The 57,671-nt window shown below is 27.5% G+C and carries 49 protein-coding genes (2 of these 49 only partly in view); 17 read left to right on the top strand and 32 right to left on the bottom strand.

Annotation, left to right across the window (positions count from 1 at the left end; genetic code table 11):
• The 11 genes from CNEONATNEC86_RS11140 to miaB all read left to right on the top strand — a co-directional run.
• Nucleotides 1-1,675, top strand: partial view of a thioredoxin domain-containing protein gene (locus CNEONATNEC86_RS11140; RefSeq protein WP_200848516.1) — the 3' portion only. The gene continues 371 nt to the left of window position 1, outside the view; only the last 1,675 of its 2,046 coding nucleotides appear in the window; its start codon lies off the left edge, out of view; the stop codon is at nt 1,673-1,675.
• 212 nt (nt 1,676-1,887) lie between these two features.
• On the top strand, nt 1,888-2,502 hold the full coding sequence (locus CNEONATNEC86_RS11135; RefSeq protein WP_097919278.1) for a DUF488 domain-containing protein: 615 nt from the start codon (nt 1,888-1,890) through the stop codon (nt 2,500-2,502).
• 78 nt (nt 2,503-2,580) lie between these two features.
• Complete coding sequence (locus tag CNEONATNEC86_RS11130) at nt 2,581-3,093, top strand: L,D-transpeptidase (protein WP_058295238.1); 513 nt, start codon at nt 2,581-2,583, stop codon at nt 3,091-3,093.
• Between the two features lie 218 nt (nt 3,094-3,311).
• Entirely contained in the window at nt 3,312-4,163 is an 852-nt protein-coding gene (locus CNEONATNEC86_RS11125) for a DegV family protein (protein ID WP_058295239.1), read from the top strand.
• Nucleotides 4,164-4,166: 3 nt separating this feature from the next.
• Entirely contained in the window at nt 4,167-4,628 is a 462-nt protein-coding gene (locus CNEONATNEC86_RS11120; protein ID WP_058295240.1) for a PadR family transcriptional regulator, read from the top strand.
• Between the two features lie 162 nt (nt 4,629-4,790).
• Nucleotides 4,791-5,225, top strand: a complete 435-nt coding sequence (locus CNEONATNEC86_RS11115; RefSeq protein ID WP_159116285.1) for a GTP pyrophosphokinase — start codon at nt 4,791-4,793, stop codon at nt 5,223-5,225.
• Between the two features lie 112 nt (nt 5,226-5,337).
• The gene (locus CNEONATNEC86_RS11110) at nt 5,338-6,555 is read left to right on the top strand and encodes a BaiN/RdsA family NAD(P)/FAD-dependent oxidoreductase (protein WP_159136012.1); all 1,218 of its coding nucleotides are present in this window, start codon (nt 5,338-5,340) and stop codon (nt 6,553-6,555) included.
• A 139-nt stretch (nt 6,556-6,694) separates the two neighbouring features.
• Nucleotides 6,695-7,354, top strand: coding sequence for a (d)CMP kinase (gene cmk / locus CNEONATNEC86_RS11105; RefSeq protein WP_159136011.1), 660 nt, complete (start codon nt 6,695-6,697; stop codon nt 7,352-7,354).
• A gap of 11 nt (nt 7,355-7,365) precedes the next feature.
• Entirely contained in the window at nt 7,366-9,270 is a 1,905-nt protein-coding gene (locus CNEONATNEC86_RS11100) for a bifunctional 4-hydroxy-3-methylbut-2-enyl diphosphate reductase/30S ribosomal protein S1 (RefSeq protein WP_058295244.1), read from the top strand.
• A gap of 116 nt (nt 9,271-9,386) precedes the next feature.
• On the top strand, nt 9,387-10,247 hold the full coding sequence (locus CNEONATNEC86_RS11095) for a GNAT family N-acetyltransferase (RefSeq protein ID WP_058295245.1): 861 nt from the start codon (nt 9,387-9,389) through the stop codon (nt 10,245-10,247).
• Nucleotides 10,248-10,388: 141 nt separating this feature from the next.
• Nucleotides 10,389-11,732 (top strand): tRNA (N6-isopentenyl adenosine(37)-C2)-methylthiotransferase MiaB, encoded by a 1,344-nt coding sequence (gene miaB, locus CNEONATNEC86_RS11090; RefSeq protein WP_159136010.1) that lies wholly within the window; start codon nt 10,389-10,391, stop codon nt 11,730-11,732.
• A 313-nt stretch (nt 11,733-12,045) separates the two neighbouring features.
• Here the strand turns inward: miaB and CNEONATNEC86_RS11085 are convergent, their stop codons facing one another.
• A complete protein-coding gene (locus CNEONATNEC86_RS11085) occupies nt 12,046-12,207 on the bottom strand; it encodes a hypothetical protein (protein WP_157065777.1) in 162 nt (53 codons plus the stop codon).
• Between the two features lie 117 nt (nt 12,208-12,324).
• On the bottom strand, nt 12,325-12,804 hold the full coding sequence (ybaK, locus tag CNEONATNEC86_RS11080) for a Cys-tRNA(Pro) deacylase (protein ID WP_159116282.1): 480 nt from the start codon (nt 12,802-12,804) through the stop codon (nt 12,325-12,327).
• Between the two features lie 866 nt (nt 12,805-13,670).
• Between ybaK and CNEONATNEC86_RS11075 the strand changes: the two genes are divergently transcribed.
• Nucleotides 13,671-14,660 (top strand): tyrosine recombinase XerC, encoded by a 990-nt coding sequence (locus CNEONATNEC86_RS11075; RefSeq protein ID WP_159136077.1) that lies wholly within the window; start codon nt 13,671-13,673, stop codon nt 14,658-14,660.
• 90 nt (nt 14,661-14,750) lie between these two features.
• On the opposite strand, the gene CNEONATNEC86_RS11070 is transcribed toward CNEONATNEC86_RS11075, so the two are convergent.
• From CNEONATNEC86_RS11070 to CNEONATNEC86_RS11060, 3 genes are all read right to left on the bottom strand, one after another.
• Complete coding sequence (locus CNEONATNEC86_RS11070) at nt 14,751-15,287, bottom strand: hypothetical protein (protein WP_058295248.1); 537 nt, start codon at nt 15,285-15,287, stop codon at nt 14,751-14,753.
• A gap of 111 nt (nt 15,288-15,398) precedes the next feature.
• Entirely contained in the window at nt 15,399-15,833 is a 435-nt protein-coding gene (locus CNEONATNEC86_RS11065; protein WP_159136009.1) for a hypothetical protein, read from the bottom strand.
• A gap of 76 nt (nt 15,834-15,909) precedes the next feature.
• Complete coding sequence (locus CNEONATNEC86_RS11060) at nt 15,910-16,563, bottom strand: deoxynucleoside kinase (RefSeq protein ID WP_058295250.1); 654 nt, start codon at nt 16,561-16,563, stop codon at nt 15,910-15,912.
• 196 nt (nt 16,564-16,759) lie between these two features.
• On the opposite strand from CNEONATNEC86_RS11060, the gene lexA reads away from it, so the two are divergent.
• Nucleotides 16,760-17,368, top strand: coding sequence for a transcriptional repressor LexA (lexA, locus tag CNEONATNEC86_RS11055; RefSeq protein WP_058295251.1), 609 nt, complete (start codon nt 16,760-16,762; stop codon nt 17,366-17,368).
• Between the two features lie 68 nt (nt 17,369-17,436).
• On the opposite strand, the gene CNEONATNEC86_RS11050 is transcribed toward lexA, so the two are convergent.
• The 9 genes from CNEONATNEC86_RS11050 to CNEONATNEC86_RS11010 form a co-directional block, all read right to left on the bottom strand.
• The gene (locus tag CNEONATNEC86_RS11050; RefSeq protein WP_159136008.1) at nt 17,437-19,050 is read right to left on the bottom strand and encodes an amidohydrolase; all 1,614 of its coding nucleotides are present in this window, start codon (nt 19,048-19,050) and stop codon (nt 17,437-17,439) included.
• 397 nt (nt 19,051-19,447) lie between these two features.
• Nucleotides 19,448-20,734, bottom strand: coding sequence for a methionine gamma-lyase family protein (locus CNEONATNEC86_RS11045; protein ID WP_159136007.1), 1,287 nt, complete (start codon nt 20,732-20,734; stop codon nt 19,448-19,450).
• Between the two features lie 72 nt (nt 20,735-20,806).
• Nucleotides 20,807-21,040 carry an RNA chaperone Hfq gene (hfq, locus tag CNEONATNEC86_RS11040; RefSeq protein ID WP_058295254.1) on the bottom strand — a complete coding sequence of 78 codons (234 nt, stop codon included), beginning with the start codon at nt 21,038-21,040 and terminating at the stop codon, nt 20,807-20,809.
• Between the two features lie 42 nt (nt 21,041-21,082).
• Complete coding sequence (gene miaA, locus CNEONATNEC86_RS11035) at nt 21,083-22,012, bottom strand: tRNA (adenosine(37)-N6)-dimethylallyltransferase MiaA (RefSeq protein WP_125149974.1); 930 nt, start codon at nt 22,010-22,012, stop codon at nt 21,083-21,085.
• A gap of 19 nt (nt 22,013-22,031) precedes the next feature.
• A complete protein-coding gene (gene mutL, locus CNEONATNEC86_RS11030) occupies nt 22,032-24,017 on the bottom strand; it encodes a DNA mismatch repair endonuclease MutL (protein ID WP_159136006.1) in 1,986 nt (661 codons plus the stop codon).
• Between the two features lie 430 nt (nt 24,018-24,447).
• A complete protein-coding gene (locus tag CNEONATNEC86_RS11025; RefSeq protein ID WP_243145351.1) occupies nt 24,448-25,818 on the bottom strand; it encodes an N-acetylmuramoyl-L-alanine amidase family protein in 1,371 nt (456 codons plus the stop codon).
• A 2-nt stretch (nt 25,819-25,820) separates the two neighbouring features.
• The gene (locus CNEONATNEC86_RS11020; protein ID WP_125149971.1) at nt 25,821-26,339 is read right to left on the bottom strand and encodes a hypothetical protein; all 519 of its coding nucleotides are present in this window, start codon (nt 26,337-26,339) and stop codon (nt 25,821-25,823) included.
• Nucleotides 26,340-26,364: 25 nt separating this feature from the next.
• Nucleotides 26,365-28,665: a YhgE/Pip domain-containing protein gene (locus CNEONATNEC86_RS11015; protein ID WP_159136004.1), complete on the bottom strand. Its 2,301-nt coding sequence runs from the start codon at nt 28,663-28,665 to the stop codon at nt 26,365-26,367.
• 227 nt (nt 28,666-28,892) lie between these two features.
• Nucleotides 28,893-30,134 (bottom strand): L,D-transpeptidase family protein, encoded by a 1,242-nt coding sequence (locus tag CNEONATNEC86_RS11010; protein ID WP_159136003.1) that lies wholly within the window; start codon nt 30,132-30,134, stop codon nt 28,893-28,895.
• Between the two features lie 512 nt (nt 30,135-30,646).
• Between CNEONATNEC86_RS11010 and CNEONATNEC86_RS11005 the strand changes: the two genes are divergently transcribed.
• Both CNEONATNEC86_RS11005 and CNEONATNEC86_RS11000 read left to right on the top strand, forming a co-directional pair.
• Nucleotides 30,647-31,555, top strand: coding sequence for a M15 family metallopeptidase (locus tag CNEONATNEC86_RS11005; RefSeq protein ID WP_243145357.1), 909 nt, complete (start codon nt 30,647-30,649; stop codon nt 31,553-31,555).
• A gap of 32 nt (nt 31,556-31,587) precedes the next feature.
• Nucleotides 31,588-32,787: an amidase domain-containing protein gene (locus tag CNEONATNEC86_RS11000; protein WP_083498776.1), complete on the top strand. Its 1,200-nt coding sequence runs from the start codon at nt 31,588-31,590 to the stop codon at nt 32,785-32,787.
• A gap of 77 nt (nt 32,788-32,864) precedes the next feature.
• Here CNEONATNEC86_RS11000 and treR read toward each other — a convergent pair whose 3' ends face one another.
• The 4 genes from treR to CNEONATNEC86_RS10980 all read right to left on the bottom strand — a co-directional run bounded on the left by treR (nt 32,865) and on the right by CNEONATNEC86_RS10980 (nt 37,671).
• A complete protein-coding gene (treR, locus tag CNEONATNEC86_RS10995) occupies nt 32,865-33,575 on the bottom strand; it encodes a trehalose operon repressor (protein WP_058295261.1) in 711 nt (236 codons plus the stop codon).
• A 35-nt stretch (nt 33,576-33,610) separates the two neighbouring features.
• Nucleotides 33,611-35,269 carry an alpha,alpha-phosphotrehalase gene (treC, locus tag CNEONATNEC86_RS10990; RefSeq protein ID WP_058295262.1) on the bottom strand — a complete coding sequence of 553 codons (1,659 nt, stop codon included), beginning with the start codon at nt 35,267-35,269 and terminating at the stop codon, nt 33,611-33,613.
• A 72-nt stretch (nt 35,270-35,341) separates the two neighbouring features.
• Complete coding sequence (treP, locus tag CNEONATNEC86_RS10985; RefSeq protein ID WP_159116269.1) at nt 35,342-36,751, bottom strand: PTS system trehalose-specific EIIBC component; 1,410 nt, start codon at nt 36,749-36,751, stop codon at nt 35,342-35,344.
• Between the two features lie 230 nt (nt 36,752-36,981).
• Nucleotides 36,982-37,671, bottom strand: a complete 690-nt coding sequence (locus CNEONATNEC86_RS10980; RefSeq protein WP_159136002.1) for a class I SAM-dependent methyltransferase — start codon at nt 37,669-37,671, stop codon at nt 36,982-36,984.
• Between the two features lie 183 nt (nt 37,672-37,854).
• Between CNEONATNEC86_RS10980 and CNEONATNEC86_RS10975 the strand changes: the two genes are divergently transcribed.
• Nucleotides 37,855-38,757, top strand: coding sequence for a LysR family transcriptional regulator (locus CNEONATNEC86_RS10975; protein WP_159136001.1), 903 nt, complete (start codon nt 37,855-37,857; stop codon nt 38,755-38,757).
• A gap of 243 nt (nt 38,758-39,000) precedes the next feature.
• Here the strand turns inward: CNEONATNEC86_RS10975 and CNEONATNEC86_RS10970 are convergent, their stop codons facing one another.
• The 10 genes from CNEONATNEC86_RS10970 to CNEONATNEC86_RS10925 all read right to left on the bottom strand — a co-directional run bounded on the left by CNEONATNEC86_RS10970 (nt 39,001) and on the right by CNEONATNEC86_RS10925 (nt 49,814).
• Entirely contained in the window at nt 39,001-39,858 is an 858-nt protein-coding gene (locus CNEONATNEC86_RS10970; RefSeq protein WP_125149963.1) for a DUF3298 and DUF4163 domain-containing protein, read from the bottom strand.
• Nucleotides 39,859-39,861: 3 nt separating this feature from the next.
• On the bottom strand, nt 39,862-40,347 hold the full coding sequence (locus tag CNEONATNEC86_RS10965; RefSeq protein WP_159116267.1) for a sigma-70 family RNA polymerase sigma factor: 486 nt from the start codon (nt 40,345-40,347) through the stop codon (nt 39,862-39,864).
• 243 nt (nt 40,348-40,590) lie between these two features.
• Nucleotides 40,591-41,334: an OmpA/MotB family protein gene (locus CNEONATNEC86_RS10960; RefSeq protein WP_125149961.1), complete on the bottom strand. Its 744-nt coding sequence runs from the start codon at nt 41,332-41,334 to the stop codon at nt 40,591-40,593.
• A 17-nt stretch (nt 41,335-41,351) separates the two neighbouring features.
• Nucleotides 41,352-42,125, bottom strand: coding sequence for a flagellar motor protein (locus tag CNEONATNEC86_RS10955; RefSeq protein ID WP_125149960.1), 774 nt, complete (start codon nt 42,123-42,125; stop codon nt 41,352-41,354).
• A gap of 312 nt (nt 42,126-42,437) precedes the next feature.
• The gene (locus CNEONATNEC86_RS10950) at nt 42,438-43,463 is read right to left on the bottom strand and encodes a hypothetical protein (RefSeq protein ID WP_159136000.1); all 1,026 of its coding nucleotides are present in this window, start codon (nt 43,461-43,463) and stop codon (nt 42,438-42,440) included.
• The gene (locus CNEONATNEC86_RS10945) at nt 43,456-43,947 is read right to left on the bottom strand and encodes an RNA polymerase sigma factor (protein ID WP_159135999.1); all 492 of its coding nucleotides are present in this window, start codon (nt 43,945-43,947) and stop codon (nt 43,456-43,458) included. Before CNEONATNEC86_RS10945 ends, CNEONATNEC86_RS10950 begins: the two co-directional genes overlap by 8 nt.
• A 216-nt stretch (nt 43,948-44,163) precedes the next feature.
• Nucleotides 44,164-46,509, bottom strand: coding sequence for a glycoside hydrolase family 31 protein (locus tag CNEONATNEC86_RS10940; protein ID WP_159135998.1), 2,346 nt, complete (start codon nt 46,507-46,509; stop codon nt 44,164-44,166).
• 277 nt (nt 46,510-46,786) lie between these two features.
• On the bottom strand, nt 46,787-48,163 hold the full coding sequence (locus CNEONATNEC86_RS10935) for a sensor histidine kinase (protein ID WP_159135997.1): 1,377 nt from the start codon (nt 48,161-48,163) through the stop codon (nt 46,787-46,789).
• Nucleotides 48,153-48,845, bottom strand: a complete 693-nt coding sequence (locus CNEONATNEC86_RS10930) for a response regulator transcription factor (RefSeq protein WP_159135996.1) — start codon at nt 48,843-48,845, stop codon at nt 48,153-48,155. Before CNEONATNEC86_RS10930 ends, CNEONATNEC86_RS10935 begins: the two co-directional genes overlap by 11 nt.
• Nucleotides 48,846-48,938: 93 nt before the next feature.
• A complete protein-coding gene (locus tag CNEONATNEC86_RS10925; RefSeq protein ID WP_159135995.1) occupies nt 48,939-49,814 on the bottom strand; it encodes a MurR/RpiR family transcriptional regulator in 876 nt (291 codons plus the stop codon).
• A 255-nt stretch (nt 49,815-50,069) separates the two neighbouring features.
• On the opposite strand from CNEONATNEC86_RS10925, the gene CNEONATNEC86_RS10920 reads away from it, so the two are divergent.
• Nucleotides 50,070-51,449 carry a glycoside hydrolase family 1 protein gene (locus CNEONATNEC86_RS10920; RefSeq protein WP_159135994.1) on the top strand — a complete coding sequence of 460 codons (1,380 nt, stop codon included), beginning with the start codon at nt 50,070-50,072 and terminating at the stop codon, nt 51,447-51,449.
• Between the two features lie 77 nt (nt 51,450-51,526).
• Here the strand turns inward: CNEONATNEC86_RS10920 and CNEONATNEC86_RS10915 are convergent, their stop codons facing one another.
• From CNEONATNEC86_RS10915 to mutS, 4 genes are all read right to left on the bottom strand, one after another.
• On the bottom strand, nt 51,527-52,483 hold the full coding sequence (locus CNEONATNEC86_RS10915; protein ID WP_159135993.1) for a flavodoxin family protein: 957 nt from the start codon (nt 52,481-52,483) through the stop codon (nt 51,527-51,529).
• A 28-nt stretch (nt 52,484-52,511) separates the two neighbouring features.
• On the bottom strand, nt 52,512-53,345 hold the full coding sequence (locus CNEONATNEC86_RS10910; RefSeq protein WP_159116262.1) for a methyl-accepting chemotaxis protein: 834 nt from the start codon (nt 53,343-53,345) through the stop codon (nt 52,512-52,514).
• Nucleotides 53,346-54,430: 1,085 nt separating this feature from the next.
• Nucleotides 54,431-55,402 carry a Gfo/Idh/MocA family protein gene (locus CNEONATNEC86_RS10905; protein ID WP_159135992.1) on the bottom strand — a complete coding sequence of 324 codons (972 nt, stop codon included), beginning with the start codon at nt 55,400-55,402 and terminating at the stop codon, nt 54,431-54,433.
• A 267-nt stretch (nt 55,403-55,669) separates the two neighbouring features.
• A protein-coding gene (gene mutS, locus CNEONATNEC86_RS10900) for a DNA mismatch repair protein MutS (protein ID WP_159135991.1) crosses the window boundary here: on the bottom strand, nt 55,670-57,671 show its 3' portion. It continues 827 nt past the right edge of the window; 2,002 of the gene's 2,829 nt are visible here — the last part of the coding sequence; the start codon falls outside the window, past its right edge; its stop codon occupies nt 55,670-55,672.

Genomic DNA, 57,671 nt, shown 5'->3' with positions numbered 1-57,671 from the left:
AGGAACATATTTTCCAAAGACATCAACATATGGTATGCCAGGATTAATTGAAATACTTGAATCAGTAGCTACACAGTGGAAGAATTCAAAAGAAAAATTAATTAATTCTAGTGATAATATATTAAAAGAACTTGGTAAATTCTTTGTATCCGAAAGTAATGATACTAAATTAAGTGAAAAGAACTTAAAAAATGGTTATAATCAGCTTTTAAAGAGCTTTGATATTAAATATGGTGGATTCTCACCTGCTCCAAAATTTCCGACACCACATAAGCTTATGTTTTTACTTAGATATTATAAGATGTATGATGAAACAAATGCACTTGAAATGGTAGAGACTACACTTGGGTCTATGTATAGAGGCGGATTATTTGATCATATAGGGTATGGATTCTCACGTTATTCAACAGACGATAAATATCTTGTTCCACACTTTGAAAAAATGCTTTATGATAATGCGCTTTTAGTAATATCATACTTAGAAGCTTATGAAATAACTAAAAATCCGTTATATAAAGATATCTCAATAAAATCACTTGAATACGTATTTAGAGAATTAACAAGTAATGAGGGTGGGTTTTACTGTGCACAAGATGCAGATAGTGAAGGAGAAGAAGGAAAATACTATGTATTCACTCCAGATGAAATTAAAATAATTTTAGGCGAAGAAGATGGAAATTATTTTAATGAATATTATGATATAACTGACGAAGGAAATTTTGAAGGCAAAAGCATACCTAATTTAATAAAGAATAGTAATTATAATAAGAAAGATGAAAAAATAGACGTATTAGCACAAAATATTTTAGATTATAGAAATGAAAGATATTCCCTCCATAAAGATGATAAAATTCTCACTTCATGGAATGGTCTTATGATTGCTACACTTTCTAAAGCGTATAAAGTACTTGAAGATGAAAAGTACTTAGAATATGCAAAAAAAGCTATCGATTTTATTTATAATAACTTAGTAGATTCTAAAGGAAGATTATTTGCAAGATATAGAGAAAAAGAAGCTAAATATAAGGCCATCTTAGATGACTATGCATTCCTAACTTATGGTCTTATAGAATTATATGAAAGTTCATATGAGATTTTATATTTAAAAAAAGCTATAGATCTTACAGAAGCAATGATAGATTTATTCTTTGATGAAAAGAATGCCGGCTTCTTCTTATATGGAAAAGATAGTGAAAAGCTTATTGCAAGGCCTAAAGAATTATTTGATGGAGCAATTCCTTCGGGAAATTCAGTAGCTGCTTATAATTTGATAAGACTTGCAAGAATAACTGGAAAGTCCTTATTTGAAGAAATAAGTAAAGATGTGCTTGATTATATAGCAGGATCAATAATTAGTGAAGAAATCAATCATTCCTTCTTCTTAATCGCTTCTTCTTTTGCATTAAATAAGACTAAAGAACTCATATGTGTTATTAAAGATGAAAGTGAAAAAGAAAAAATTAAAGATACTTTAAGCGACATGCAGGCATTTAATTTGACTGTGATAATAAAAAATGAAGAAAATAGTAGTGAGCTTGAAGAATTAATACCATATACCAAAGATTATACACTTAAAGATAATAAAGCCACTTATTATCTATGCGAAGGAAATTCGTGTTTTCCACCAACAAATAATTTAAATGAGATTTTAGCAAAATTTCATAAAATTAAATAAAACTATAAAATTCTAAATTTATTACTTTTTTAAGATAGTATAAATTTAGAATTTATTTATATATAATTAAATATATATAAATATTTATTCAATTTTCGCATTTTGGTGCTTTTTATAAAATTTCAAATTTTTTAATTTATATAAGTAGAGTGGTATTTATATGAATTTCTTATTAAGATAAGCTTTTTATTTATACATTAGAGGTGAGACAAATGGATATATACACAATTGGACATTCAAATTATCCTGTAGAAAGACTAATAGATATGTTAAAGCATTATAATATTGATACAGTAGTAGATATAAGAGGAACACCATATTCAAAATATAATGTTCAATATAATAAAGAAGTAATAGAACATACATTAAAAGAAGCAGGATTTATTTATATTTATATGGCTCCTGAACTTGCAGCAAAGAGAATAAATAAAATATCTTATAATGAAGAAGGTTATTCTGATTTTGAGAAAGTAGTAAATGAAGAATCATTTAAAAATGGAATACAAAGACTTAAAAATGGAGTTTTAAAAGGGTATAAAATCGCTTTACTTGGAGCAATGCAGGATCCAATAAGATGTCATAGAAGTATTTTAGTAGGAAGAGAACTCATAAAGTATGGATTTAATGTTAAGCATATTTTAGATGATTATAAGTTAGCTTCTCAAAAAGACTTAGAGCAGAATTTGCTTGATAAATATTTTATGGATAGAAATCAAATCACAATAGATAATCTTCTTGGTAATAGTAAAAGTGAAGAAGAGTTGATTAAAGATGCATATAGATTAGCCAATAAAGAAATTGGATATAGAATTGAAAATTTAAAGTAATATATAAGCCGTATAAATAATAACGGATATTGATAATTCCCATATAATATATTTAGGATTAATAATTAAGGAACACATATGAACTTTTTATCAAAACTATTTATGAATAATAATGAAGAAAAAAATAAAAATACAGATAAAAATTCAAAACTTAGAAATGATAAAAATTATAATGAATCAGTACAAAATCTTGTTAATTCACAAAATTATTATAGTGCAACAGATTTTTTGATTTATGTGGATACAGATAACTTTAAGGTAAATATTTTTAAAGGAAAACAAAAAAACTGGATTATTCAAAAAAGCTTTTTATGTACAATAGGCAAAAAATCAACACCAACACCAAAAGGCACATTTTCAATAGGAGTTAAGGGATTATATTTTGGAGTTAATAAAGGATATAAGTGCTGGTATTATACAAGCTTTAAGGGTAACTATTTATTTCATTCCATAATATATAATTTAGATGGTTCAGTAAGAGATGGAAGACTTGGAATGGCTTTATCAGATGGATGCATAAGGCTTTCTAAAATAAATGCTAAATATATTTGGGATACAATACCTACAAAAACAAAAGTTATAATAGTTTAAATTAACGTCCTTATTAATTTTATTTAGTTAATAAGGACGTTAATTTTGTATATTTAAGTATTCTAGCCTATAGAAGTTTTCTGATAATTTTATCTATCATTCATTATAATTACTCAGTGAAAATATATCAGTAGTGATATATTTTTTATTATCACTGTTGATAATCTTATCAGTAGTGATATAATTGTTATAGAAAATTCTTTTAAGGAGGAAAACAAATGCAAAAGATAGCATTAATAACAGATAGTGCATCAGATATAAGTGTAGAATTACTAAAAGAAAATAATATAAAATTATTACCTTTTAGAGTTATATATAAGGATGGAGAAGAATATGAGGAGAGAATTGAATTAACATCTGAAATGATGTATGAACGTTTGGAGAAAGAAATTCCGACAACATCTCTTCCAAGTATAGAAAAAATCACAGATGCATTAAATGAAGCAGTTAAAGAAGGATATACACATGCAATTATAATAACAATATCACAGGCTTTATCAGGAACATATAATGCTTGTAGACTTGTATGTGAAGACTTTGAAGGACTTGAAACTTTTGTTTTTGATTCTAAAACATTAACTATGGCAGAAGGTGCTATGGTATTAAATGCTGCTAACATGATAAAAGAAAATAAAAGCTTTGAAGAAATAGTAGAAGCTCTTCCTAAATTAAGAGATAAAATAGATTTATTTTTTACAATAGATACGCTTGAATATCTTAAAAAGGGTGGAAGAATAGGAAAAGTAGCTGGAACAGTTGGGGAATTCTTAAATCTTAAACCAATTATAACTGTTGCAGATGATGGGGCATATAGAACTTACGCAAAAGCAAGAGGATCAAAGCAAGCTGTTTCAAAACTAATCAATATATTTAAATCATACGAAGGAAAAGGAAACTATAGAGTATGGGTTCTAGATGGTAATGGAAAAGATAAAGTTAAAATTCTATGTGACGGAATAAAAGAACTTCCTCATTGCAAGGAATGTATTTTTGCAGGAACAATAGCACCTTCACTTGGAATTAATACAGGTCCAGGACTTGTAGGATGTGCAATAGAAAAGGTAGATTAATTTATGAATGAAAAATTTAATTTTAGTGGAATTGAAGATATTGAAGCTGAAGAAAAAAGACTTTATGCCGAATATAAGAAAAAACTTAAAGAGCTAAAAAAAGTTAAAAAGGAAAAGAGTACAGGGACGCCTGTTTTTACTAAAGGTCTTCTTCCTATTTATGTTTTATACATATTATCTCTAGGTGCTACTAACGGTAACGAAATATCTCATAAAATAGGCCAAAGAACTAATGGCAAATGGGTTCCAAGCACAGGAGGAATATATCCTCTTTTAAAGAGATTAGAATCCGATGGTTTAATAGACGGTGAATGGGACGATTTAGACAAGAAATTTCAAAAGACCTATTCTTTAACAGAAAAAGGTTTTAAGGAATTCAAAAGCAAAAAGGTCATATTAAAATCAAAGATTGAAGAATCTTTGGATGTATTTAATATAATTTATAAAGACCTATATATAAAATAGAAATTTTAACTATATTAACTATATTACTTTTATAATCATAAAAATGATAATTCTTAACAAATGTTAGAATTATCATTTTTTATGTATTTTTAATGAAAATATTACATTTATAATATATAATAAAGTAAATTTATAAAATGCTTGGAGTTGATGATTTAAATTATGATAATTAGAGCTATGAATCTCGTGGATATATATTTTAAAGATAAAAAGGACAAAGGTGGGAATCCATATACAGAACATTTAATATATGTTATGCAAAATGTTGAAACAACTGAAGAAAAAGTAGTTGCGCTTCTTCATGATATTATGGAAGACACAGATATAACAGAAAAAGAAATTTCAGACTTTGGTATACAAAAAGTTTATATTGATGCTGTAAAAATTCTAACAAAGAAATCTTGTGAATCGTATGATCAGTATATAAACAGAATTATAAAAAGTAAAAATCAACTTGCTATTAATGTAAAGATAGTTGATTTAGAACACAACATGAATTTGGATAGACTTAAAATAATAACATCTAAAGATATGGTAAGAAATCATAAATATAAACAAGCGTATAATAAATTACTTCCTCTAAAGAAAGTTTTATAATAATTAATATTATATGTAACACTATATATTTAATTACTTATTTTTAGTATAATATAAAGGTTAATTGAAAAATAATAAATTTAAGTGAAGACGCTAAAAGGAGATTTAAAATTTGAGTAAAGTAATTGTTATAGGTGCGGGACCTGCAGGAATTATGGCTGCAATTCATGCTTCTAAAGAACATGAAGTAATACTTCTAGATGGTAATGAAAAGCTAGGTAGAAAACTTTTTATTACTGGTAAAGGAAGATGTAATGTTACTAATGCTAAGGATATATCAGAATTCTTTGATTATATACCAGGTAATCCTCATTTCTTATATAGTGCATTATATAGTTTTACTAATGAGGATACTATGAATTTTTTTGAAAATGAAGGAATAAAACTTAAAGTGGAAAGAGGAGACAGGGTTTTCCCGGAATCAGATAAATCTTCAGATATTATAAAAGGTTTATCAAATGCTTTAAGCAGAACTAATACAAAAATAAAATTAGGATGTAAGGTTACAGATATAAAAGTAAAGGATAAAAAGATTTCAGAAGTAGTAATAAACGATTCAGAAATATTAAAAGGCGATTATTTTATTATAGCAACTGGCGGAGCTTCATATCCTCTTACTGGTTCAAAAGGAGAAGGCCAAAATTTTGCAAAGAAACTTGGCCATAATATAGTTCCTTTAAGACCAGCTTTAGTTCCTATGGTAGTAAAAAATGCTGAAACAAAGGAACTTCAAGGATTATCATTAAGAAATGTAGAAGTTACCGTGAAAGAAAATGATAAAAAGGTAATATATAAGAACTTTGGTGAAATGTTATTTACTCACTTTGGAATATCAGGACCATTAATACTTACAGGAAGTAGATTTATAGAACCAAATAAAAATTATACAATACATATTGATTTAAAACCTGCATTAAATATAAGTGAATTAGATAAGAGAGTTCAAAAGGATTTTAAAACTTATATAAATAAAGATTTTAAAAACTCTTTAGATGATTTACTTCCACAAAAAATAATACCAATGATAATACGCAGAAGTAAAATCAATGAAAATAAAAAAGTTAATGAAATAACAAAAGAAGAAAGAAAAAATTTAGTAACTGTAATTAAAGACTTCTCTTTTGAACTAGATGGAGTAAGACCTCTTGCTGAAGGTATAGTTACACAAGGTGGAGTAGATATAAAAGAAATTGATCCATCTACAATGAAATCTAGAATTGTAGAGAATTTATCTTTTTGTGGAGAAGTAATGGATGTAGATGCATTTACTGGCGGGTATAATGTTCAGATAGCTTTTTCAACAGGATTTATAGCAGGAACTAATATTTAAATTCATAAACATTGTTTTTAGGTGATATGAGAAATCTAATTTTAGAGTGGTAATAAATGAAACTCTTGTTTGAGACGTTAAAAAATTATATAATCATATTGTAGTCTTAAAATCAGATAATGAAATGAGGAGAAATTTAGTGAAGATAGCAGTTGCAATAGACGGACCAGCAGGTGCAGGTAAAAGTACTATAGCAAAGCTTGTAGGCAAAGAGTTTAATCTTATGTACATAAATACAGGCGCTATGTATAGAGCTGTGGCATTAAAATCTAAAGAAAATAATTTAGGTTCCGAGAAAATAAATGAAATTTGTTCTTTAATAAATACGATGGAAATGCATTTTGAAAATGATGATTTAATATTAAATGGTATAAATATTCAAGATGTAATAACAACACCTGAAATAAGTAATATAGTATCTAATTATGCAAGCATAAAACAGGTGCGAGAAAAGCTTGTAAAACTTCAAAGAGATATGTCTGAAAAATATGATGTTATTATGGATGGAAGAGACATTGGAACTGTAGTTCTTAAGGATGCTCCATTTAAATTCTTTTTAACAGCAAGTCCGGAGGAAAGAGCAAATAGAAGATTTAAAGAATTACAAAACAAAAATATAGAATGTAATTACGATCAAATACTAGAAGACATAAAAAAGAGAGACTATATAGATTCTCATAGAGAAACTGACCCATTAAAAAAAGCAGACGATGCTATTGAAATTGATAGTACTAATCTTGATATTAGTGGAGTTGTTGATGTTATTTGTGAGAACATAAGAAAAAGTATCGATAGATAAGGAGTACTATCATGATAGAGATAAAGCTCGCAAATAGTGCAGGTTTTTGTTTTGGAGTTTCTAAAGCAGTAAATGAAGCATTACAAGTTCAAAAAAAATATAATAAAAAAATATATACATTAGGTCCTTTAATTCATAATAATGATGTCGTTAAGTATTTAGAGGAAAATAATATATATTCAATAAGTCTAGAAGAAATAGACAGTTTAAACAGTGGTGATGTGATTGTTATAAGATCTCATGGCGTTTCTGAAAGTGTATTTAATTTACTTAATGAAAAAGGTTTAGAAGTAGTTAATGGAACTTGTCCTTTTGTGACAAATATTCAAAAAAAGGTTAAGAAATATTCAAAAGAAGGTTATCATATAGTAATATTAGGTGATAAAGATCATCCCGAAGTCATAGGAATTAATGGGTGGTGTGATAATAAAGCTATTATTACTAAAGATGGTGAATTTGAAGATAAGATACCTCAAAAGGTTTGCTTAGTATCTCAAACAACTGAGAAATTAAAAAACTGGGAAAATACACTTAAAAGCTTAAGTGGCGTTAAGGAGCTTTTAACATTTAACACAATATGTGCTGCTACAGATGTAAGACAGCGAAGTGCTGAAAAATTATCTAAAGAAGTTGATGCCATGATAGTAGTTGGAGGTAAGAATAGTTCTAATACAACAAAACTATACCAAATAGCAAAAGATAATTGCGCAAAAACAATACATGTTGAAAATGTAAAGGAACTGCCAAAAGATTTTATTAATAATAATATAGAAAAAATAGGAGTTACGGCTGGTGCTTCAACACCAGATTGGATTATTAAGGAGGTACTAGATATAATGAATACAGAAAACAATAATTTTGAGGATCAATTATCATTAATGGATGAACTAGATAAAAGATTTAAAATAGGTGATGAAATTGAAGGCGAAATTCTTTCAAAAACTAGGGATTCTTTAATTGTATCACTTATAGGATATAAAAGTGATGGAGTTATTCCATTCTCAGAATTATCAGCAAAAGAAGATCCGATAGCAGTATCAGAGAAATTAAATGTTGGTGACAATATAAAAGCTAAAGTAATAAAACTACAAAATAGTGATGGATATGTTGTTTTATCAAGATTAGAATATGAAAGAGAAGAAGCCTTCAAAGAATTAGAAACTTTATTCAATGAAAAAACTACATTTGAATTAAAAATATCTAATGCTCAAGAAAAAGGATTGGTAGCAAACTTTAAAGGCGTTAGAGTCTTTATACCTGCTTCACAAATAGATATAAAATTTACTGAAAACAAAGAAGAATATATAGGAAAAACAATTGAAGTTAGGTTAATAGATTTTTCTGCAAAGAATCCAGTTAAAGTTGTTGCTTCAAGAAGAGTGTTATTAGAAGAAGCAAGAAATGTAGTTGAGTCTAAAGCATGGGAAAAATTTAACTTAGGCGATGTAGTTAAAGGTGAAGTTAAAAGATTTACAAACTTCGGTGCTTTCGTTGAAATAAATGGCGTAGATGGACTATTACACCTATCTCAAATTTCTTGGAATCATGTTAAAAATATAAAAGATATATTAAAAGAAGGTCAAATTATTGATGTTAAAATAATTGACTTAGATAAAGAAAATAAAAAGTTATCATTAAGTATGAAAGAACTTATGCCAAAGCCATGGGAAAATGTTAAAGAAAAATATCCAGAAGATTCTATAGTATTAGGTAAAGTAGTAAGATTAAATGATTTTGGTGCTTTCGTTGAATTAGAACCTGGTGTAGATGGATTAGTTCATATATCAAAGATTTCTCATAGTAGAATTAATCATCCAAAAGAAGCTTTAACTATAGGTGAAGAAATAAAAGCTAAAATTTTAAGCGTTGATGAAGAAAATAAAAGAATAGCTTTAAGCATAAAAGATGCTGAATAATTAATATTTAGGCTGTGTATATAATATAAATTTGTATACACAGTTTTTTGCTTTCATTTTAATTTTATTGTATGCATGGTATAATTTATATAAGGTTTAGAAATGAGGACGGTTATATGGTTGAAGTTGAGAAGTTATCGATTTTTAATATAGATATTTTTAGAGAGTTGTATGATGGTAAAGATAACTCATATATTTGTGATAAGACATTTTTTGAAGCATATGATAATGAACCTTTTATAGTAAAATTTATTTTAAGGAAACAAGTTAAGTTATTTAAACTCAATGAAAAGTATATAGGCTATATATGGCATGAATATCCTGCTTCTAAAAATTTGCCATGTAATATATATTCGTTATATGTTAAAGAGGAATATATAGATTGTATTAAGCCAGAATTTCTTGATTCTCTTAATATTGATTCTTTTAAAATTGATATTAGAGATAATCCAAAAAACTTAGAGCTAATAAAAAAATTAAATTTTACTCTTCTTTCTGAAACGTTGTTAATGAAATTGGATGCTTATAACCCTATGCTTAACATAAATAATAATTTGATTTTTGAACATTTTAAAAAAAATAAGCATGAAAATCTTAGATGCGAATTGCAAAATCTTATTTTTGATAATAAAGACAGAATCCCATTATCAGTGTCAGATATATTGGCTGAAGAAGAAGAGAAATACTATTTGGATGATTTTTGCGTGTTTATTGCAATTGATTCATGCACACCTATAGGTTATGGACAGGTTATTTTAAACAGAGGTAAATATACTATTGTCAATTTAGGAGTAATTAAAGAACATAGAGGAATGAGATATGGAGAAGAACTATTAAAATATCTTATAAATTTATGTATATGCAAAAATATAAGTGAAATATATATACGTGTAGATAAAAATAATATTCCGGCTTTAAGATTATATACTAAGCTTGGATTTAGAGAATATAGTTCATATTCTGTTTGGAACTCATAGTTAATAATAAAGTACAAAAGTTATGTTGATTATTATAATTAGGAATATATAAAATAAAGACTGTTAATATGCAGTCTTTATTTTATATACTAAATTTGTTATAATACAACGTGACAATGTAAAAATGGAGGAAAAACAATAATGAGTTTAGATAGAGAAATTAAAAGTAAATTATATTTTATTGAAACATGGGGCTGCCAAATGAATGAAGAAGATTCTGAAAAGCTTTCAGGAATGCTTAAGACTCAAGGCTATACCCCTACTGAAAATAGAGATGAAGCATCTATAGTTATATTTAATACTTGCTGTGTAAGAGAAAATGCTGAAAATAAAGTTTTCGGAAATTTAGGGATGCTTAAAAAGCAAAAAGAAAAAAATCCTGATTTAATAATTGCTTTATGTGGATGTATGATGCAACAAAAAGGTATGGCAGATGAAATTTTAAAAAGATTCCCATACGTTGATATAATTTTTGGAACACATAATTCTTATAAATTCCCTGAATACTTACATAGAGTTCAAACTGATGGAGTTCAAATAAAAGAAATATTTGATAAAGAAGCTGAAATAGTAGAAGGAGTTCCGATAGACAGAAAATCTAGCGTAAAAGCTTTTGTTACTATAATGTACGGATGCAATAATTTCTGTACATATTGTGTAGTTCCATTTGTTAGAGGAAGAGAAAGAAGTAGAAAGCCGGAAGATATAATAAAAGAGATAAAAGAATTAGTAGCACAAGGGTATAAGGAAGTTACTTTACTTGGTCAAAACGTAAATTCTTATGGTAAGGGCCTAGAAGAAGAAATATCTTTCGCAGATCTTTTAAGAAGAATCAATGAAATAGACGGACTTGAAAGAATTAGATTTATGACATCTCATCCTAAGGACTTAAATATAGAGGTAATTCACGCTATAAGAGATTGTGATAAACTATGCGAACAAATCCATTTACCAGTACAAAGTGGTTCAGATGCTGTTTTAAAAGTAATGAACAGACACTATACTAAGGAATACTATTTAGATCTTGCGAAAAAGATAAGAGAGGAAATCCCAGATGTTACTTTTACAACTGATATAATTGTTGGATTCCCTGGTGAAACTGAAGAAGATTTCTTAGAAACAATTGACTTAGTTAAAAAAGTTCAATATGACTCAGCATTTACTTTTATTTATTCAAGAAGAAATCATACACCTGCTGACAGAATGGAAAATCAAATTTCTGATGATGTTAAGCATGACAGATTTAATAGACTTGTAGAAGTTGTTAATGAGGGTATTGTTGCAAGCAATAAAGCAGCAGAAGGAAAAGTTTATGAAGTGTTAGTTGAAGGAACAAGTAAAAATGATGAAACCAAACTAACAGGTAGAACTAGAAATGGTAAACTTGTAAACTTTGATGGATGCAAAGAAATGATAGGAAAGCTAGTTAATGTTAAGATAGTTGAAGCTAAATCATTCTCTTTAGTTGGTGAAATTATAAAATAAATATAAAAAATTAAAAGTAATCATAGATTATAACAAATATTTTGTTGTAATCTATGATTTTTTACTTATGATGAAATTCAACCTTTTTAATAAAAGTGCTATTTCTATCTTCTGAGAACAAATGTTCTAAAGTATAAAAATAAGCATTTTAAAAGCAAGAGTGAAACTTTAAATTCATAAGCATTGTTTTTAGGTGATATGAGAAATCTAATTTTAGAGTGGTAATAAATGAGACCCTTGTTTGAAACATTAAAAAATTATATAATCATATATATTAATGTTAAACTCTTCAGAGCCATATATTAATTTATAATTATTTATCATTAATAAGCATATCAATCATTCGCTTAGGATTATCAAAGAAAGATCTCATGATTTGATAATGGTCGGTTTCATCATAATCACAATTTCTTATATTATTATCTTTAATCTCATATATTATTGAATCAAGATAAGCCATAATAATAGATATCAATTTTAAATTCCTCCTAAAACTACTATAGATAGTTTATTGTATTAATTTATATTAAAAAGTAACTGTTTTTACTTTCGGAACATTTGTTCTAAAACCATAAAACAGTCACTTTTGATTTTATTTAATTATATCTATGAAAGTACAGTCAATAACATTCTCTAGATCTTTTGGATTCATCTCGATTTGGGCACCTATTTTTCCGGCGCTAAAAACTATTGTAGAATGCTCTAATGCACTTTCTTGAACAAATGTCCTAAATGCTTTTTTCATGCCTATAGGAGAGCAGCCGCCTCTTATATATCCTGTAATTTTATTTATATCTTTTACATGAATCATTTCAATATTCTTTTCACCTGCAGCTTTTGCAGCTTTTTTCATATCTAATTCTTCAGCAACTGGAATAACATACACTAAAAATTCTTTTGAATTACCTTGCGTTACTAACGTTTTAAAAACAGAGCTTACATCTTTGTTTATCTTATGAGCAACAGCAACTCCATCTATTTTTCCATCTTTATTTTCATAACTATGAGTAGTGTATTCTACATTTTTACTATCTAGTATTCTCATAGCATTTGTTTTACTTTCTTTAGCCATCTTTGAATCCTCCTATGTATAACAAACTATGACTATTATACCATAATATAAAGCATTTATTTTATGGATAATAATAAAAGTTAACATTTCTGAATACGAAAATAAATCACTATTTACAATAAAATACATCAAAATTGCTCCCTCTGTTTTTACGTATATTTATCTGAAAATTCATTATTTTTCAAATATTTTTGAAATTATGTGTTTTTAAATTACATAAATAGAATATTATATAAAAAATATATAATAATTAAATTATAAGTAAATATAGTATTATATTGATTAATATTACAGGGTTTTTATTTTAAAATTGTATTTAAATTCAATTTCGTTTGTGTTGAAAAAATAAATTTTAAAAATATATAAAACTAGTAAAAGGATGTCTTCTTAATTTTGAAATTTAATTTTTATAATAAAATGATTAAATGATATTACTAAGATAAAGTTATTTAAGAATAAAAATCTGAAAAAAATAACCAAATAATTGAGTTCAACCGCACTTTTATTAATTGAGAATAAAAGTGATCTAAATGAGAAAAAATATAAAAAATAAGAATTTTATAAATAAGTTCAAGTTAGTTTGTTAAAAACATTGCACAAATATTTCGGGAGAATTTTTTGCTAAGAATAAATAATGGAAATTTTGCTTTGCTCAGTATTAAAAAGTGAAGATTGATAAAAGTTATATATATGATGGTTAATAAAATATACAGAAACCACTCTCAAAACGCTCAGAAATTATTTCGGGAAATATACATTTCCCGAAATAATTGATTAAAAATGAGTTTATTGGTATAATATATACAAGCTTAGTAAATTTGCAAGCTAGAAATATATTATTATATGAGGTTATGATTATTATGGGAATGAATTTTGATATAAACGAATTTAAAAATGAGAATTTACCGGAATCAGTTGTTGATTTTTTGAACTATTTAGAAACAATAAAAAATAAGTCCGATAACACAATTGAAGCATATAAAAAAGATTTGACTATATTTTTTAGATTTATGCTTTTGTATAAAGGGTATGTTGATCAAAAAAAGGTAGAATTCGATGAGATAGATATAAAATCCGTTGATAATTCTTTTATAAAAGGAATAAAATTAAGAGATTTATACGCCTTTATGTCTTTTATAGAAAAATACAGAGGAAATAGCGCCTACTCTCGTGCCAGAAAGGTCGCGACATTGAAATCTTATTTTAAATTTTTAACTGGTAAAGCAAAAATAATAGATGAAAATCCTACTTTAGAACTTGAATCACCTAAAATAAACAAAAGGCACCCTGTTTATTTAACTTTAAATCAGAGTTTGGAACTATTAAAATCCTTAGATACAACAAATAAAAACTATGCTAGAGATTATTGCATTCTGACTCTGTTTTTAAATTGTGGTATGCGTTTATCTGAGCTATGCAACATCCAAATAAGTAAAATTAAAAATGACACTTTAACAATCATAGGTAAAGGAAATAAAGAACGAACCGTTTACTTAAATGATGCATGTTTAAAATCTATAGATAATCTTTTGAAAACACGTGATGATTCTAAAGTTTCTGGCGAATATAAAAATTACTTGTTCCTTTCGAATCGTGGAACTCCTATAAATCAACGAACAGTTGAAATAATGATAAAAAAACATATAACAAATGCTGGTTTTACTGATGAAAAATACACGCCACATAAACTCAGACATACTGCTGCCACTTTAATGTACAAGTATGGAAATGTAGATATTAGAAGTCTGCAAAATATTTTAGGACATACTAATATATCAACTACACAGATTTATACCCATGTAGATGATGATACTTTAAGAGATGCAGTAAAATCAAATCCTTTAGCAAAATTATAATATATAAAACACCACATAAATCTTGTGAATTTATGCGGTGTTTTACTTTGTTAAATTAAAATTATACTATTTATATAAGAAAAAGTTTTATTATATTATTGGATTACCATATCTTGTATTAAACTCGTTAATATAAGATTGATCATTGCCTTCATAAACGATTAAAGTATTTCCGTTAGTATAATAATGCGGTTTTTCACTGTATACAACTTCACCATCGACAGATAAACCATCAGAAGATATTCTGGCCACATCTGCATTTAAGGCATCTTTTGAATCGTATTCATAAACTCTAACTAATTTATCTCCTGCATAATAATCAGTTTCATTTCCTTTAAACTTATCCCAATGTGTTTCTGCTGATTCTTTTAAATCATGTCCTGCGTTTACAATGTCATCTTTGAAGTTTATAGCTGTATATTTTATATCTTTGCCAACATCTTTTACACCTTCAACTACTCCTTCAGCACTTTCTTTTAGTCCTTCTCCTACTTTGGCCACATCTTCTTTTACACCATCTGTATTGTTTGTGGTATTATTAGTAGTATTAGAACCACATCCATATATCACTGATGCAGATGATAATAATGTCATTAAAGCTAATGCAATAACAAACTTTCTTCTCATTTTTTATCTCTCCTTTCTAAATATCTAACTTCATATTTAGTATGTCGTTTAATGGTTTCATATATACATAAAATAAAAATCACAAGATAATAACTATCTTGTGATTTTAAACTATTCGTTAATCTTCTTTTTTAACTTTCTTACACCTGGATAAATTTCTTCTGTAAGTTCATCTATATCTCCCTCGTTTAACGAAACATTATCGAGATATTCTATATGATCAAAAGCATCTTCATACTCTGTACTTTCGTCGTTTATATAATCATCTTCAGAGAAATTAACTTCTTCTTTAAACTTCTTATATATATCCATTAAATTAAGGTTTTGAGCCTTTATTTCTTCTAAATCCTCTTGGCTTAATGTAGACTTTATTTCTTCTAAAAATTCTTCTTCAAGAATTTCGTTTTCTTCTTGGGTTTTTGCGATATCTTCTATCTTAATAGCTCTAACATCTACTCCATCCATTTCTAAGCACTTTCCGCAATTATCACAAATTTTATTTTCATAAATATCACAATAATCATCATCTGTATATTTAAATGCCATAATAACAAATTACTCCTTTCACTTTGAAGTCATTGTTTTATTATAACAAAAATAAATTTATAAATCAAATATACAATTATTCTGCTCTAATTTCTTTTAACTTTAATTCTATCATTTCCAATACTTTTTCTGCATCATCAGCATTGTTTACATAGTCATATTCATCTATATTTATAGTTAAAACCTCTGAAGCTTTATAATGACTTTCTACCCAGTCATCATATCCTTCCCATAAAGTTTTATAATATGAGACTAAACTTTCATCAAGCTCATATCCACGACCTCTTTTTATTATTCTATCTAAAATAGTTTCAAAACTACCAGTTAAATAAATCATTAAATCAGGCGCTTTTTTAGGTAGTTCATTAAGTTCTTCCAGCATATTTTCAAGCAAACCTTCATACATTTGGAATTCTAATTCTGAGATTCTGCCCAAATCCTTATTAACTTTTGCAAAGTACCAATCTTCATATATACTTCTATCCAATACATTATTCTTATTAACAAGTGCTTTCTTTATACTTTTGAATCTTGTATTAAGAAACCATAATTGAAGTAAAAATGGATATCTTTTTTCTTGTATTTCTTCATCGCTAGCTGTATAAAAAAGAGGTAAAATTGGATTATCATCTACGCTTTCGTAAAATACTTCTGTCCCAAAATGTTCTCCAACAAGTTTAGCTAAACTTGATTTTCCAGCCCCTATCATCGCTCCTATAGTAATCACCATTGTCACCTTTTCCTTTCGAGTAGTACAAACATTATGAAAAATTATTATAATTTCGCCCTAAGACTGAATTAGTATATCAAATAATTTATTTTAAGTAAATAAATTATTTGAATTACCTTTATATCTAAAAGAACATTAGTTTGTCATGTAATATTATCTATGATATAATATATTCAAGAATAGTGAGGTGTGTATAATGTCAGACGAAAATACTAAGCAACAAGAAATATACGAATTTTTAAAAACCTATACTGAAAACAAAGGTTATCCACCATCAGTTAGAGAAATATGTGCAGCCGTTTCTTTAAAATCAACTTCTACAGTGCACGGACATTTGAAGAGATTGGAAAAGAAAGGCTTCATTAAAAGAGATCCATCAAAGCCTAGAGCTTTAGAAATAAATGAATTATCAACTCCTAAAAAAGAAATGGTTAATATTCCTATAGTGGGTAAAATAACAGCCGGATTACCTATACTAGCTACTGAGAATGTAGAAGATACATTTCCTCTACCTATAGATTACATAAAACATGATAATGAATTATTTATGCTTAAAGTATCTGGTGAAAGTATGATTAATGCAGGAATTCATAATAACGATTTAGCAATTATAGAATCTACAAATAGCGCTAAAAACGGTGAAATAGTTGTAGCTTTAATTGATGATTCTGCTACAATAAAAAGATTTTATAAAGAAAAAGATCATATAAGGCTTCAACCTGAAAATGATACAATGGATCCTATAATAGTGCCTGATTGTTCTATATTGGGTAAATTAGTGGGCATATACAGATCTTATAAATAGATTATATAAAAGGGACTTAATATCTATCTTTAGTTTTATAATAACTAAAAAGATAGATATTAAGTCCTTTATAACGAGTACTTTATATCACCGCCAACAATTGTCATATTAATATTTATATCTTTAATTTTATTTTTATCACATCTATAAATATCTTCATCAAGAACTACCATATCTGCAAATTTTCCTACTTCAAGAGTACCTTTTAAATTTTCTTCAAAAGAAGCATACGCTCCTCCTATTGTGAAACATTTCAGCGCTTCTTCTATAGATAAACATTGACTTTTATTATATCCTTCTTCAGGATATCCATTTAAATCTTTTCTTGTCACTGCACAGTATAAGTTATTCATTAAATCAAAGCTTTCAACAGGACAATCAGAACTTCCGCAAACTACTACACCTAAATCAATCAATGTCTTCCAGTTATAACTTGTCTTAGCAAGCTCTTTTCCAACCCTATCTTCTAGTATGTGCTGATCATAATGTATAAATATCGGTTGTATATACGCTATAAGATCTAATTTCTTAAATCTATTAAGTAACATTTCATCTGTAATCTGACAATGAACAATTCCGTGTCTGGTATCTTTCTTTGGATTATTTTTTATGGCCACCTCTATACAATTCATAGCCATTTCAATTGCGCCATCACCTATAGCATGAACTGCAACTGACATATTATTATCATGAGCAGTTGATATTAATTCCTGTAAGATTTCTTTATTATATATAGAAATTCCTTTTGTAGTTTTATCATCCTCATAAAAATTTCTCATATAAGCTGTTCTTGCCCCTAATGAACCATCGCTTATTATTTTTAAAGGGCCAAGTTTAAAATGACTACTTCCTTTATCTAAGTTATATCCTTTTAAGATAAAATCTTTTAATTGTGATAGTTCCATATTACATTGCTGATTTACTCTTATATTTAAAAGACCTTCTTCATCTAATTCTTTATATACATTTATTATATCTTCGTATAATTTTACATTTCCAAAGTCATCACTTTGTACAGATGCTATTCCTGATTTTAAAAGTTTTTTAGATACACTTAGAATAGATTTTTTTATATCCTCTTTTGTTTTTTGGGGTAAAATTGATGTTACGAAGGACATAGCTTCTTCTCTTAAAACACCATTAGGTTGTCCGTAATTATCTACTTCAAAAACTCCGCCATCTACTTGTTTAGTATTTTTATTTATTCCAGCTAGTTTAAGTACGATTGTATTAACACATGCTACATGTATGCACGCTCTCGTTATATAAATTGGATTTTCTGTAGATACCTTGTCCAAATCTTCTCTTGTTGGAAATCTGTGTACATCAAAATAATCTTGATTCCACCCATATCCTATTATCCATTCACCAGCAGCAACATTATTCTTTTCTTTGAAGTCTTTAAGGGTATTTATTATATCTTCTATAGACTTAGCTCCTTTAAGGTCTGCATGTATAAGATTTTCTCCGTATTCAACTACATGCATGTGACTATCATTAAATGCCGGAAGCATTAACTTTCCATTTAAATCTATAATTTTGGTATTTTCATTTTTTAACTTGAGTATTTCTGTATTTCTCCCTAAAGCTGCTATCAATCCATCTTTAACGGCTAAGGCTTCATAAAAATTGTTGTTATTATCTAGTGATGATATTTTCCCATTTATATATATACTATTCATTTTAATTATACCGTTATTGTATGAAGATATATTAAAAAGTTATTTAAATACTTTTATTTATAATCTTATTGCAATAACTATTCCTTTCTATCTAACTAGATATTGTTAGATTCTAATTATATATTCTGATATTATTTTGATTTTCTCTTTTGAACTTAAAATACATATATCTTTTTCTAACCTTACTTATAGAATATATTTTACCATATAATTCATAATAGAAATAAATTATTTTTGTATTGTTTATATACTATCAATATAATTAAAAGTATTTCTATCAAACCTAATATAAAGAGATAGTGTAAAGTTATATACGTCTATAAAACTATATATTTTAAATAGAAAAACAGCAGATAATCTTATGATATACATAATTATCTGCTGTTTAATTATTATACTATTCTTCTAATGTTCTACTAAGTCCAATAAGAACTCCTATCTTGCCGTGTTCGAAGTTAAGTCCACCTTGCATATAAGCAATATATGGAGGCCTTATAGGGCCATCTGCTGATAATTCTATTGTTGATCCAGAGATAAATGCTCCAGCTGCCATAACAATGTCACAATCATATCCTGGCATTGCCCATGGTTCACATACAGCAAATGAATCTATAGGAGATCCTGCTTGGATTCCACTACAGAAATTAACTAACTTTTTAGGATCATTAAATTCTATGGCTTGAATTATATCAGTTCTTTTATCTTTAGATGCTGGAAATACTTTGAATCCTGCAATTTCCATAACTCTTGCAGTAAATACTGCTGTTTTCACCGCTTCTATGGATACATGTGGAGCAAAGAATAGTCCCTGAAAAAGGCTTCTCATAAGTCCATATGTAGCTCCATATTCTCCACCAACACCTGGAACTGTGAATCTATTCTCAGCTTGTTTTACATACTCAGCCTTACCTACTATATATCCTCCACCTAGTGCCACTCCTCCACCGATGTTTTTCATAAGTGATCCAGCCATAAGGTCTGCACCAACTTCACTTGGCTCAATTGTTTCTATAAATTCACCATAGCAGTTATCTACAAATATTAATATATCTTTCCTTACGTCTCTTATAACTTTTATAACCTCTTCAATTTGAGATACTAAGAAAGATTTTCGTGAAGCGTATCCTGTACTCCTTTGAATATGTATTAATTTGTATGATGGTTCATTTCTTAAAGCATTTCTTATTTCTTCAAATTTGAAATGACCTTCTTCATCAAGATCAATTATATCTGTCTTTATATCATACTCATCTAAAGAACCTGGATTTTTCTTTTCTGAAAGTCCAAGTACCCCGAGTAAAGTATCATATGGTTTTCCTGATACACAAAGAATCTTATCTTTTGGTCTTACATTTCCTATTATTGCTGCACCTATTGCATGTGTTCCACTTACAAAGTTATGTCTAACAAGCGCTGCCTCTGTTTTGAATATTCTAGCGTATACTCTGTCTAAAGCATCACGTCCAATATCATCCAATCCATATCCTGTTGTATTAGTAAAATGAGAATCACTTATTCTTTCTTCTTGAAATGCTTTAAGAACTTTCAATTGATTAAATTCTCTTACATCATCATATGACTGCAAGTCTTTTTCAATATCACTTAATGCCTGTCTATATATTTCTAAGGCCCTATCACTTATTTTATAGTTATTAATTAAGAAATCTTCAGTAATTTTTATCATGTTTTTTCTTCTCCTTATTTTGTTTTTCACCCAAAAATAAATAGGCATATATGCCTATTTATCAATGTTTTTTTATTCATTTTCTGTAAATAAAATAGGTTTAAAAGGTGTAATAGTTGAAATTGAATGTTTATAAATTAACATTTGCTTATCATCACAATTTAACACTACTGTAAAGTTATCAAAACCTTTTACAAAACCTTTTAATTGAAATCCATTTAATAAATGAATGATAACTTGAATTTTATTTTTTCTTGCATTATTTAAGAAAATATCTTGTAAATTATTTTGTGTTTTATTGACCAAAATCTACACCTCCGTAAATAACCATATATCATTATTATAACTCTAGTTATGAATAATGTCATTAATAATTTTGATAACTATTTCATCATCACTCATAATATCTTTATCTAAAAATACACATCTTTTATCACGTCTAAACCATGTTAATTGCCTTTTAGCATAATTTCTAGATCCTTGTTTTATCATATTTACCGCTTCTTCTAATGATATTTTATTTTCTAAGTAATACAGTATTTCTTTATAACCTATACCTTGCATTGACTGCATATGTGAAGTATACCCCATATTTTTAAGCTTTATACACTCATCAAGAAGTCCTCTTTCCATCATAATATCTACACGCTTATTAATTCTTTCATATAGCTTTTCACGATTCATAGTTAAAACATAATAATATATATCATAATTACTATTATAAAAATCATCTCCAGCATTGAAAGAACTAAACGGCTTTCCTGTAAGTTTAAATACTTCTAAAGCACGAATAACTCTTTTTCTGTTATTTGCATGTATTTCATTATAGCTTATAATATCACACTTTTTTAACATTTCATGTATATATTCATTGCCTTTTTCTATTGCTAGTTTCTCTAAATATTCTCTATATTCATCATCTTTTTCTGCCTCAGTAAAAGTCATGTTACATGTTAATGAGTTTATGTAAAGACCTGTTCCTCCAACTATCATTGGTAATTTAGCTTTATTTAAAATCTCTTTAAGTGCTGTTTCACCATATTCCTTAAAATCAGCAACTGAAAAAGGAATATCTGGATTTATAACATCTATTAAATAATGTTTTATTCCATCCATTTCTTCTTCACTTACTTTAGCAGAACCAATATCCATATGCTTATATATCTGCATTGAATCAGCTGAAATTATTTCTCCATTTAATTCTTTTGCAAGTCTTATTGAAAGCTCAGTTTTGCCTACAGCTGTAGGTCCAGCGATAACTAATAATTTCTGTTTCATTATTACATCCTTTCATTTCTTATACTATTCGTCTGAATTTTTTATCTATATCTGTACTTGTAAACTTAACTATTACAGGTCTTCCATGTGGACAATGAAATGGATCATCTATATATCTAAGTTCCTCAACTAGTTTAATCATTTCATTAAATTCTAACTTATCATTTCCTTTAACAGCAGCTTTACATGCTTTTGTAGCAATTGCATTATGCTTTACTTCACTTGTTTTTCCGTTACCTAAATTCTTTAAGTTATCAAGTATTTCTAAGAATAGCTTTTTAGCATTAAGTCTCCCAAGAAAATAAGGAACTTCCTTTAATGCAAGTGATGTACCACCAAATTCTTCTAAAACAAAGCCTGCTTCTTTGAAAACTTTTATATTTTCTTCATAATATGAATAATCGTCTATTGTTAAGTCTATAATAGTTGGTACCATAAGAGGCTGAATTACTATATCACCATTCTCAATTTCCTTTAAGTATTTTTCAAAAAGTATTTTTTCATGTGCTGCATGCTGATCTATCATATAAAGAGTACTGTCATATTCACCTAATATATAGGTCTTATTATATTGACCTATGATTGTTATAGGCGGAAACTTAGCAAATTTTACTTCATTAATAGTAGAGTTACTAACATTATTTATATTTTTAGATTCTTCAGAATATATATTTTCTTCTTTTTTTAAATCTATAGCTGTATATCCTTCACTACTTATATTGTTTTTTGAATCATATTTTTCATGAAAAGTAGTTTCTACTGGAAATTGTGCAGAGGCATAAGATTCTGAATTTGTTTTCAAATCAACCGGTATATTTATTTCTTCTTTAGGCTTTTCAGAAGATAAATTTACATTTAATATCTTGCCACCATCCATTACTTCTTTAGCAATATTGCTTGCAATTTTAACTTTCTCTTCTTCTTCTTTTATTTTAAAAGCTATTTCTTCAAATGAAGGAATCTTAGAGGTTTCTTTAAAAGTTTCTTCTTCTTCTTTTATTGCAAAATCATCGAATACATCATTTTTAAGAGCTGTATGTACTGCATTAAATATTTTACCAAATATCATTCTTTCATCATTGAATTTTATTTCTGCTTTTGTTGGATGTATATTAACATCTACATACTCAGGATATATTTCAATATATAAAATAAAGAATGGAAATTTATTTACCGTTGAAAATGATTTAAAAGCCTGCTCTACTGCAACTGCAAGAGACTTATTTTTTATATATCTTTTATTTACAAATGTGCTTTGATTATTTCTTGAACCTCTTGCTATATCCTCTCTGCCTACATATCCATGTATAGTTACTAAATCTGAAGTATCTTCAAAATAAATAATATCTTCACTTATATTTCTACCATAGATAGTTCTTATAACATCTTTTATATCTCCGTTTCCAAAAGTATGTATTATTTTTTTACCATTATTATACAATTTTATACTTACATCTGGATTAGCAAGCGCAATTCTTGTAACTATATCATTAATAAGAGAACCTTCTTTAGATATTGTTTTTAAAAATTTCTTTCTTGCAGGTACATTGTAGAATAAATCTCGTACTTCTATTATCGTACCTTTATTAATACCACATTCAGTTACATCGGATATTCCTCCACCTTCAATTGATATTTCATATCCAAATCCACTTTCTTCTTGCTTAGATTTTAAATTAACCTTAGATACAGATGCTATAGAAGGTAGTGCTTCCCCTCTAAATCCTAGTGTACTTATATTATATATATCTTCTGATTCTTTTATTTTACTTGTTGCATGAGGCAGAAATGCTTTAGTCATATCATCTTTATATATGCCATCACCATCATCTATGACTCTCATTAAGGATATTCCACCTTCTTCAACTTCTATTAATATATTTTTAGCATTGGCATCTATTGAATTTTCAACTAACTCTTTTACCACAGAAGAAGGTCTTTCAACAACTTCCCCAGCTGCAATCTTATTTGCTGTATCTTCACTTAAAATATTAATTCTTTTCATTTAATTTTATCCTCCTTTCCTCTAAAGCTTTTAGCTTATACACGTTTCTTAAGTAAATCAATTTAAATATTATTTTATAATTTTAATACTAACTATTAATCGTATATTACAATATATAAATATTATTTTAAACATAATTATTAGAATATATTTTCATTAGTAAATATTCTTTGTAATATTTGATTTGTATTATCAATTGTATTATATCTAATTTAAACGTCAATAACAAATTTAAGTTTTTAAGACCTATTAATATAGCTATTGAGCCAACTTATTCTCTAATTGGTATACAGGTACAGGTATATAATTTTCAGAGCATTAACAAGGGTACCTCCACAAAGAGAGATACCCTACAAATGCTATCGCTTCAAAGTCCCATATGAAATTATTTTATATTCATAAAATAATCAATCAGTAACATCTATTGATTTTATGCTAAACTACCATCAGAATTAAATATATATTTTTCTCCATTAATATATTTCTTTCCAGTAGTCATTATTCCATTTACATTGAAATAATATTTCTTTCCGTCAACAGTTACCCATTCATTTTTCTTCATCTTACCAGTTGTATCATCTAAATAGCACCATCCATCACTTGACCAAGCCCATCCTGTTTTCATTTTTCCATTACTATCAGAATAATACCAATTTCCATCTTTTCTAAACCATCCAGTCTTTAAAGCTCCTGAAGGATCTGAGAAACAATACCATCCACCATTAATATAAAGCCAATCAGTTGCAAGAGCTCCATTATCTTTTAGGTAGTACCATTTATCTTTACTATATTTCCATGCTGATGTTGCCATAGAACCATCATTTTCAAAATAGTACCAATAATCACCTATTTTAATCCATGATGTTGCAGCTTTACCATTTGCTTTAAAGTAATAGTTTTTGCCATTATAAGTTGCCCACTCAGATTTCAATGCAGCACCATCTGCGCCAACATAATATTTATCTTCACCATCTTCTATTAAAGTGTCAAATACTTGATAGCCTTCTTCTTTGTCAAAGTAGCATCTCTTACCATCAACAATCTGCCAGCCAGTTTCCATAGCACCATCTATTCTATTGAAATAATAAGTTTTTCCATCAATTTTTTGAACACCTTTTAAGCTTATCCCATCTTCATCATAATAATAGATATAGCCATCTCTTTTCCCCCAGCCTTCATCATTATCAAATCTATCAAATACTTTGTCCCAAGCATCATCTACATCGTCACTTTTATCATTTAATGAATCACTTAAATCACTTACAGTATCTTTGATTCCACCTATAGTTCCTTTAATATCACTTAATATTCCATCAATTTTACCTTCTATAGAATGAATTTTCTCCTCTAGAATGCTTTTTAATTGTTCGAGAGTTTTAAGATCTAATTTATCTGCTTGAATATATATTGGGTCTTTACCAGCTTCTTTTAATGCATAAGCTGCTTTACCACCAACTATATATCCTTTGCCAATCATCTCCATTTTGCTGTTTAACACACCATATCCATATAAAGTAATTTCACTAATCTTATCACTTTTAATTGGTATTGTTTTTGACTTTGTAATATCTATCTTAACTAAATAAACATCATCATACTTTTTACTATATTCATCTTTTAAATAACTTTCTAAATACCCACTTAACATAGTAGTTATTTGATCTTCAGTATACGTTATACCTATATTATTTGAGCTTTCTGCTGCATATACTGGTTTATAAAATGCAGCATTATAAGTCACACTGCTAATTGTTAATAAACTTAATAAAATTGCTATAGTTTTTTTACTTCTATTTATCATTTTTAATCCCTCCATTGGCTTCCTAGTCTGCTAATAGCTCTTTCTAAATTATCCATATGAGCTTGAAATTCATCTAACGTATCAGTTAAATCCTCTTTATTAACAGGATTATCATAAGAATCTTTTCTATCTTTAGCATCATCAACATTATCTTGAAGTTCATCAAGTTCATCTGAGATTTCATCAAATTTATCCTTTATTTCTTCACTTTTCCCTTCAAAATCTGCTCTATTTATAATATCACTTAATTCATCAGCTTTTTCACTTACTTCATTTAAAATTCTTGTTGCGTCGCTATCAGCTTCATCTAATTTATCAGCTATTTCTGATGGCTTACTATTTAATTTTTCAAGGAAATCTTGAATATCTTCATTATCATAAGCTTCATCTATTGATTCGCTTGATAATTCATCATCATCAGGCTTACTAAGTTTTGTTACATGATCATCCTCCATATTGCATCCTATAAATGACAAACTGGAAACAATTAATAATATTGATAATAAAAATTTTCCTTTCATAATTTACACCTCTTTTAAATAAAAATTAGTGACCAACTATTCCACTTTCTCCTAGTCTTTTAGTAAAATAATTAATTTTATCATTTATAAATTTCTTTAATGTTGCTCCCAATATTATTGATACAATTGCAAATATTAAAAGAATAATAATGTCTTTAATTAAAATCTCATATACTATTCCCGCCATAATTTGTCTCATTCCTCCTATGGCATAAGTAAATGGAAGAAATGGGAATAAGGTTCTGAAAAATTTAGGAGCAACTTCTATTGGGAAATTACCACCAGATCCTGCAACCTGCAATACTAATAATACTATTGCTATAACTTTTCCAACATTCCTAAATAGGCTAGTTGCAGTATAAATTATTGTTATAAATACAAATGATACAAATACTGAGTAAAATAGAACCATGATTGGATGTAAACAATAACTCTTTAATAATACAAGAGCTCCTCCAGTAGCTACAAGGGCTTGAAATACTCCTATAAATAAATATAAAAATAATCTTCCAAAATATCTTTCATAAGGTTTAATTTCAGTACCATCATCAAAATCTTTTGCATCTGTTGAAAGCAATGACGACAATAATAATCCACCAACCCATAAGCATAATACTGTATAAAACGGTGTGACAGTTGAACCATAATTAGGCCAAGGGAACAATCTATTATCTTCAAGTTCTACAGCGTTAGCTAAAAAATTACTTTGATCTTCATATCCATTTGTGATAATATCTAATATTTCATCAAGTTTATCGTCATCATCATATTCTCTAAGCTTATCAGCCATTTTATGTAAATCTGCCTTCATATCAGGAAATTTATCTTTTACTTTCATTAATTCGTCATTTGATAAATTTAATACGTTTCTTAATGTATTAGTCAGATCTTCAAGATCTGGGAGTGTAGCTCTGCTTTGATTAAGTACATATGATACATTATCTATAACATTATTTGCCTCATCAAAGGTTTTAGATACGCCATTTACAATTTCAGAATCATAACTATCTATTAAATCACTAAGTAATGTATGCATTTCATCTACTACTTTTCTTGTATCAGTAAGTGATTGGGTATCTAATTTTTTACCATTTTCAATATCATCAAGATCAGCATCAATTCTATTTGATAATATATCTAATTTATCTTCGATAAAGTCTAATCTATTAATAACATTATCTATTGTGTTACTTGTATCTTTTAAGTTTTTTTGAAGATCCTTTAACACCTGAGTTTGTTTTTTATATTCACTTTTTAGTTTTTCAATTTCTTCTGAGGTTTGAGTTTCTTCATCATAAGAAGGTTTTGGTAATTCAATTTTACTTAATTTATTTATAAATTTTTTCATTGATTTTAGGTTTGATTTTAATTCCTGTACACTTTCAATGCTCGCTGAAGTAACATCAGCACCTGTTAATAGTGATTTTTTATAAACTTCAGGTATGATGTTTTCATCAATATTATTAAGTTCTATACTTAGATTATCTAATAATCTTTCTGATTCCACTAAATTCTCTTTTACAACAACAGAATCATCACTTAAATTACCTTCAATTGTATCTAAATTTTCTTTCATATTATCAATGAAAATATCAGTTGCATCTAGAGTGTCTGATATGCTTGGAATAAGTGACTCTAAATCATCATTCAGCTTAGAACCATTTACAGTCCCTTCAATAGAGGCATCTAAAATTGATTCTATTTCTGGCATGTTTTCGTCTAATTCATATACTGCGTCAACTATTCTTCTAAGTTCAGGTCTATTATTTTCAATATCAACTCCAATATCATTACATACTCTAATTATTATACCTGAAATTGTTTTAGTTACATTTTCGCTAACCTGTTGTTTTAATGTTTTAACACCGGAATCGGTTATTTTAGGAGCAATTGCATTTTTCTTTTCATTTACAGTATAAATGAGTTTAGGTTTTACTACTTTTTTTTCTGTCACTGAGATAACATCGCTTGAAAAGTCTTCTGGTATTTCTATCATTGCATAATATTTTTCTTTAATAAGTCCATCTTTAGCAGTTTCCTTATCAACAAATGTCCATCCGATTTTATCATTTTCTTTTAAATTATCAATTATTTTATTGCCCACATTTATTTCTTGATCATGAAAGGTTGTCCCTTTATCCCCATTAACTACAGCAATTTTAATATTCGATGTGCTTTCACTTGCATAAGGATCCCAACATGCTTTTATATTCACTAATGAATATAAGGAGGGAACTATCATAAGTCCAATAACTATGGTTGTTGCAATTACGTTTGTAAAAATATTTTTCATATCACGTTTAAAAATTCTTATCGCATTCTTCATATCGTCTATACCTCTTCAAATTTTATCTAAGAACAATTATCAATCTAAACACAGTATAGAGTAATTATATCACTATTTAGAATATTTATGTCCCAATTTATTAAATGTTAAAATATACTCTAAACGTTTTACTGTATAATAAATAACGTGTTTTACAAAATTGATTAAAATAAAAAAACTGTAATCAGAAAAACTTTTAAGTAATCTGATTACAGTTTCACAAAATATTAATAATGTACTAATATTTTAGTTCCTGGTAATATATTGTCATATATTGTTTGAGCAACATTATAAGGTAAATTTACACATCCATGTGATCCATTTGTTTTATAAATCTCACCACCAAATTGCCATCTCCAGCTTGCATCATGAAGACCTATGCTATTGCCTATAAATGGCATCCAATAACTTACTGGTGATTCATAATCTTGTCCAATAAGCTTAGTGTCTCTTTGCTTAAAATTAAGTGAGTATACTCCGGTTGGAGTTGCACATCCTGATACTGATAAGTTTCCTGTAACTATATCACCTTGAGTTACTAAATACCCATTTTTATAATACCAAATATGTTGTTTTGTTATATCTACTTCTACAAAAGTATTTCCTACATTGCTAAAATAAGATCCAGATGCATTTTGCTTGTATGCTGGGTGTTTAGATAATACTTGTCCATATTTAATGTGATTGATTAAAGCTTTTGTTTCGGCTGCACTATCTATAGACCAGCTATTATTATTTCCATTGCTACCGCCAGACACTACAATTGTTTTTCCAAGTTCTGTAGAATATATATATGCCATGTAGTCAACAAAGCCTTTTACTCTGCTTTCGTTAATTGTAACATTATTATTTCCATCAACTGAAATCCAGTCTTTTATTACAGAACCATCTACATATTTAGTTTTACCTGCAAAATTATATGTTATTTTAGTAGAAGCATACTTATTTAGTAATGCTAGAGTTGATTTCATACTTTCTGAATCACTTGTGAGTGTAGGTAATATATAACATCCCTCTTCTTCTAGATTTAAAGTCTTGTCTCCATTTTTAATTGCATTAACTATTTTTTCATATAAATAGTCTTTCACTACTTCATTACCTTGAACTTCTTTAACTATAACATACTTGTTATTTTCATATTCAAATCGGGCATTTTGTGCCTTTATAAGCACTTTTTGATTAACGCAATTTAAATTATTTACACATTCTTTAAGAAGATTTTCATTAAAATATGCTACTTTATTTTCTTCATCAAATTTTAAATTAAAATCTGATCCTACAAGTTTTTCTTTATAATCTCCTCTTTCTTCAAGTGTCAAAGTATAATCTTCAAAATTTGTTGAATCAAGTGTCTTAGCTAAAGCGATTGTCCCTTTACTCGTTAAAGCAAAACATACAATAAATAAAGTACAAGAAAAAATCATAAGACTTTTAAAAATTTTGCTGCTTTTAAATGATTCATATGTCATCTTAAAGCCCCCCTATCACGTATTGTTTTTTAACATTTTATTCTTTGTACAGCCTCCTTTTAACATAAGTATAAAAGTAATTACATATTTATATTTTACAATGATTACCATATAAGTATATTATACTGTTATTTTATTAAAAAACAATATATATTTTCAAAATTGTAATTACGTTAATATTATAACATTAGAATCTATTTTTAACCAATAGTGTATATGTATGTTTTTGAAGACAGAAGAAGTTAAAAGTAACATAATCTTTTTGTTGTCTTCCAATTGTGCCAATAGGATATCTATTATCACATGAAATTATTTCTTTTTAGGTTATAGTCATTATTCTTGGTATTTTAAATTCACTGACAAACACAATTTATAAATATTTTAATTATACCTATTATTTTCTTAGTATTTAATTAATTTTCAAAATATATCTGATTTTTACCAATCACATATTTGTTAGATAAAAGGTTAAACTATCACTAAAATAATGATTTTTAAAGGTGGTGGTTAACATAAAAAAGATTATATTATTTTTAATGACTTTTTTAATTATTTTTAATATAAATATAAGTCCATCATATTCAGATGTTAAGAAAAATTATAATGTAGAAGCAAAACAGGATCTTTTAATTTTAATGCTTTCATATCCAAAACACATAACAAACATAGAAAAAGAAGATAATAAAATATATTGTGTTTTTAAATCTGGAAAGAAGATCCTATATGATGATAAATTAGAAAAAACACAGGAAGAAAAATTTGCGAATTCTGATCTTCAGGATGTACTAGAAGAGTATTATCCATTAAATAAAAATACAGTATTAATGGATAAAGATTTTAATCCAGGAAGATGTAGAAACTATGCACTTTTAGAAGAGGTGTATGGAAACAGCAAGCAAAAAATAGAGAAAAATTTAGTCAATTTAAAATGTGGATATGCAAATTATCAGTTTAACAGCTGCAATAGCGCTAATATTGCACTTGATAATGCTTTAAAAGAACTTTTAGAACTTTCAAAAACTGATGGTAAAATTTCAAATATTCTTTATCCTGGTAGCGGAACATTCAATTATAGACTTATTTCAGGCACTAATAGATTAAGTCCTCATAGTTTTGGAATTGCTATAGACCTAAAAAGTGATAAAAAAGATTATTGGAAATGGAGTTCTAAAGAAAATGGAGAGAAACGCATAAATGAATATCCTGAGGAATTAGTTAAAGTATTTGAAAAAAATAATTTTATATGGGGTGGAAAATGGGGATATTTTGATATATTACATTTTGAATATAGACCTGAAATAATTTTGAAAGCTAAATTTTTTTCTGAATATGATGAAAATAATAAGTGGTATGAGGGTGCACCTACAGATGATGAATATACAAAAAAATGTATAGAAATCATTGAAAACGCTTTAGAATAAGCACTATTACTAATAAGAAAGAGGTTGTAAGTATGTTTGAGCCTAAATTTAAAAAAATCATATCACTTTTTATACTGTTTATTACTATAATAGCTATATTTTATTTTAATAATAAAGAATATATAAATACCTTTTCTATAAATTCTAATGAACCTTGTAAGTTAGATAGCTTTCTTATTAATAATGAACAAGGCTCTGATAATTGTGAAAAAGATAACTGTGATTGCAAAAATGAAGAACTAAATACATTTATAGAAAATATTTTTTTAGTAAAAAGTAAGGCAATCTTAAATCAAGATTTAGATTGTATATGCTGTTTATACGATACAAGTACAAAATATGGCCAATGGGCTTATGAATATGAGGAAAGAAAAGTAAAGTATATAAATAACTGGGCTGAAAAGCAAGGTGTTAAATTCATTGATATATCTCCTACTATAGTTATAAGTAAAAATTCAAAAGTTAAAGATGATAAAGCTACTTTTTCTATATTTTGTAATACTGCTTATAAGTATGCTTATATGGATGATCCAAGTGTTGAAAATATATCTAGAATAGGTACTTATCACTGTATATCACTTTCTAAAAGTAATGGTGAATGGATAATAACAAAAGAATGGTATAAGGACCCTTTTGCCGATTCATTATGCTTAGATAATATTAAAGCAGGTTCTATTAGAGAATATATAGCTACACAGGAATATAGAGATTTAAGTAACATCGATGAAAGAAGAAAAGATGCTATAAAATATGCAAAAGAATATTGTGGAGTTTCAGAAAATAAAGAAGAATTCTATAAATACAATAAAGAATATAAAAATTTTAACAGTGATGGAGGCGACTGTGCTAACTTTGCCTCTCAAATTCTTCATGAAGGTGGAAAATTTAAATATACTGGAGCTTGGAATTATGATAAACAAAAACGATGTGCTACTACACCTTGGGTAAATGCTGATAAATTCACAAATTACATGCTCTATAGTGGTAGAGCTTCGGTTATAGCTAAAGGCAGTTATAATGACGTTTATAAAGCTTCATATAAGCTTCTTCCTGGAGATTTTGTAGCATATGAAAAGAAAGGCGATATTACGCACATTTCTGTAGTTACTGGTGCTGATTCTAAAGGATATTCACTTGTTACATGTCATAACACTGATAGAAACGATGTCCCTTGGGATTTAGGTTGGAGCGATAAGAATATAAGATTTTGGCTTATTAGAGTTCACTTCTAACAATTACGATTTATGTACATTAATAAAAAGACTCTTAACTTAAACTATATTCTTGTTTAGTTAAGAGTCCTCTATACTTATTTTTTTCTTCGTGCAAAGTCAACAAATTTAAATTTATCTGGTCTATGTCTAGATTCGGTATATTGAAATAAACTTGTATCATCTAAATACGTATAGCTTTTTACAACTACAACCATATCAAATTTTTTCAAATCTAAATATTTTTTATCTTCTTCTGTAGCAAATTGAACTGTTATTTCCTTTTTTGCATATGCAATTTTAAGTCCTAATTCCCCTTCTACATAAGCATATATTGAATCTTTACAAATCTCTTCTGTAATATTTTCAACATATTTTTCAACCAAATAATCTTTATCTAATATAACTCTTTCATCGTCTATTACTCTAGATCTAATTATTCTCCATACTTTATCTGTTGGAGATAATTCTAATTTATTCAATATACGATCATTTGGAATAATGCAACTTAATTCATCCACTATAGTGTAAGTTTTACCCATCTTTTGCGCAATTTCCTTAAAACTAATGACCCCTGATACTGGAAAATCAAATTTATTTATATCCAATACGCACGAACGTTTTCCTTTAATTTTTTGAATATAACCATTTTCCTCAAGTAATATTAGTGCTTTTCTTGCAGTATCTCTTGATACATTATACTCTTTCATTAATTCGCTTTCAGAAGAAACTTCATCATTTGCTTGATATATTCCATTTTCAATCTTATTTGCTATTTCATTATATATGCTAAAATACTTACTAGCCATTTACATCACCAAAAACATTTTAACATATTATCGTATTATTTCTCAAGAATATATACTACAGATTCATATGGTCTAAGAATAATTTTTTTCTGAAGATTTATACTGTCACTATAATTAGACAGCAATATTTTGCTATTATCAAATGTTACACTTTCATCCAAAATTACTTCAGTATTTTCACTGTAAAAATTATTAAGTATTACAAGTTCGGTATTTTCTAATTTTCTAGTATAAGCCAACACTTTATCATGATTTTCTAGAATTATTTTAAACGATCCGTATGAAATAACATCATATTCTTTTCTTAACTTTATAAGTTTTTTATAATGATAGAAAATAGAATTTTTATCTTTAAGCGCTGTTTCTACATTTATTGATTTATAAGATTTACCTACAGGTATCCATGGGTCTGCACCTGAAAATCCAGCATTTTTACTATCATCCCATTGCATTGGAGTTCTAGAATTATCTCTTGATTTACTATTCAATATTCTATATATTTTGGAATCGTCAATTCCTGATTTTTGTAAGATTTTAAAATAATTTTTTGATTCCACATCTCTATATTGCTCTATTGAATCAAAGTCTGGATTAGTCATTCCAATTTCTTCTCCTTGGTAAACATAAGGTGTTCCTCTCATCATATACATTGTAGTTGCAAGCATCTTTGCACTTTCTTTATGATATTTATCAGTGTTCCCAAATCTAGATACTATTCTTGGCTGGTCATGGTTGCACCAAAACAGTGCGTTCCATCCATTTCCTTTCTCCATCTCTTCTTGCCAAGATTTAAAAAGTGATTTCAATTTTTTAAAGTCAAAATCCATTAATGTCCATTTATCACCTTTATCATAATCGACTTTTAAATGGTGGAAATTGAAGACCATTGACAGTTCCTTTTCTTTAGGATTTGTATACTTTATGCAACTCTCAATTGATGTTGAAGACATTTCTCCTACTGTTACTATGTCCTCATATTTACCAAATGTATTTTTGTTTAATTCTTTCAAATATTTATGAATTTTAGGCCCATCCGTATAAAATCTTCTTCCATCTCCAATCTGATCATTTTCAAATTTTTCTGGTTTTGAAATGAGATTTACAACATCTAAACGAAATCCTTTAACTCCCTTATTAATCCAAAAAGTAACGATTTTATATATCTCATTTCTTACTTCTTCATTTTCCCAGTTTAAATCTCCTTGTGTCCTATCAAATAAATGTAAATAATATTCATTAAATTTTTCTACGTATTCCCATGCACTACCACCGAATTTTGATTGCCAGTTAGTTGGCTCCTTTCCATTAATACCTTTTTTAAAAATATAAAAATCTTTATATTTTTGATCTCCATTAAGTGCATTTTTAAACCACTTGTGTTTTGTTGATGTATGATTAAATACCATATCAAGCATTATTTCAATATTTCTTTTTTTGCACTCTAATACAAGATTGTCAAAATCATCAATTGTTCCAAAAATAGGATCTATATTATAATAATCTTCTATATCATATCCATTATCAATCTGTGGTGATACGAAAAAAGGAGTAAGCCAAATATAATCAATACCTAATTCGCTTAAATAATCTAGCTTTTCAATTACTCCGTTTAAATCTCCAATTCCATCTCCATTTGAATCATTAAATGATTTAGGATATATTTGATATACAGTACTTTTTTTAAAGTCTTTCATACTGCAAATTCCTCCTTTTAAATTTATAGTTAATATTAATTTGGATTAAATACTGTTAACTTATATTATTTTTTATTCAACTAATTTTTTCTTACCTAATACTACTGTTAATATAAAAGGGACAACTATTGCTATTATCATGCATATAGCAAACATTAACATATGTTTAGGTTGAATTGAAAGAATTCCTGGAATACCTCCAACCCCAATTGAATTTGCCATAACTCCACTTGAAACTGATACAATTGCTGCTACCGCTGAACCTGTCATTCCTGCTAGAAATGGAAATCTATATTTAAGATTTATACCAAATAAAGCTGGTTCAGTTACACCTAAATATGCTGAAATACATGCTGGAATTGAAATCTGTTTTGCTTCTTCATTTTTTCTTTGAAGATAAATCATTGCTAAAACTGCTGAACCTTGAGCGATATTTGACAAAGCAATCATTGGCCATAAAGATGTCCCACCAAATTCAGCCATGAGTTGAAGATCTATTGCATTAGTCATATGGTGTAATCCTGTTATAACAAGTGGTGCATAAAGGAACCCAAATACTGCTGCAAATATACTTCCAAATGATGAAGTTAGTCCACCATAAACAATTTTAGAAACCCATGCTCCTATTGCCCAACCTATAGGTCCAAGTACAACATGAGCTATTAATACAGTTGGCACTAATGCTAGAAATGGAACTAAAATCATTGAAATAGAATCAGGTACTATTTTTCTAACAGCTCTTTCAAGATATACTAATACAAAGCCTGCAAGAATTGCTGGTATTACTTGTGCTTGATATCCAATCATATTTACTTTTGCAAAGCCAAAATCCCAATAAGGAATGCTTTCTGCACCTGCAACTGAATAAGCATTTAAAAGCTGGGGTGATACTAAAGTAATACCAAGAACTATACCAAGTATTTGTGTTGTCCCCATCTTTTTTGTTACAGCCCATGTTATTCCTACAGGTAAGAAGTGAAATATGGCTTCTCCTATTAACCATAAAAAGCTATGAACTCCTGCCCAAAATTGAGATATTTCTATCAATGTTTTTGTGCCATCTTCAAACATTTTGATTTCACCAATTATATTTCTAAATCCTAATATAAGACCTCCAACGATTATTGCTGGTATTAATGGTGCAAATATTTCTGCTATATTAGCCATAACTTTTTGAATGAAGTTCATATTTGATTTAGCAGCATCCTTAACACTCTCTTTACTAACTCCTTCTACGCCTGCAACTTTTGTGAACTCGTTATAAAAATTGGCTACATCGTTCCCTATAATAACTTGAAATTGTCCTGCTTGAGTAAATGTACCTTTAACAGACTTTATTGCTTTAATTTTATCTTCATCAGCTAAAGAAGTGTTATTTAATACAAATCTCATTCTTGTCGCACAGTGAGATACTGCACCTATATTTTCTTTTCCACCGATATACTCTAATAATTGTTTAACATCATTGTTATAATTTATCATAACCTTCTCCCCCTTCTTTTACATATACGTATATGTTGTAAATACATAATAACTTATACGTATATGTATTGTCAATGTTTTCATAAAACTTTTTTTAATTTAAATTTTTTTTATAAAGCCTAATACTAAGTATTTTCAAAACTTTAAATAATAAAAGAATAAGATCAATCCTCTTATTCTTTTATTATTTATTAAACATATATAATTTTATAAACTTGTATTATTAATGCTTATTTTATTGCATAAAATCCAGCCTGAATTTGTGAAACAAAAAATACTTCGCAATATTTAAATCCAGCTTTCCTTAATAAGGCTATATGATCTAATATAGTAATAGGATAATATGCTTTATCAAATCGCTTTTTGTGATTCTCAACTATCTCTTTACTCCTTCCAGAATTTAGCTGACATTCAGCCCACCTATTTAACCCTATTTCAATTCCTTTATCACTTAATGGTTTAATATTTTCAAAGGTTATATATATCCCTCCCTTTTTCAATATTTCATAACAATTTTTAGTTGCTTCTTCACATCTCTGCCGATTTAAATAATGGTGTACTTGAATTGCTGTAACTACATCAACACATCTATTTATAGTATTTTTTAAATTTTCAGAAGAACATCCTGATATAACTTCAATTCTATCAGAAAAATTTTTTAATTTATTCTTTGCTATATTAATCATATTATCATTGCAATCACTTAAAATAAATTTAGTATTCTTAAATATATTATTTGCAATTTCTACAAAATTACCTGTACCACATCCTGTATCAAGCCATATTTCACAGTCATTCTTATATGATTGTACTAAATCAATAGTTTCTTTATAAAACAATTCATAATATTGAATTGTTTTATATATATTTCTATCATATTCTTTTGAATTATGTGCGGTTTTATTATCAATTATATTCACATTTTAAATACCTTTCTGCATAAGCGTTAATTTAGTTAGTTCGTCTAAATGTTTTATATGATTTTTCATACTCATTATTAGTCATTAATACAATCTTATACATATTATTGGTATAATAGAAATATCAATAATTCATATAATGTATAACTTATGGTTATACATTATAATGTGAGGGAGCCTTATATGAACATTAATTTAGAATACTATAAAATTTTCTATACAGTTGCAAAATGCCACAATATCTCTGAGGCAGCTGACAAGCTTTTTATAAGTCAGCCTGCAGTTAGTAAAAGTATTAAAAAACTTGAAGAAATGCTTTCTATAAAACTGTTTTACCGCAATTCACGAGGTGTTGCCTTAACAAAAGAAGGAGCATATCTCTTAGAATATGTAGAAAAAGCTTTAACAAGCTTAAATGATGGTGAAAAATTAATTGATAAATTAAAAACTCGAGAAACTGGAAATATAAAAATTGGCGTCAGTACTACTCTTGGAAAACATTATTTAGTTCCAAGATTAAAGAATTTTATAAGTTTATATCCTAATATAAAAATAATTATAATAAACAAAAGTGCTCAAGAAACATTAAAATTAATTGAAAACAATATAATAGACATTGGAATAGTAAGCAATTTAGTATCATATGAGAAATTTAATTATAAAAGATTATATGAAATTCATGATATATTTGTCTCTGGTCCAGAATTTTCAGAATATAAGAATATTAATACATTTAACGATTTAGCTAAATTATCATCACTTACTTTATTAGAAAAACATAATATTTCGAGAATGTATTTAGATAGTTTCTTTAAAATAAATTCTGTAGAATTGAATCCTACAATGGAAATTGACAATATGGATTTATTAATTGAGCTTACCAAATTAAACTTAGGCGTTTCATGTACCATTGAAGAATTTGTCTCTAAAGAGGTTAAGACAGGTGCATTAGTGAAAATTGATTCACTTCCTCCGCTTCCTAAAAGACATATAATTATGATTTCAAATAAAAATTTTTCTTTATCTTTAGCAGCACAAAGTTTTTGGGATTGTTTGTCTAATAACTGTTTTAACTTTTTAATATAAGTTGAATAATTCAAATATCTTTAGAATTTGATAAATTTATAAAATATAAGTAATTACATAGAAAATAAGAAATGCTTAAATTTATAAATATTTAAGCATTTCTTATTTTTTATAAAATCTTTTTTTAAAATCTAAATTAACTTCTACTTCAAACTGATCTGAAATAATGATTTTTTCTGGATTAAATACAACTTTATATTAATTAGCAGATATATTTTTATTAGTAGTATTAAATCTATTCTTTTATTTTGTTATTTCAAATTCTTGCATTCCCATAAATCCAGGTGCAACTTCATACTTATCAAATACAATTACAGGATTTTTTGATGAATTTAAGTAAAACTTTGTATTTTCATCAATAGAAGTGAAGCCTCCTTTTTCTTCAGAAAAATACACAATATTCGGATCTGCCTCACTTTTTTCCTTCATTTGTTTTTTTATGCTTTCATTTGCAATCTCTATATAGTTATCACCAAGAATATCTTTTAGTGTAAGTTCTTTATTATTTTTTATATCTAAGTTATAGTAATTATTTAATCCATATGCACTAACCCAGCTTTCTGTACCTGTTATTACAAATGAAACAATATCTTCATCTTGATACTTTACATCATATCCAACATTAACCTTTATGTTATGCTTAGCAAATTCTTCTTCTGTCCCGCCAGTTGCTATGAAAGCCTTTTTATATTCTTGTATTCTTTCATCAGCTTCTTTTACATAGCTGTCTATTTTTTCTTGTATTAAACTATTAACATCTTTAGCTTTTTCTGAATCTATTGCTGGAACTTCAACTTTTATGTTCCTATCTTTATTTTTATCTTCATATGAACGTACTGTTAATACTTTCATTACATTTCCTATAATAGGTATATTTTGCATTGTATCTGCAAATACTTCACTAGTATTTACTCCTATTAATATTGCTAATACGAATGCTGCTGCAATGGTTGTTAAATACTTTATATAGTTCTTCTTTTTCATTGGGACCACCTTATTTTTTCCTTCTTCATTTTTTATGCATTTGTCTATAATCAAACTTAATTCATTAGGAATTTCAATGGATTCATATATTTTCTTTGCATCTTTTAATTCATTCATAAATCATACCTCCTTAACTAGAAGTTTTAGTTTTTTTAATCCAGAATATAATCGCGTTTTCACAGTATTTAAATTTGTATCTGTTATTTCAGATATTTCTTTTAAAGTCATTTCTTCATAATAATGAAGCATTATAACTGTTTTTATGTCTTCTGATAATTTATCTATTGCATTATATAATTCAATTCCTTTATCATAAGCTTCCTCATGATATATATCTTTTTTTACATTCTCTTTTTCGTATAAAAGCTCCTTTTGAGCTTTCTTTATATACGCTAAACATTCATTAACTAATACCCTATAAAACCATGTTTTAATATAGTCTATATTTTTTATAGTATTATATTTTTCTAAGGCTATGCAAACTGCATTCTGAACTATATCAAGTGATGAATCTTTATTCTTAGTATAACTATAAGCTAAACGGTAAAACTTATCTTGATTATTTAAGATATAATGTACTACCTTTTCGTAATTATCATTTTTCATTTTAGTTACCCCTCCTCTTTTGATAAATATAATTATTTAGCTATATAAATTGGCACCATATTTTATATAGTGTTTATACTATATAGATAAATAACTATTAAAAAAAGTTTGAATTATATAAAATTTTTTTATTATATATTTATATTAATTTAGAATAAAAAAACAAGCAAACCTATATATAGTCTGCTTGTTTTTTATAATATATATTTTTTTATAAGTCATTATAAATAAAATTAATACTCTTTAACCATTAGTTTCTGATACATTATATTTACTATTCAATATAACAATATCAACTCTCCTATTTTGCGCTCTACCATCTTCACTGTCATTTGATTGTAATGGTCTATATTCTCCATAACCTACTGCTGATACTCTGTTTGGATTTATATTTCCATCACTAACTAAAAATTCAGCAACATTTGATGCTCTAATTGATGATAACTGCCAGTTTGAATGATAAAGTTCATTACTTATAATTACATTATCAGTATGCCCTTCGATTCTTATATAATTGTCCATTTCATTTAATACCTTTGATATTGACATTAAATCATTCTTAAAATCTTCTTTAAGTATAGCTTGTCCAGTATCAAAAAATACATTATCACTAAAACTTATACTAAGTCCTCTTTCTTCAATTGCTGTAGTTATTCTTCCTTTAAGGTCAGAGTTTTCTACAATTTTATCAACTTGTGCTTTAACATCTTCTAGTTTTTCTTCCTCAGTCTCTTCTCCTAAATTGCTATCAACAACTGGGCCACTCTCACCTTCTATTACATCTTCTCCTTTTGGTCCAGAATTTTCGAATATTCCACTTACATAAAATGCTTGTCTAAAAGAATCTGATAGTTGCTTATATTTTTTACTATCAACATTAGATGATGCGTACAGTATAACGAAAAGTGCCATAAGTAATGTTATTAAATCTGAATATGTTAGTAGCCATCGTTCACTATTTTCAGGCTTTTCTTCTTTTTTTTTCATAAAAACACCCCTCTAAACTACTGTATATTAAATTTATTTGCTTCTATATCTGTTAAGAAAGTTTGTAGTTTGCTTACAAGTACATTAGGGTTTATTCCTTGTTGTAAGAGGCATATTGCTTCCAAACATAATTCTCTTTCAATTATTTCTTCCCTATCATATACCTTTAGTTTATTTGCTACAGGTAACCATAGTAAATTTGCTGATGATATTCCATATAATGTAGCCATAAATGCAGATGCTATTTTAGGCCCTAAAACTGTTGGGTCGCTTAAATTACTAACAACTAGTACAAGTCCCATAACTGTACCTATTATACCCATTGTAGGAGCATATCCACCCGCAGCAGTAAACATGTCTATTCCTGACTGATGACGCTCAGATGTTTGCTCTATCTTAGTTTCTAATATGCTTCTTAGCTCTGTTAATTCCACACCATCAGTAACCAGTTGTAATCCTACTTTTATAAAAGGATCTAACTCTGGCTTTGTAGATTCTGCTTCAAGTGATAATAAACCTTCTTTTCTAGTTTTTATAGATAGATTATGAAAATATTCTATTTTTTGTTTTATATCGATATTTCTTTTTTTAAAAGCAATTCCCATGATCTTGAAAAATTTTTTTACTACTTTACTAGAACACGAAACCCCAACTGCTCCAAAAGTTCCTCCAAAAACAATAATCAATGCCGAAATCTGAATCAATGCTGCTGGCGATCCACCTTCCAACATAAACCCACAAATTAAACTTCCGAATGCAAATAACAAACTTAATATGATAATAATATCCATATTATCTCCTCCTTTATACCTTACAATGTTTTAATAAAAATTTAAATATTTTCATTCAATTGATAATAGCACTTTATTCATCGGAGTATTGTTAAAGAGATGTTAAACTTTTGTTAAATAAGTTAAATTTTTAAGGTGATTGTTATAAAATATTAGTTTTTTCTAAGCTTATTAACATTAAATAACAAAAATGAAGCATATGAAATTACTGATATTAAATCATCATATACTTCATTTTTATTAGAATAATATATAAGTAATTATAATTTTATACTTTTAAAATTATAACCATTAGATGAACATATAGTTCATTTAGTTAATACTCTTAATCATATCAATTAAATCATTTTCGTTAATGCCATTTGGACTATAAATAGAATATGAGGCATTTTCATCAGTCCAACTAGATTCATTAATTAAATTATTATCATATCCTTTTACAGCTACACTTATTTCATTTATATTAATCTTCTTTTCAAATGGATATATAGTATATTCTTCAGGTTTATTTTCTGCATTATTTTCAATTGTAAAAGTTAGTTCATTTTCAGCAGTTTTATAATCTATTTTTACTGTATTGTTAGAAATGACGCTTATATTGTCAATATTAAATCCTTCTGGAATATTTTTTAGCGTTTTAAATTTAAATCCAACTTCATTTTCAGCATCTTCTATTGTATTTACCTGTTTAATATTAGAATCTTCTTCTTTTAACATACTTCTTTCTAATCCTGCATCATATGAAGCTACAGATATTTCATCATTTTTTTCTGAACTATTTTCAGAAGTATCAACTTCCTTACTCTTTGCAGTTTCCTTATTATTATCATGTTTTTCAATATTTTCATTTAAAGATTCATTTGCTTCACTAATTTCTTTTTCAGGTATTTCTATAATATTATTTTTTGAATCTGAATTTTTAATCAAAGGTGAATTAGATTTATCATTATTTTTTATATCTTCATTTTTAACATTTGAAGGAGAATTGCTTTCATTTTTTATAGTATCTTTCTTAGTATTTTTATTTAAGTCTTTACTATCTGCATTTGTCTTTTCTGTATTATTATTTAAGTCTTCATTGTGCTTCATTTCTATATTCTTAGTATTTTTATTATTTTCAAGACCAAATATCTTTAAGAAAAATCCTCTTAAATTTATGCATATCAATATACTTAGGCAAGCTACAAGTGTTCCCATGGATCTTTTATATAATCTATTTTTATTATTTTTCTTAATTACAAATTGCTTGTCCGAATTAATAGTATTATGTAATATTCTATTTTTTACTTCTTCACTCATGAAAACTGAATCCATTTGTTCTTTGTACTTCTTACTCAAAATCATATTCCTCCTTTAATGTTTTTTTTAGAATATTTCTTGCTCTATGTAATAATGAGCGTACCGTTGATTCTTTTTGGTTTGTTATTTCTGATATTTCTGCTGTCTTATATCCTTCATAATAATACAAAAATATTATTTCTCTATATTTTACTGGCAGCTTCATAACAGTATCGAGAACAGTAGTATCTTTGTACTCATCATAATATGGCATTTCTATCAACTCTTCTTTTTTCTTAAACCATGAAGACTTAAGTTTATTTTTGCAAATATTTCGCGTAACACAAATAAGCCATGATTTTTTATGATCATTATTTTCAAATATATCGATATTTTTTAATAATTGTATAAAAACTTCTTGAACTATATCCTCTGCATCATGCATATTTTTCATATATGAATATGCAAGTCTATACAATGTGTTTCCATAAGTTTCTAAATCTTTAGAAATAATTTCATCCGTACGCAATGAAACATCATTCATAAAGCTCATCCTTTCATCTACTCAACAATATGAATAGTCCTAATTTAAATATTATATCTATGAAATTATATAAAATACGTATTTAATAATTATTTTTCCAATTATAATACAACCTACCAGTGGAAAATGTTGCACTTTAAATAAAAAAATATTCAATACTAATTTTTTAGTATTGAATATTTTTATTACTTAATTAGCTTTAAAAATACTACAATATTATAAATTAATAGTTATAATATTATTATCACTAATTTTTTTATTTTGTCCATTAATTATTACTTTTTTATTATTTAAATTGTGGATTCTAAATTCCATTTCTCTTAATTTATCATTATATCCTTTTTCTAATGTTTTAACTTTTATTTCAACATTATCATCTACAGATACTTTAATCTTGTAAGCATTATATTCTCCTATTTGATATTTAAATGATTCCCCATCATCTAGGTAATGATAATATTTGCTCTTACTTTCTTTGCTTCCTAAGAATACTTCAAATATCATTTTCTCATAAACTTTTTCACCAATATAATTTTGTTCTTCTGAAGTTGCAATAACAGCTCCTGCTTTAACATATATAGGACAAACATCTATTGGTGTTTCTTTTATTATATATGAGCCTCCTTCAAATTCTTCTTTAGTCCAATAATCTATCCAGTTGTCACCATAAGGCAAATATACCATTCGAGCTTTCTTGCCTTGTTCAACTACTGGTGCAACTAATATGTTATCCCCACACATAAATTCATCATTTATTTCATATGTGTTTTTATCATTTTGATAATTAAATAATAATGGTCTGATAACTGGAGCACCGTTTTTACTCATGCTCCACATTAAGTCATATAAATACGGAATTAATTTATAACGAAGCTTAATATATTTTTTATTTATTTCTTCAGTTAACTCATCAAATGCCCATGGTTCTTGGTCTCTTGTTCCCATTGCAGAATGATTTCTAAAAAGTGGTGTAAATGCACCTACTTGTACCCATCTTTGAAGAAGTTCAGCTGATGCATCATGTCCAAATCCTCCTACATCAGTTCCACAAAAGCCAAAGCCTGAAAGCCCTAAATTCATAAGCATTGGAATAGACATTCTTAAATGCTCCCATGTACTTACATTATCCCCAGTCCATACTGTAGAATATTTTTGAGTACCAGAATAGCATGCTCTAGTAACTATAAAAGGTCTCTTTCCGGTCTCACATTTTATTCCTTCATAAGTTGCTTTATCCATAAAATGAGCATAAACATTGTGAGCTTCTTTATGCATTACAGGTATACCATCATTATCAAACATAACATCATCTGGAAGAGGTCCATTAAAACTTGCTGGTTCATTCATATCATTCCAAATTCCACTAACGCCATTATCCATCATTATTTTTTGATTTTTAGCCCACCATTTTCTAACATTTGAATTTAAGAAATCTGGAAATACAGATGTGCCAGGCCATACTTCATTTCTATAAGTTATTCCTTCATTATCTTTTGCAAAATAACCATTTTCAAGCCCATCTTTGTATATATTGTATTCTGTGTCTACTTTTACACCTGGGTCGATTATAGTTACTACTTTAAATCCCATATCTCTTAATCTTTTAAGAAGACCACTTGGATCTTTAAATTTATTTTTATCCCATGTAAATACTCTATAGCCATCCATGTAATCTATATCTAAATATAAAGTATCGCATGGGATGCCTCTCTCTCTAAAATTATTAGCTATTTCCATAAGTCTTTCCTCATTTTCATATGACCATCTGCATTGCTGATATCCAAGAGTCCAAAGTTGAGGAAGTGGAACTGTTCCCGTAAGTTTAGTATATCCTTCAACTACTTTTTTAACTTCTGGTCCATAAATAAAGTAGTAATCTAAATTTCCATCATCAGCTGCAAAATAATAGTACTCCTTATTATCATGTCCCATATCAAAATATGTTTTAAAATGGTTATCAAAAAAAATACCAAAGGCAGTTGTATCTTTTATTGAAATTAAAAATGGTATAGACTTATAAAGTCTATCAAAAGTCTCACCATGTGGACTTGGATTATCTGTATTCCAATTTACATAGTGGTATGATTTTTTATTTAAATGACCTGTCTTTTCACCAAGACCATAGAAATACATATTATCTTCCATTTTTTTTGATACATAAACTTTATATTCATTTTCACTATTTATATTATGTCCTTCTGCTTCAGCTAAAGAAAAATCGCCACTACGTCTTTTAAATGGCTTATACTCCCCCTTATAATCAGCACATAATATGTTTCCTTCTATATCATAGATATTTACAAGAAAGTTATCAAAAATATCTATTATTAGCTTTTCTGTCTTTATTTTAAGAAAATCGTTTGATTTTTCTACTTCAAATTTTATAGTATACTTTTTTAAATTTTCAACTGCTTTTGAATTTCTTTCGTTTCTAAAAAATGGTACGAAAAAATTAATTATATCGGATTTTATTATTTTTATTGAAACATCTTGTTTTTCAAATTTTATCTTGACATCGTTATCATTAATAGCATAGTCTATTAGTTTTCCATATTTATTCACTAGTCAACACTCCTTCAAAACATAATCTTAATGTAATTTTTTTCTATGATTATATTATAACTGTATTCTACTAATATTTCTAACAATATTAAGAGAAATAATTACACTATATTGACATTTTTATAAAATTCTTTAGAATTAAATAACGTTTAACGTAGCTAAAAAATATAAATCTCTGATTCAACAAGCTGTAACTAAAAAATTGTGCTACACAATTAAGAATATCTCATTGTGTAGCACAATTTTTGCCTTTACAAAATGTATTGATAGTATTAAATCATACTAACTTTTTATTCAAGCGTATTTTAAAGACTGTTCCTTCATTTTCATTACTTTTTACATCAATACTTGCAGAATGTAAGTTTAGTATAGTTTTTACTATACTAAGTCCTAATCCATTACCTTTAGTTTTATTTCTACTCTTATCTCCTCTATACATTCTTTCAAAAATGAAAGGCATATCTTCTTCTTTTATACCAATCCCATTATCCATTATTTTTATTATTACATGATCCGCATCACTTTTTATAAGAATATATATTTTTCCATTTTCATTTGTAAACTTAATACTGTTTGATATAATATTTATAAACACTTGCTTTAATTTATCAAAATCACCCAAGACATCAAAATCACTACCCTCTTTATTCAAAATAACTTCAATCTTTTTTTCATGTGCATGTAGTAAAAAATCACTTATTACTATTGAAATTAGCTCATGAATATTTATATTTGATATATTTAATACGGTATCTTCACTTTCAATAGCCTTTAATGAATTTAAATTATTTAATAATCTGCCAAAACGTATTACCTCATCGTTCAAATTGACTAGTTTTTCGTTAGTTATAGGAATTATGCCATCTATCATTGCTTCTAAATTGTTTTGAAGAATATTTAAAGGGGTTCGTATTTCATGAGAAATATCAGAAATAAGCTGTTTCCTAAGAGAATCTTGATTTTTAAGAGTGTTTCCTAAAGAATTTATACTAACAACCAAATTTTCAATTTCTTCTATATCACTTTCTATATTCAATTTTGAATCATAATTCCCTTTTGATAAATTTACTGAAGTATTAGAAACGGCTTTAATTGGGCGTGAAAATTGCTTTGATAGAATAAGGCTTATTATTATAACTATAACAATTGTAATTGTGCCGCTAAATAATATACTTTTATTTACTTGAAACTTAAAATTCATGTCTTCTGCTGAAAGTAGAAGTGGTGAATAGTCTCCTATAATAACATATCCAACTGTTTTTTCATTTATATTTATATTAAATGTTTCAGTATTATATATTCCTTCTCTTTTTTCAGCCTTTATATTTTGTATATGTTCTTTATGTTTTATATCATTTGGATTCATCTCCCATACCACTTTGCCATTTTCATCTAAAAGACTCAAACAATAATCACTCATATACGCTTCATGCATCATTTCTTCACCAGAGTGTGAATCCCATTTTCCATCTCTTCTGTATATTTGCTGAAAATATCCTACTATTCTTGAATTCCTTTTATCTTTTACATTTTCTAAATATGAATCAAATGTTTTTGTTATAGTTAAATTAACAAGTATTGCAGTAAATGAAACAGCTATTACAGAGCAAAATATAATAATAATACTTATGTGTTTCTTTATACTATGCTTCATTTTTTTCACCAAATTTGTATCCTATTTTAGTAACTGTAAGTATGTATTTAGGATTTTTACTATCTATTTCAATTTTCTTACGCAAATTTTTTATATGAACATCAATGATCCTATCTGAACCATCAAAATCTATTCCTAGAACTCTTTCTATAATATTTTCTCTTGTAAATACTTTACCTTTATTAGAGGCTAAAAGATACAATATATCAAATTCATTAGGAGTTAAATTTATTTCCTTATTATTTAAACAAAAGGTTCTCTTATCATTATTAATTATCATATAACCATTATTGATGGATATAAAATCTTCTTTTTTAGTGCCTCTTAATCTTCTAAATAATGCATTAACAGGTGCTGTAAGCTCTCTTGGGCTTAGTGGCTTTGTTAAATATTCATCAGATCCAATGCTTAATCCATTGATTTTATCATTTAAAGTTACTTTTGCTGTTAACATAAAAATATATACATCAGATATTTTTCTAAGTATTCTGCATACTTCTTCACCTTCAATATCTGGAAGCATTAAATCTAATATAACAAGCTTAATATTGTTTTTTCTAAATAATTCAATGCCATCAAGTCCATTTTGACTGCAGAATACCTTATATCCTTCTTTTTCAAGATATGCCTTAAGTATTTCACTTACACTACTTTCATCTTCAATAATCAAAATATTATTCATAATTTCACCTCACCTAATTTACTATATTATACTAGTTTATTATATAATTATGAATTTTATATGTAGATTTGATAAATAAATACATAATCTATGTTAATCATCATTAACAGGACTATGTGGATGCCTATGATCATACTTATTATCCATTGATACCTTATATTCAACGTTTTTATCATAATCTTTTTGAAATATGCATGAAAAAATCACATCCAATATATACTGCATAGATGTTTTAGATGAAAAAGGTGCAATTTTTCTAAATATTTTTTCACGTGAACCAATATTAATTATATAGTCTGCATACTTTATAAGTTCGTTTTCACCTATTGATGTAATTAATATTATTTTTGATTCTTTCTCTTTTAAAAGTTTTGCTATATTTACTATTTCTAGAGTTTCTCCTGAATATGAAAGTATTATTGAAATATGATTTTTTGTAGCATTATAAGCCTGAAATGACTGTTCTCCTGGAAGTGTTTTTACTCGTATGTTTCTTCCTATACGCATCATTTTATGTTCAAAATCTAAAGCTGCAAGCATTGAATTTCCAAGCCCATAAACATCAATGTCTTTAGATTTATATAATAAATCAACTATTTTATTAAGATTATCATAATCTATTAGGTAAAGTGTATCTTCAATTGCTTCTCTATTTAATAAAGCTATCTTATGGGCTATTTCTTCTTTTCTATCATCTTTATTAAATGGAAAGTTTACATCAATACGATTACTTTTGTTTAAATCAGCTTGGAGTTCTGCTGAATATTTAATTTTAAAATCACTATATCCTTTGAGTCCGAGTTTTTTACAAAGCCTAACTATAGTTGCTGGAGATGTATATGTCTCATTTGCAAGATCTCTAGCTGACATTTGAAGGACCTTATCTCCCTTATTTAAAATATATTCTGATAATTTCTTTTCTGAATCTGAAAAATCCATTTGAAATTCTAATTTGGTCATTATACTCATTTAATTTCACCTCTTAACTATATCTTCATAGAAAATAGCATTTAAATTACTATAAATGCGTTTTTATTTCCTATAACATATTTTGGCTTTAATTATATCACGAAACTTTTTTTCATAATATAGTGAAAATATAATATTTTTATGAAACATAATTATAGGAATATCTAATAGTATTTACATAAAACTTTCTATAAAATACAATGAACCCATAGAAACTAATAAAAGTATTTATACCATTAGAGGAGGATATATATTATGAAAAAGACTTTAGATAGTAATTTTTATTGGGGTGGATCTGTTTCATCATTCCAAACTGAAGGTGCATGGGATGAAGGAGGAAAAGGTTTATCAATTTATGATGTAAGGCCTACTAATCCTAAATTCTCTGATTGGAAGGTAGCAATTGATGCATACCATCGTTATGATGAAGATATAGCTTTAATGAAAAAAATGGGATTTAATTTTTATCGGTTTTCAATTTGCTGGTCAAGAATAATACCAAATGGAGATGATGAGATAAATGAAGAAGGTGTTAAATTCTATAGCGATTTAATAGATAAATTAATAGCAGCTGGTATTGAGCCAATGATTACATTAGTTCACTTTGACATGCCTTATAAATTAGTAAAAGAATATAATGGCTTTGCGTCAAGAAAAGTTGTTGATTTATTTGAAAGATATGCTAGAGTTTGTATGGAGAGATTCGGAGACAGAGTTAAGCATTGGATGACATTTAATGAACAAAACTTACATGCTACTATGCTTAGAGTATCTAATGCAGAAGAAATTCCAGAGGGAGTATCTGAAGCTAAACACTTATACCAAGTAAACCATAATGTATTTATAGCACATTGCAAAGCTACTAAGGCTCTTAGAGAATTAGTCCCAGATGCTAAAATGTGTGGTATGACTACTGTCTCAAATTTCTATCCAGAAAAATGCACTCCTCAAAATAATTTATTTGCAAAACAAGCTTATAATTACATCAATGCATTTCATTCAGATGTGTTTGTAAGCGGAGAGTATCCTTCTTACATGGTATCTTACTTAGAAAATAGAGGCTGGATGCCAAGATTTGAAGAAGGTGATGCTGAATTATTAAAATATACAGTAGATTATTTAGCATTTTCTTACTATAGATCAAATACATTAACTGAAGGCTTTTTTGATAATGAAAGACCATATGGAGAAATAGTTAATGAACATGTTATTAAAAATCCTTATTTAGATGCTACTGAGTGGGGATGGGAAAAAGATGCTATTGGATTTAGATGGACACTAAATGAAATGTATCAAAGACATCATATGCCTGTATTTGTTCTTGAAAATGGTATGGGGGCAAGAGAAGAATTAGATGAAAATAATGAAATAAATGATGACTATAGAATCGAATATCATAGAAATCATATTCAAGAAATGAAAAATGCAATGCTTGAAGACGGTGTTGACTGTATGGGATACATCACTTGGGGACCTATTGATATCCCAAGTTCAAGCTGTGAAATTGCTAAACGTTATGGATTTGTCTATGTAAATAGAACTGAAAAAGATTTAAAAGACTTAAAACGTGTACCTAAAAAATCATTTAAATGGATTAAAAAAGTATTTGAATCTAATGGTGAAGATTTAGTTTAATTATAAAAAGTAGCAGGATTTATTCTTTTATTAATCTTGCTACTTTTCCTATTCATTAATAAATTTTTTTAGGTATACTACTTTTTATTTATTTCAATTGTAGGAAAGTTAATATCTTTATATTTTTGAATTTTTTCTTTTACAACTTTTAAATTTTCATCTGTATAAAAACCACCTTGTGTTGTAGCAATTTCTTGAACATGATGATTTCTACCTTCCGGTGTTGTACGATCTCGTATTAATCCATTTTCAGCAATAATAAACTTCCACTTTCCTTCTTTTGTTTTTTCAAGTGTTCCTCCTGCTCCGCATACTTGACATTCTACTTCAAAACTTACCCCATCCCATTGAGGCTCTCCTAAAATTAAAGCATTAGAATGACAGTTTGGACACCACCCCATATCTTCATCTCCAAGCCATTTTCTTTCAGATACAGGCGTGTTTAATGATTTCATTATATTTTCTCCAACTTTATGTGCTCTTTCAATCATTTCATCATGTAATAGACATTGTTTAGGAGCAGGAACTCTTGCTCCCATATACATATCAATTACCTTATAATCATTTAAAGAACAAGTTACTTGAAGTGCTTCCAGGGACATTGACTGCCATGCACGTGTAGAACCTCCTACAGAAATAAGCCCTGCAACCTTATCTTTATGAACTATTTCGCCAAGTGCTTCTAAAAACGGTGTCTCATAGCATAAATTTCTATGCATAAATCTTAAAAATGTAGCACTTGGCATTAAATAATATGTAGGAACAGAAACAATAATTGCATCAGTGCTAAGCATTACATCCATAATTGCTTTTTTATCATCTTTATTTTCTAATGTACAAGGAACTTTCTTTCCTTCTACCATTCCTTGTGTACACGCAGTACAGCCTGTACAATCTAGAATATTATAATCTCTAAGATTTATCATTTTTACATCAGCACCTTGATCCTTACATGCCAACAGCGCTTCTTTTAATAAAATTTCTGAATTAGAATCTTTTCTTCCGGCTGTTATACCTAATACCTTAAAACTCATAACATTTTCCTCCTCATATTCGAAAAATTTATTGATTTTCTGCTAAATCTTCTAGAATCTTTGATGTACTATTTAATTGTTCAAGGGATGCTGATATTTGCTGAAGTGCTGCAGATTGATTTTGTGATACTTCATTAGTTTTGCTTAGATTCTCATTTATACTTTCTATTGATACAGAAATATCTTTTATTATTGTGTCGATTTTGTCTATAGATTCCTTAGATGTATTTGATAATTTTCTTATTTCTTTAGCTACAACGGAGAAACCCTTTCCATACTCTCCTGCTCTTGCAGCTTCAATTGATGCATTTAATCCTAAAAGATTAGTTTGAGATGATATTCCTTGAATAATTCCAACAATTTGATTTGAATCCTTTGCCTTGCTATTGGCTTCTGTTGTTTGTTTAAATACATCTGCATTCATACTTGCTAAATCTTGTACTCCAATTGTTACCTCATTTATTCCTTGAGATATCTGAGAAATAGACTCAACCAAACTCTCTACTATTCCAGTCATTGTATTATGTTTAGCTAAACTGAATGATAAAATTATTACTCCAGCTATATAATCATTATTATCTCTTATAGGGAATACGCAGCTCTTAAATGCCACTCCAAAAATATGTTCAGGAACTATTTCAACTTTTTCTTTACCAGTCTTTATGACTTCAAGTACTTGTGGCAATGTAGTATTATCCCCTTCAGATATATGCAAATCTAAATCTTTTCCGGGTTTATAATAGAGACATTTTTCTCTATCCAAAAGGCCTATTGAAATATCGTTATTAAATAAGATATTGATGTACGGAATCAACTTGTACACTACGTTTAAAGCTTCATTTTCAATTTTTTTAACTTCCATAAAACCCCTCTTTTCATTATGTATTACAAATTATATTTCATAAGTAAATTATATCATCTTTTTCTAAAAAAATACTATATTTTTGTCATATTAACGTTTATATTATATAAGCTTAACTAAAAATGGAGTAACTTTAAAACATATCTTAAATAAGGGACGTAGAATCGGAGTTTAGTGGATAAGAACCGAAATTCAATATATGATAGGCTCGATTGTAGGGGAATTTCAGCTAAAAATTCTAATGGCAAAGGCTGCACCCAAAAATGTTTGCTCCAAAAATCAAGTGTTTGGACAAACAATTTTGGAACAGCCTCTGCCAAAGAATTTAAATGCTGAAATTTCCAATACAATACTACGCCTATTCATATATTGAATTTCTTTGTTTTTCTCTAAAATAACAGACACCTAATTTATGTTTTGAGGATTATTCAATGCCTAAAAATATAGTTTTCAATCAATGGCATATAATTTATTGGACTACTTAGAAAAGTCATCTATTTCCCAATAAATAATAAAATATCTAAATTGCAGTATAACCCATCTTCATCTACTGATGAAGATGTTTCCTTAAGCAGAGAACCCAAATCTATGATTTGGTGTGAATCGCTTATGCCTACGAATATATATGAGTAGGTATTTCATTTATTTATGATATGCCATTTTTTTAGGATAAGATATTAACTTTTTAAATCTTTAACATCTATAAATAACTATTCGTTAATTTAAAAATGTATTTATGTATAGCAACAATAATACCGATACTCTGAATTTAGATGAAACAAAGAAATAAAGCTCTTATGTGTGCGGTGTCTTGCATTCAAAAATTGAGCTTTAGAATTCTTCATGTAGACTTGTTCCACAATTGTTTGTCCAAGGCATATTAAAGGAAACATCTTCATCGGTAAATGAAGATGGGCTATACTGCTAAGTTCGTACCTCACTAAGCATTATATGCCTTGGAGCAAACATTTGTGGGTGCAAGTCTGCATGTTTGAATTCTTAGCTTCATTTTTGTAGCAAGCGACCACAACATAAGAGCTTTATTTCGGTTATTCACACTAAACGTAGTACGTCCTTTATTTATGTTAAGAATACTTATTTATATCACGTATATGATCTATGATTTTTAATATTTCTATTGAGTTATTCCAAGTAAAGATATCACTTTCTATTTTTCCAAGTGCTAAACATTTATGTACTTCATGTATTTCTCCATACATGTCATCATTTATTAATGAAAGTTTTTCTTCATATTCTCTTCCATCATTTAAAATTACTTTATAACTTTCCGGCCTATTAAATATTGGTATGTACATTTTTCCAAGTGTTCCTTCTATTATTGCAGTTCTTTCTTTCTCGCCATCAATTCCACCTTCTATATTTGCAGTAACATCTCCTTCAAATTTTATTGAAGCTTCAAAATGAACATCTATACTTACTTCATCAAATTTCTTTTTCTTAATTTTCTTATTTATTGATAAAATCTTTTTATCATTTAAAATTCCAAGTACAAATGCAATAGGATATGAAGCTACATCAAGTACCGCTCCTCCATCTTCTTTATTATATAAATATGAATTTTTATCCACATTTGGCTTTGAACAAAATCCGGCATATATACATTTTATGTCTCCAATAACGCCACTTTTGAGTACATCTTTTATTAAATCAAACATAGGAACAAAAGGTGTCTTCATAGCTTCCATGTAAAAAGTTTTATTCCTCTTTGCACACTTTAAAATTCCATCTAATTCTGATGAATTTAAAGTGCTAGGCTTTTCACATAATATTGCTTTTCCTTTATTTAGTCCTCTAATAGACCACTTTGCATGAAATCTATGTGGAAGTGCTATATAAACTGCATCTATATCTTGATCGTTAAAAAGCTCATCATAAGATTCATAGACTTTAACATCTTTATAAGCTTCTTTAAAATACATTCTCTTATTTTCTGTTTTACCAGCAACAGCAACAAGTTTCCCGTATTTCTCATATTCAAGGCTTTTTGCAAAGCGATTTGCAATGTTTCCAAGTCCTATTATTCCCCATCTTACCATTAAAAATCCTCCAGTCTTAATATTTAAGAACTTACAAATAACTATAACTTATTATTTACTTTTTTCTTTACTTAAGTAATTTCTTTTAATTATCATAATCATTATTAATTATATACTATTAATACAAATAAAACCATATAACCAACAAATACAAGCTTTACTAAAATATAAGATAAATGTATTGTAAATTTTAGTCCTGTTAAAAATAGACCATATCAAAATTAATAATAGTATTGATATGGTCTAACATAATTAAAATATATACTTCTAGTTTATTAACTTTTTAGAATCGCTAACTAGCTTATAAAGTGTATTCATAGCTTCCATAGGATTTAAGCCTAAAATATCAATTTTGCTTATTTCTTCTATAAATGAATCTTTTTCTAGTGAATCAAATCCTATCTGCATAGAATCATTAGTATTCTTTTTATGCTTTTTACTATATTTTTCTTCTTTAAGCTGTTTTATTTCATTTTGCAATTCTTCAATAATTTGTTTTTGCTTTTCTATTTCTTTTAAATTATTACTTTTATCTATATCTAATTTATTCTCATATACATTAACACTTGCATCACTGCTTATTTTTTCTTCGACTATAACTCTGCTTTCATTTACATCTATAGCTGCTTCTTTAAATGATTCCTCATTTTCTTTTATTTCTGAAAAACTTGATACATTTTCAATATCAAACTTATTTTCACCTTCAAGATCACACAAAATTTCACGAGCACGATCTATAACTTCATCTGGAAGACCTGCAAGCTTTGCAACTTCTATACCATAAGATTCATCTGCACCACCTTCAATTATCTTTCTTAGGAATACAACACTATCCTTTGTTTTCTTAACTGCAACAGAATAATTCTTAACACCAGGTAATATTCCTTCAAGCTTAACAAGTTCATGATAATGTGTTGCAAATAAAGTCTTACATCTTAAATCTTTATTTTTAGTTATATATTCAATAACAGACCATGCAATTGAAAGTCCATCATAAGTTGAAGTACCACGCCCTACTTCATCAAGAAGAACTAAGCTTTTAGATGTAGCATTCTTAAGGATATTAGAAACTTCCCACATTTCAACCATAAAAGTAGATTTACCACCGGCTAAATCATCTGATGCTCCAATTCTTGTGAATATCTTATCACATATTGAAATATCTGCTTCTGCTGCTGGTACAAAAGATCCAATCTGTGCCATAAGAGTAATAAGTGCAACCTGTCTCATATAAGTAGATTTACCTGCCATGTTAGGTCCTGTAATAAGTAATAGTTCTTTATCTGTTTGATTACATGTTGTGTTATTAGAGACAAATTCACCGTTGCCTATTACTTTTTCAACAACAGGATGACGTCCATCTTTTATTTCTATAGTTCCTTCTTCGTTTATCTTAGGTTTAACATAATCATTTTCAAGAGCAACTAAAGCTAAAGTTGAGACCGCATCTAAGTTAGAAATTATTCTTGCCGCCTTTTTTAATCTGCCTATTTCTTTTTCAACTTTATCTCTTATTTCAACGAATAAATCATATTCTAAATTAACAAGCTTTTCTTCTGACCCTAAAATCTTATTTTCTAAATTTTTAAGATCTTCAGTTATATATCTTTCAGCATTTGCTAGTGTCTGCTTTCTTATATATCTTCCTTCTGGAATACTATCAAAGTTGGCTTTGCTTATTTCAATATAATAACCAAATACTTTGTTATATCCAACCTTTAATGATTTAATTCCTGTAAATTCACGTTCTTCATTTTCAAGGGCTGCAATTTTTTCTTTTCCATGAAGCTTCACATCACGAAGTTCATCTACAAGTTCATTATATTTATCCTTTATAATATTTCCTTCTTTTATTGTAAGTGATGGATCTTCTTTTATTGAATCTTCTAAAAGAGTTCTTACATCAGAAAGCTCATCTAAGTTTTCGTAATATTCATTTAATAGGTCTGATTTTGCATATTTTAAAAGTTCTTTAAGCTCTGGTATTCTTTCAAGAGATGCTTTTAAGCTCAGCATATCTTTTGCATTAACATTTTTGTTTGATATTTTTCCAACAATTCTTTCAATATCATAAATTTCTTTAAGTGCTCTTCTTAAATCTTCATTGAAGCTTATTGAATTATATAGTTCTTCTACACCGCTTAGTCTTTTTTCTATTTGAGATTTTACAATAAGAGGTTCATCAATGTATCTTCTTATTGTTCTTCCTCCCATAGTTGTTGCACTTTTATCTAAAACCCATAAAAGAGATCCTTTTTTAGTTTTTTCT

It is taken from the genome of Clostridium neonatale, from assembly GCF_900465025.1.
Taxonomy (GTDB): domain Bacteria; phylum Bacillota; class Clostridia; order Clostridiales; family Clostridiaceae; genus Clostridium; species Clostridium neonatale.
The sequence above is the reverse complement of the archived record's forward strand: the minus strand, read 5'-3'. Positions and strand labels throughout refer to the sequence as shown.

Excerpts from the sequence above, each read along its gene's own strand:
- CNEONATNEC86_RS10975 (WP_159136001.1), top strand. The coding sequence starts at position 37,855 with ATGAACATTAATTTAGAATACTATAAAATTTTCTATACAGTTGCAAAA.
- CNEONATNEC86_RS11075 (WP_159136077.1), top strand. The coding sequence starts at position 13,671 with ATGAATTTTGATATAAACGAATTTAAAAATGAGAATTTACCGGAATCA.
- CNEONATNEC86_RS10910 (WP_159116262.1), bottom strand. The coding sequence starts at position 53,345 with ATGGAAGTTAAAAAAATTGAAAATGAAGCTTTAAACGTAGTGTACAAG.
- CNEONATNEC86_RS11065 (WP_159136009.1), bottom strand. The coding sequence starts at position 15,833 with ATGGCATTTAAATATACAGATGATGATTATTGTGATATTTATGAAAAT.
- CNEONATNEC86_RS10915 (WP_159135993.1), bottom strand. The coding sequence starts at position 52,483 with ATGAGTTTTAAGGTATTAGGTATAACAGCCGGAAGAAAAGATTCTAAT.
- CNEONATNEC86_RS10930 (WP_159135996.1), bottom strand. The coding sequence starts at position 48,845 with ATGAATAATATTTTGATTATTGAAGATGAAAGTAGTGTAAGTGAAATA.
- ybaK (WP_159116282.1), bottom strand. The coding sequence starts at position 12,804 with ATGGCTAAAGAAAGTAAAACAAATGCTATGAGAATACTAGATAGTAAA.
- CNEONATNEC86_RS11130 (WP_058295238.1), top strand. The coding sequence starts at position 2,581 with ATGAACTTTTTATCAAAACTATTTATGAATAATAATGAAGAAAAAAAT.
- CNEONATNEC86_RS10925 (WP_159135995.1), bottom strand. The coding sequence starts at position 49,814 with ATGAGTATAATGACCAAATTAGAATTTCAAATGGATTTTTCAGATTCA.
- CNEONATNEC86_RS10935 (WP_159135997.1), bottom strand. The coding sequence starts at position 48,163 with ATGAAGCATAGTATAAAGAAACACATAAGTATTATTATTATATTTTGC.
- CNEONATNEC86_RS11025 (WP_243145351.1), bottom strand. The coding sequence starts at position 25,818 with ATGATAAATAGAAGTAAAAAAACTATAGCAATTTTATTAAGTTTATTA.
- CNEONATNEC86_RS10905 (WP_159135992.1), bottom strand. The coding sequence starts at position 55,402 with ATGGTAAGATGGGGAATAATAGGACTTGGAAACATTGCAAATCGCTTT.
- CNEONATNEC86_RS10960 (WP_125149961.1), bottom strand. The coding sequence starts at position 41,334 with ATGAAAAAAAAAGAAGAAAAGCCTGAAAATAGTGAACGATGGCTACTA.
- CNEONATNEC86_RS11100 (WP_058295244.1), top strand. The coding sequence starts at position 7,366 with ATGATAGAGATAAAGCTCGCAAATAGTGCAGGTTTTTGTTTTGGAGTT.
- CNEONATNEC86_RS11050 (WP_159136008.1), bottom strand. The coding sequence starts at position 19,050 with ATGAATAGTATATATATAAATGGGAAAATATCATCACTAGATAATAAC.
- CNEONATNEC86_RS10945 (WP_159135999.1), bottom strand. The coding sequence starts at position 43,947 with ATGAATGATGTTTCATTGCGTACGGATGAAATTATTTCTAAAGATTTA.
- CNEONATNEC86_RS11060 (WP_058295250.1), bottom strand. The coding sequence starts at position 16,563 with ATGGTGATTACTATAGGAGCGATGATAGGGGCTGGAAAATCAAGTTTA.
- mutL (WP_159136006.1), bottom strand. The coding sequence starts at position 24,017 with ATGAAAAGAATTAATATTTTAAGTGAAGATACAGCAAATAAGATTGCA.
- CNEONATNEC86_RS11000 (WP_083498776.1), top strand. The coding sequence starts at position 31,588 with ATGTTTGAGCCTAAATTTAAAAAAATCATATCACTTTTTATACTGTTT.
- CNEONATNEC86_RS11045 (WP_159136007.1), bottom strand. The coding sequence starts at position 20,734 with ATGATAAAAATTACTGAAGATTTCTTAATTAATAACTATAAAATAAGT.
- treR (WP_058295261.1), bottom strand. The coding sequence starts at position 33,575 with ATGGCTAGTAAGTATTTTAGCATATATAATGAAATAGCAAATAAGATT.
- CNEONATNEC86_RS10955 (WP_125149960.1), bottom strand. The coding sequence starts at position 42,125 with ATGGATATTATTATCATATTAAGTTTGTTATTTGCATTCGGAAGTTTA.
- miaA (WP_125149974.1), bottom strand. The coding sequence starts at position 22,012 with ATGAAACAGAAATTATTAGTTATCGCTGGACCTACAGCTGTAGGCAAA.
- CNEONATNEC86_RS11115 (WP_159116285.1), top strand. The coding sequence starts at position 4,791 with ATGATAATTAGAGCTATGAATCTCGTGGATATATATTTTAAAGATAAA.
- CNEONATNEC86_RS11125 (WP_058295239.1), top strand. The coding sequence starts at position 3,312 with ATGCAAAAGATAGCATTAATAACAGATAGTGCATCAGATATAAGTGTA.
- CNEONATNEC86_RS10920 (WP_159135994.1), top strand. The coding sequence starts at position 50,070 with ATGAAAAAGACTTTAGATAGTAATTTTTATTGGGGTGGATCTGTTTCA.
- CNEONATNEC86_RS11120 (WP_058295240.1), top strand. The coding sequence starts at position 4,167 with ATGAATGAAAAATTTAATTTTAGTGGAATTGAAGATATTGAAGCTGAA.
- treC (WP_058295262.1), bottom strand. The coding sequence starts at position 35,269 with ATGAAAGACTTTAAAAAAAGTACTGTATATCAAATATATCCTAAATCA.
- CNEONATNEC86_RS11095 (WP_058295245.1), top strand. The coding sequence starts at position 9,387 with ATGGTTGAAGTTGAGAAGTTATCGATTTTTAATATAGATATTTTTAGA.
- CNEONATNEC86_RS10970 (WP_125149963.1), bottom strand. The coding sequence starts at position 39,858 with ATGAATGAATTAAAAGATGCAAAGAAAATATATGAATCCATTGAAATT.
- CNEONATNEC86_RS11135 (WP_097919278.1), top strand. The coding sequence starts at position 1,888 with ATGGATATATACACAATTGGACATTCAAATTATCCTGTAGAAAGACTA.
- CNEONATNEC86_RS11020 (WP_125149971.1), bottom strand. The coding sequence starts at position 26,339 with ATGAAAGGAAAATTTTTATTATCAATATTATTAATTGTTTCCAGTTTG.
- lexA (WP_058295251.1), top strand. The coding sequence starts at position 16,760 with ATGTCAGACGAAAATACTAAGCAACAAGAAATATACGAATTTTTAAAA.
- treP (WP_159116269.1), bottom strand. The coding sequence starts at position 36,751 with ATGATAAATTATAACAATGATGTTAAACAATTATTAGAGTATATCGGT.
- CNEONATNEC86_RS11010 (WP_159136003.1), bottom strand. The coding sequence starts at position 30,134 with ATGACATATGAATCATTTAAAAGCAGCAAAATTTTTAAAAGTCTTATG.
- CNEONATNEC86_RS10965 (WP_159116267.1), bottom strand. The coding sequence starts at position 40,347 with ATGAAAAATGATAATTACGAAAAGGTAGTACATTATATCTTAAATAAT.
- CNEONATNEC86_RS11070 (WP_058295248.1), bottom strand. The coding sequence starts at position 15,287 with ATGAGAAGAAAGTTTGTTATTGCATTAGCTTTAATGACATTATTATCA.
- miaB (WP_159136010.1), top strand. The coding sequence starts at position 10,389 with ATGAGTTTAGATAGAGAAATTAAAAGTAAATTATATTTTATTGAAACA.
- CNEONATNEC86_RS11015 (WP_159136004.1), bottom strand. The coding sequence starts at position 28,665 with ATGAAGAATGCGATAAGAATTTTTAAACGTGATATGAAAAATATTTTT.